We start from the raw sequence: 55,979 nt of genomic DNA, 5'->3' as shown, positions 1-55,979 counted from the left end.
TCTATCAGCGCTTTGACAAGATGGATCTACGTTTCGATAAAATGGATGCTCGATTTAATTCGGTGGAGTCGCAGCTGGCGGTTATTCAGTCGAATTACATGACCAAGGATATTTTCCACATCTATATTACAAAACAGACCCATTGGATCATGGGCATGATGGTAGCACTGGCTGGTGTGGTGTTTACCGCTGCCCGCTATATCCACTGACCTTCAGGGAAATTCCATTCTCCGCCATCAACATCCTCTGCAACAGGGGATGTTGTGCCGCCAGCAAACCGTTTAATAACGGCTATAATATAAACAGGCTGCCACCTTCTTGTTGCCCTTGTGACCTTTATCAAACGGGCATTCCCGAAGGTTTATCATCGTACGCCGCTGGCGGCTTTCGGCGCACAAGGGGGTGTTTCATGGGTAATCATGTCTGGGGACTGTTATCTCATCCAGGTCCCGAATTGCAGCAAATCCAGCGTGAACGGGAAACCGTTTCACATGTTTATTCCCACCATGTTTTTCTGATGGCGCTGATTCCGGTTGTCTGTTCCTTTATCGGGACAACGCAGCTGGGCTGGAATTTCGGTGACGGCCAGAAGCTGATGGTTTCCATGTTCACCGCGTCCTACATCGCTGTAATCTTCTATGTTCTGATGCTCGCCGCTGTTGCTCTGATGGGGCGAATTATCTACTGGATGGCGCGTCGTTATGACAGCCGCCCGACACTCAACAGTTGTATCGTGTTTGCCGGTTACGTTGCCACGCCGATGTTCCTTAGCGGGATCGTTGCGCTTTATCCGATGGTCTGGTTATGCCTGTTTGTCGGGCTGATTGGCCTTTGCTACAGCGGATATCTGCTGTACCTCGGTATTCCAAACTTCCTCAACATTGACCACCGCGAGGGGTTCCTGTTCTCCAGCTCGACGCTGGCGATGGGGGTTCTGGTTCTTGAGTTGTTACTCGCACTGACCGTGCTGATGTGGGGTTATGGAACGAAATTGTTCTAACCAATGAGATGAGGTCGGAGTGACGTAGTATCCCTCCCCTGAAAAGGGGAGGGTTGGTCAGAAGCGCTTCACAGCGTTATTCCTGCCAGTTTTTCAGCTTACTCGTTTTGCCGATCCCCGGGTTAAAACTGTTGGTCGGGTCGGCCTTCCGATAAAATTCCTTCAGATGCGGTTTCGCAAGATAGAGATGTCCCACGTTGTGTTCCGCAGGATATTCGGCACCTTTGGCATCCAGCAATTCAAGCATGCGGTGTTTCAGCGCTTTGCTGTTCACGCCTTTTTTGACAATGTAATCCTGATGGAAAACGTGGCACATAAAGTGGCCGTAATAGAGTTTTGCCACCAGCTGATTATCGATATCCTCCGGCAACGTTTCAAACCAGTCGCGATCGTTGCGGCGCAGTGCGATATCCAGCGCCAGAATGTCTTCCACTTCTTTCTCATGCACGGCGTGATAACGAACAGCGGCACCCGCTGCAGCGAAGCGGTGCAGAAACGCTTTTTTGCCTTCGTCGGCAGAACAGATAAAGAAATCGCCCTGATTTTCGCTGAAGAAACGGGTCAGGAACGTTCTGGCTTCATCAATTCCGGGGCCGGACATCTTCAGCAATAAGTGATGCTCAAACCGGTCGCGATATTGTTTCATGCGGGGCGGTAAATGGTTCGGCAACGCTTTACTCAGGCACTGCATTACGCGGTCGCTGAAATGTTTCGGCAGGAAAGGCACCTTGCTGGCATGTGCGTCAAACTTCCCTTTGGCGGTAAACATATCCGGCATTTTGTCTGTGCCGAGCTTGTCGATCATCAGGAACGTATCTTTACCGTACACTTCGGTGATATCGAAAATATCCCGGTGCATGTATTCGCCTGCCACCGGCAGGTTTGCGAAATCCCGCAGGATCTGACGACGTAATTCGGTGAGCACCGCCGTGTCGTTAGTGCCGATGTAGAAAACCTGCTGCTGGGTTTCGGCCGGGAAAGTATCGAGACGGACGGCGAAAACCGCCAGCTTCCCGGCGCAGCCCGAGGCTTCAAACAAACGGCGCTCATCGGCGTTATAGCGTGATGGCGTATCGGCATCTACTTCGCGGACACGCGCCGCGTAATCATGGTCCGAAGCCAGTCGCTGATCGTGCAGAATATCAGCTTCGAGATAATCGCCTTTTTCCAGCCGTGTCAGAATCTCTTCCGGCGTCTCACCCAGATTGATCCCCAGATGGTTTATCAGCCGGAGTTCTCCCTGCGCATCAATCTGCGCATACAACGCCATTTCCGTATAAGCCGGACCCCGTTTCACCAGTGAACCGCCGGAGTTGTTGCAAATCCCGCCGACGACGGAGGCACCAATGCAGGATGAACCGATGACCGAGTGCGGCTCGCGGTTATACGGCTTGAGAATTTTTTCGAGCTTATACAACGTGCTGCCGGGGAAACCGATCACCTGATGGCCGCCGTCGAGCAGCTGGATCTGATCGAGTTTCAGGGTGCTGAAAATGACAATGTCGCGGTCATAATCGTCACCGCTCGGCGTCGAACCTTCGGTCAGCCCCGTATTGGCGGCCTGCATGATGACAATTTTGTCGGCCGCGATGCAGGCTTTAAGCAGTTGCCATTGTTGAAGCAATGTTTGCGGGAATACCACCGCCAGCGCCTTGCCGCCGCCGGAGCGAAACCCCTTGCGGTAGCGCTCGGTGTTGCTGTCGCCGGTCAGGACATGGCGGCTTCCGGCGATTTCTTTCAGCGTGGTGATGAGTGACTGATTATCCATTTCATCTTCCTTTTTTTGACGTAGGCTCTGCAATCATAGACTTAAATGCCACATAACAGGCTACACATCATTCAGGATAATTACCGAGGGATTTCTCTTAAGTTGCTACATTTTTGTCATATGCTGTCCACTAAATCGTCATTGATGTGTCACAAAACTCGCGCTTAATGAACGCCAGATAACGATAGCAACCGAGAGACAGCATCATGGCGCAAGCTCAACTTAAGCTGGCACAGGCTGAATATCCTCAGGCCGGGCAGCAACATCTGAACAAAGTGCTGGACGTGAAAGGCCTGGTGAAATCCTATAAATCAGGTCAGCGTGTTCTTAATGACATCAATTTCGATCTTCACGCCGGTGAATTTGTTGCGGTCATTGGCCGTTCCGGTGCGGGGAAATCGACTCTGCTGCACGTACTTAACGGCACAATCCCGTTAACCGACGGCAGTGTGGTGTGTCATTACGAAAACGGTGAGCAGCAGCAACTGGCAGGGCTGACCGGCAAGGCGCTGCGTCGCTGGCGCTCGGGCTGCGGCATGATTTTTCAGGACTTCTGCCTGGTTCCGCGTCTGGACGTGTTAACCAACGTGTTACTGGGGCGTCTGAGCCACACCTCCACGTTTAAATCCTTCTTTAATCAGTTCGATGACGAAGACCGCGCCCGCGCGATTTCCCTGCTGGAATGGTTGCACATGTTGCCGCATGCGCTGCAACGTGCTGAAAACCTCTCAGGTGGTCAGATGCAGCGTGTCGCTATTTGTCGTGCCCTGATGCAAAACCCAAAAATTTTGCTGGCCGATGAACCGGTTGCCTCGCTGGATCCTAAAAATACCCTGCGCATCATGAATGCACTGAAAAAGGTCAGCGAAGAGAACATCGCGGTGATGGTTAACCTGCATTCCGTAGAACTGGTGAAAGATTACTGCACCCGCGTGATTGGCATTGCGAAAGGGCAGATTATCTTTGATGGTCATCCGGATCAGTTAACGGACGGGATCTTGCAGCAGTTATATGGTGAAGAACACGACGTTAATTCCTGATGCTCACGCGTTGTAATGAATGTTTTAATAAATAAAGTCCGTATTTTATTTCGGAAATAAATTTTAGCCGTACTTATTTTCACTTTCTCTCAATCTACACAAGGTCATCATTAAATGAAGAAGTTATTACGTCTGGCGGTCTTTGTTGCAGGTTCCCTTACCGCAATGCACAGCATGGCAGAAGATGCGCCTAAAGAATTGAATTTAGGTATTTTGGGTGGTCAGAACGCCACACAGCAAATCGGCGATAATCAGTGTGTAAAAGATTTCTTCGATAAAGAATTAAATGTGGATACCAAACTGCGTAATTCATCCGATTACTCAGGTGTTATTCAGGGATTATTAGGTAAGAAAGTCGACATGGTATTAAGCATGTCGCCTTCTTCGTTCGCGTCTGTGTATATTAATAACCCGAAAGCGGTGGATCTGGTCGGTATCGTGATTGATGACACCGATAAATCCCGCGGTTATCACTCCGTTGTTGTCGTCAAAGCGGACAGCCCGTACCAGAAATTGTCTGACCTGAAAGGCAAATCATTTGGCTTTGCTGACCCGGATTCCACGTCCGGTTACCTGATCCCGAACCAGACTTTCAAGAAAGAGTTTGGCGGTACGACGGATAACAAATACAACAACTTCTTCTCCAGTGTGACTTTCTCCGGCGGCCACGAGCAGGATATCCTCGGCGTGCTGAACGGGCAGTTTGAAGGCGCGGTAACCTGGGCTTCCATGATTGGCGATCGCGAAACCGGCTACACCTCCGGCGCGTTCAACCGCATGATCCGCATGGACCATCCGGATCTGATGAAGAAAATCCGCATTATCTGGGAATCCCCGTTAATTCCTAACGGCCCGATTTTGGTTCGCAGCGATTTGCCACCGGCATTTAAAGCGAAACTGGTTTCAGCCATTAAGAAACTGGATAAAGACGATCATGCCTGCTTCGTGAAAGCCGTTGGCGGTAAACAGCATATCGGTGAAACGTCGCTGGCGGAATATCAGCAGATTATTGATATGAAGCGTGAATTGACTAAGGGTGGTCGTTAATTCTTAGCTCCCTCCCCTGCGAAGGGGAGGGTTGGGGTGGGGTATTAATGGCAATTCAGTAAGCGAATGATTTTATCATTATTGTCGTTTGTAATACCCCCTCCTGACCTCCCCCTTCGCAGGGGGAGGAATAATGATTACCTGAAACCGGAAATATTATTTTGAATAAAGACTTCAATCGTTATTACCAGAATATACGCGGTAAGCAAAAGCGCGAGGCGCTGATCTGGTCAGGGCTGATGCTGCTGTTATATTTATGGTCTGGCAATGTTTCCGAACTTAATCTGAAAACTATTATTGTTTCAGCTCCCAGCTTTTTTGATTATATCGGTCAGACGGTTCCGGTTCTGCACTGGTCATTATTATTCGCAGACGGACACACCGAAGGTTCTCTGGCTTACTGGGGATACCGTCTCAATATTCAGTTACCGCTGATTTGGGAAACTATTCAGCTGGCATTGTCTTCAACGATTTTGTCTACCGCGCTGGCCGTTATTCTGGCGTTTCTCGCCGCCAGCAATACGGATTCCCCAAAATGGGTGAAGTTCGGTATCCGCACGTTTGTGGCCTTCCTGCGAACCATGCCTGAACTGGCCTGGGCCGTGATGTGCGTAATGGCGTTTGGCGTCGGGGCGATCCCGGGCTTTATCGCGCTGACCTTACACACTGTCGGCAGCCTGACAAAATTGTTCTACGAATCTATTGAAACCGCGTCGGACAAACCGGTGCGCGGCCTGAGAGCCTGCGGAGCGGGGCGCTTGCAGCGCATGCGCTTCGCCATGTGGCCTCAGGTTAAACCTATCTTTTTATCCTACAGCTTTATGCGCCTGGAAATTAACTTCCGCCAGTCAACCATCCTCGGCCTGGTGGGCGCGGGCGGGATTGGTCAGGAACTGATGACGTCCATCAAGCTCGACCGCTATGACCAGGTCAGCATGACGTTGCTGCTGATTATTCTGGTGGTTTCCGGGATGGATTATCTGTCGGGTAAATTGCGCAAACGCGTGGTGGAGGGCACTTTCTGATGTTAACTGACGCGCTTGAACCTCATGTTATTGCCGGTCTGAAACAGCAGCACGCGCACCTGTTTTCCGCACAACGCCGTTACCTGCGTTATCTGGCGATTCTGGCTGTCGTGATTGTGTTGTATTACGTCTATTTCTTCAGCTATTTCGGCATTCCGTGGAGCGAAGTGGTGCGCGGCACCCGCGAAGTCGGACGTTATTTCCTGCGCATGTTCGTGTGGCACAACGTTTCCGAATGGCCGTTTATGTATTACTTCTCGCAGATTGCGATCACGCTGGCAATTGTGTTTGCCGGGACGGTCACCGCCTCTTTCCTCGCACTGCCGCTGTCTTTTCTTGCGGCGCGAAATGTGATGTCCACGCCGGTTCTCCGGCCGGTTTCACTGGTGATCCGCCGTATTCTGGACGTGCTTCGCGGTCTGGATATGGCGATCTGGGGGCTGATTTTTGTCCGCGCGGTGGGCATGGGGCCGCTGGCCGGCGTGCTGGCCATTGTGATGCAGGATTTAGGCTTACTCGGCAAGCTTTACGCCGAAGGCCACGAAGCAGTCGAACGCTCGCCAAGCCGCGGCCTGCGGGCGCTGGGTGCATCACCTCTACAGACGCACCGTTTTGGTATTTTCACGCAGTCGTTCCCGACGTTTCTGGCGCTGTCGCTGTATCAGATTGAGTCCAACACCCGTTCTGCTGCCGTTCTCGGTTTTGTGGGCGCGGGAGGTATCGGTCTGGTTTATGCGGAAAATATGCGGTTGTGGAACTGGGATGTGGTGATGTTTATCACACTGATTCTGGTCGCTATCGTCATGACGATGGACAAGATTTCAGCGATGCTGCGCGCCAAATATATTCTGGGTGAAGAGATTGATCTGTTTGTGCCGGAAGAGCGGAAAATGAAGCCGCCGGTCGAATTGTATAAACCCTGATTCGAACCGGTCTTAAACTAAAAAGGCGGCATCCACCGGATGCCGCCTTTTGTCATAAACGGGCAACCGAAATATTACTCGTCAAAATACCAGTAACCCTGATTCACCAGATCGGTGAACACGGCCATGAACGCCGGATCCTGCACGGCATCGCCCAGCTCTTTTTTACCGATCAGCATGAAACGGCAAAGCGCATCCGCCGCCTGATGTTGATCGGTTTCCAGCGCTTCACTGTTGACGAAGAAACGGTCGCCGACGTTCAGCACGCGCAGACCGCTCAGACGGGTCAGGCTGTCGCCCTGCATCAGTGCATCCACGATTTCGTGGGTTTCATAGGGCGGTTCGGCGGGTGCGATGTCCAGCTCATGGCGCGGTGTGGTTGCAAAACGTCCGAACCACTGTCTGAACGCTTCCGGCTGATTGATCAGGTCATGCATCATATTGCGCACGCGATCCAGCTCGTATTCTTCTACTTTGCCCACATGATCGCGCAGCGTTAAATCCGGATCACTATAGTGGTCGCCACCTAAATCATTTTCCAGCGCGTAATCGGCAAAGCTGCTGATAAAGTCGCGGGTATTCGGGCCACGGAAACCGACGGAATAGTTGAGCGCGGTTTCATGGGTAAAACCGTCGTGCGGGAAGCCCGGCGGAATGTACAGAATGTCGCCCGGCTCGAGATCTTCATCGATGATCGGCGTAAACGGATCGACATGCAGCAACGCCGGATGCGGGCAGAACTGGCGCATCGGCAAGGCATCGCCCACGCGCCAGCGACGGCTGCCCATTCCCTGAATGATAAACACATCGTACTGATCGATATGCGGGCCAACGCCGCCGCCGGGCACAGAATAGGAGATCATCAGGTCATCCAGACGCCAGTCCGGCAGCACGCGGAACGGGCGAACCAGTTCAGCCGCGGGCAGATGCCAGTGGTTCACCGCCTGCGCCAGCAGCGACCAGCCGGTATCACCCAGCCCGTCGAAATGCTCAAAAGGCCCGTTGCTCGCCTGCCATTCACCATTTTTATGGCTCACCAGACGGCTGTCCACTTCAGGTTCCATCGCAAGGCCGGCTAATTCATCGGGAGTGATCGGATCGACAAAGTTTGTAAATGCTTTTTTTAATACAACAGGTTGTTTCTGCCAGTATTTTTCTAAAAATTCCGGCCAGTCCAGATTGAGTTCATACGCCATGTGATTTACCAGTGGGAAGACAAACGGGCCTGATTATAGAGAGGCTGGCGGGTATGCCGCTTTGTCATTAATCAAGGGATCACAAAAGACCGGCGGAGGGAGGGAATTTCCCTCTCCGGGCGGAGAGGGAAGTGTTACGGGAAAGTGCAGACGGGTATTAAGACTTCGCGGCAAGCACCACCAGTTTTTGGTTCACAAACTCTTTGATCCCCAGGTCTGAAAGCTCGCGGCCAAAACCGGAGCGTTTTACCCCTCCGAAAGGCAACTCGGCGGCGGTATCTGTCGGTGAATTGACGTACACCATCCCGGTTTCAATCTGGCTTGCCAGCTTACGGGCACGGTTGAGATCGGTCGTGAATACCGAACCGCCCAGACCGTAATGTGAGTCGTTGGCCAGTTTCACCAGTTCCTCGTCGTTTTTGACGATATAAACCTGCGCAACCGGGCCGAAAAACTCCTCGAAGTAAGCCGGATTATCACGCGTGATGTGCGTGAGGATCGTTGGCTCGAAGAAGTTGCCCGGATTTCCCGCCACTTTCTTGCCACCGAAATGCAGTTTTGCACCGTGCTTCACGGCGTCATCCACCTGTTTGCTCAGCGTTTTCACCGCGTCGGCTGAAGACAACGGCCCCAGCGTGGTGGATTTATCCAGCGGGTCGCCGATTTTCAGTGCCTTGAAGTGTTCGGTGAATTTTTTCAGGAATTCATCGGCCACTTTTTCATGAATAATAAAGCGCTTGGCGGCGGTACAAACCTGCCCGGCGTTGGAAACACGCGCCTGAGCACCGGCTTTGGCGGCGTGATCAATATCGGCATCATCCAGCACTGCGAAAACGTCATTTCCGCCCAGTTCGAGCGTGGATTTTTTCAGTTTGCCGGCTGCACGCGCCGCCACAATTGCCCCGGCTTTTTCCGAACCGGTCAGTGCGACGCCCTGAACGCGATCGTCATCAATGATCGATGCGACCTGATCCTGCGAAATAAACAGATTGGTATAGGCACCTTTTGGCGCACCGGCTTCAGAAACCAGTTTCTCAAAAGTTTCTGCGCAATGCGGCACGATGCTGGCGTGTTTTACCAGCACGCTGTTACCGGACGCGAGATTCGGCGCAAGCACGCGCATTAGCTGATAGAACGGGAAGTTCCACGGCTCGACGGCCATGATTACGCCAATCGGGTGATGCTCGACCCAGGCTTCGCCGAGGTCAGATTTATACGGCACAGGTTTGAGAAATTCCTCTGCGTTTTCCGCGTAGAATTTCGCAATATCCGCGCAAATCTGTACTTCGCCACGGCTCTGACCGATGAGTTTTCCCATCTCCACGCTGACCACTTCTGCCAGTTCATCGACCCGCGAAGCCATCAGCTCGGACAATTTATGCAGCACTTTGATCCGCTGTTTGATATCTCCCTGTGCCCAGTCGGATTTATACAGGGCATGCGCGGTAGACAACGCTTCTTCAACCTGCTTGTCATTGTGCGTCTGATATTCTTTGATGAGCTTGTTATTGAAAGGATTTATCGTCTGATATGGCATCTGTTGCTCCTTGTTTTGTGGCGCGCCGGATAAGGTCATCAGCGCGTTGGAATTGAGGTGCGTTCGATTTACTGCCCCGGGTCTGCTTCTTAACGCTTGTTTCGTCACACTGCTAATAAGCATAGTCGATAAAACGTGAACCCTGTCTCACAGACATCTCATGCAACACATGCGGTTCGGGCTTTTTAGCGGCGTGCGCACAGACCTTGCCATCCGCGGGCTGCCGCCTGTCTCTAAGAACAATCGCCTTTACTCAACTTTGCGGTGAAAGGGCTTTCGAATTGTTTTCAGCAAGCGATTGATAAATTTACCGCTCACTTTTATGCTGGCTTTCCTTCCTTTTCCGACATTGAGAAACTCATGAAGCTTGATGCGATCCCTTTTTGCACGACCGACTGGAACGACGTGACGCCCACCCAACACCCGGGCGATGTTGGGATGGCGCTGTGGCGCACACAGAAATTTGGCGATATCCGCGTGCGGGTCGTCGAATATTCCGCAGGATACGAGGCCGATCACTGGTGCAGTAAAGGGCATGTGCTGTTTTGCCTGGAAGGGGAATTGCACACGCGCCTTGAAGATGGCCGTACCTTTACCCTCTCGCCGGGCATGAGTTATCAGGTGGCGGATAATGCGGAAGCGCACCGTTCCTCAACCCCGGTCGGGGCAAAATTGTTTGTCGTTGATTAGTCGTACACAGAAAAATCGCCGCCAGCGTGAGGCTGGCGACAAGGAGCAGCAGGTGAGTAAATTACGGGTAGGCATCATTTTTGGCGGCAAATCGGCTGAGCACGAAGTGTCATTACAATCGGCAAAAAATATTGTGGATGCCATTGATAAAGAACGTTTTGACGTGACGTTGCTGGGCATCGATAAGAAAGGCGAGTGGCATATTAACGATGCCAGTAACTACCTGATTAATGCTGAAAATCCGTCACTGATTGCCCTGAACCGCTCGAATAATCAGGTCGCGCTCATTCCGGGGCAGACTGAAAATCAGCTGATTGAAACGCACAGCGCCAGCGCATTGTCGCAGGTGGACGTGATCTTCCCGATTGTTCACGGAACGCTGGGCGAAGATGGTTCATTACAGGGGCTGCTGCGCATGGCAAACATTGCGTTCGCAGGTTCCGGCGTATTGGGTTCGGCCGTCAGCATGGATAAAGATGTGACCAAGCGACTGTTGCGCGACGCGGGTTTGTCCGTTGCGCCTTTTGTCACCCTGACCCGTGCAAACCGTCAGAAATATACGTTCGCTGAAGTTTCCAAGCAGCTCGGTTTACCGTTATTTATCAAACCGGCTAATCAGGGATCGTCCGTCGGCGTCAGCAAAGTGAATGACGAAGCGGGTTTCCTGACTGCACTGGAAAAAGCGTTCAGTTTCGACCACAAAGTGTTGGTGGAGTCCGCAATTAAGGGCCGCGAAATCGAATGCGCGGTACTCGGCAACGATTATCCGCAGGCCAGCCTATGCGGCGAAGTCATCCTGCACGACGAGTTTTATTCCTACGACACCAAGTATATTAATGAAGCCGGCGCATCGATTGCCGTTCCCGCCGATTTGCCTCAGGAAACCCATGACCGCATCCGTGCCATCGCATTGCAGGCATTTCAGGTGCTGGAATGCCGGGGCATGGCGCGCGTAGATGTGTTCCTGACAGGACAGGGTGACGTCGTTATCAATGAAATCAACACGCTGCCTGGATTTACCAACATCAGCATGTACCCGAAACTGTGGGCAGCCAGCGGTTTAAATTACAGTGATCTGATCACGCGTCTGATCGAACTGGCGCTGGAGCAACACGAGCAGGATAACCAGCTCAAAAGCTCAGCGAACTGATTTGTAAGATGTGCTGTAAAAGAAAAGCAGGGAGAAATCCCTGCTTTTTGCATTGAAAAACTTATTCGACAACCAGTTTCACCTGCTTGCCGGTCAGGCTGAGCATCATCACCAGCGTGTCCAGCGTAAATTTATCCGTTTTCTTGTTTACGACGTCTGAAACCCGCGGGCGTGAGACTTGTAAAACTTTTGCAGCATCGCTCTGACGCAGATTCTGAAGGGCGATCCAGCTTGCGATTTCCGCCATTAGCTGTTCTTTAAGCGCAATCGTCTGTGCAATTTTTTGCTGTGATTCAGCATGCAAAGCCTGTGCTTCATCATCACTAAACCCAAGGTCGGCAAAAACATTCCCTCCGGCCGGGGTGATATGCCGTGAGGCAACATCAATGTAATCTTTCATTTTCTCTCCGTTGACGCTCTGTGATGATTTCCGCATATCGGGCTTTTATAATGGAAATATCTTTCGGGCTGGTTTGTTGCGTCTTTTTTTGAAAACAATGCAGAACGTAGATGGCTTCTTCAAATTTAGCGACGTAGGCCACCCTGAAGGCACCCGCCAATGCATCGAGTTTTATTTCAATCACACCCGATCCCCAGCTGTTAATCGATTTCCAATCTGTTGGAAAAAGATCTTGCTGAATTTTCTCAAGTTCAAAGCCTGCTCTTTTTCTGGCCTCGGCAGGGAATTCCCGCAAATCGCGTAATGCACTTCCGCGCCAGTCGATATTTTTAGCCACAGCCACTTTCCTTGCGTATAAAATTTTATACCTAAACGTTCCTCATACCAACGCTTTTATACGGGAAGCCATATTTAAAAAGTCAGTTCGTTGAAATGCTTGCGAGACGTGCCGAAAGAAAAGTGTTTTGACGGGATTGTGGGGGGAAAAGCAGGGAGAAATCCCTGCTTTTTGCATTTAATTACACCTGATAACGCCAGAATAAAATGGCGACGCCAGCCAGAGTGAAAAGTGAAACGGTATAAAGCGCATGCACTGCCCCCATATTTTGGGCGAGCAAACCAGCGATACTGGTCACGATAGTTGTGACAATAATTTGCCCCCGCCACGCCATTGCACTGGCGCCCGCAACGTCTTCACCGGGAAAATGTCGCAGTATGCCGTAAGTCCCCAAAGCAAAGACGATGTTCGAAGACAGGTGCGCAACGAAAATTAACAACAGCGCCCCCGCTGTCCATGCGGAAAAGTGGGGTAAAAGAAAATAGCCCGCGAGAAAGAGCATCAGGCAGAAGAGCAAGCGGCGGTTGCCTGATGCATAACTTTGCAATTTTTCGGCGCTGAGAAGCAAAGGGCCGCAAAGTTGCCCGAGACTTCGGGCAAATAAAAGCGGTAACGCCAGCCCGGTGGTTTCATCCGGCCTGATTTGCTGGGCGAGTGCAGGCAGTAATGCCATCGCAGGGGAGCCTACTGCAGCAAGAGCAGGCAGCAGTAATACACTGCGTTTTTGTAATCGTGAAAAATTTCGCCATTTCGCCGGTGATTCAGGTGTCATCGGCAGGGGGGCATTGTGATACAGCCGGTTAAATACAGCTGAAGTTCCCAGCAGTAAGCTCGCTGAAGCTGCAAAGCTTATTCCGTCCAGAGCCAGAAGGGAGATTGGCGACAAAATATCGAACAGCAAAATGCCAGCCCCCGTGCCGAGCAAAACCTGAGAAGCGAAAATCAGTGTTTCCATTGCCGTTGCAGCAGGCAGTTCTTCGTTGCCCAGCCCGCGCTTAAATAAAAGTGTCAGCGCCGGATAGCTCATTCCCGTAAACAGTGCTTCGGCTGACTGCACTGCCAGTAACGCCGGAATGTCATGTGAGAGTAAGCCGTAGAGCGGGAAAATCAGCGCCAGCAATCCGAGCATTTCAGAAAGAATCAGCACCCTGACTGGTGGAATTCTTCTGCAAAGGCGTTCGCCCCAGATACTGCCCAAAAAGCCCGGAAGCATTGCAAGAAGATAAGCCAGAGTGAGCGTTGACGGTGAAGCGTGCCAGCGCAGCAATTGACCAAAAACTACCACTTGGGTCAGGCCATTTCCCAGAGAAGATAAAATGAAAGCACAACCTAAAAGCCGCAGCCAGCGATGGCGACGCAGTGCGCGTATCAGCGCAATCAATAACGAATTCATGGACGATATTCTCATCGAAATAACAGGAATCTCCGTATTGCCCGGAGGCAACGCAGAGAAGGAACAAGCTGTCAGTGATGAGCGTTCGTTACATTGGGAATGCATACTTTTTCGGAAAGAGAAGAAAAATGTAGCACAAAGAGGAGGGGTTGCATGGTTAATTCAAAAATTCATAAATCGCAGACACGAAAAAGGCGGCAAACGCCGCCTCTTCTGCTTACTGCTGAGGACTCTTATTTGTACAGTTCAGCTGTACCGTACAGATGGTTGTCACCGGATGCACCGATGATGCGGTATGAACTTGCACCGGCTTCACTGGCTTTTGCATTCAGTTTGTTCTGCAGGCTGGATAAATCGTTACCTGAAGAGGCGCTTACCACACCGATTGCTTGCTGACCGGCTGGTGCAGACTGAACTTCAGTCGCTGCCAGAGTCGAGAATGAAGCAGTGGCCAGTGCGATGGCGGCGAGAGTCATAGTGATATTTTTCATGATAGTTTCCTCGATTTCGTTTATCTGAGCTTTGCCAGGCGTTGTCATCAACGTTCATTTAATGTGCAAAGCTGTCTTCTGTCCGATACAACATCTAGCTTATTAATCGTTAACTAAATGCTGCTTAACCCTTTGTCAAATCGTACTTCGTGCTTATTTATACAGCTCGGCAGTACCGTACAGGTGGTTTTCACCTGAAGCACCGATGATGCGGTATGAACTTGCACCGGCTTCGTTCGCTTTAGCGTTCAGCTTGTTTTGCAGGCTGGACAAATCATTGCTTGAAGAAGCACTTACCACACCGATTGCCTGTTGGCCTTCTGGTGCAGACTGAACTTCAGTCGCTGCCAGAGTTGAGAATGAAGCGGTAGCAAGGGCGATTGCAGCTAATGTCATAGTGATGTTTTTCATGATTTCTTCCTGTTTTAATCTGTTTATCAGCAGGTGATTTAGGTCAGACGTTATTTATTAACGTTCAATAATTAAATATTAGACCGGGATCACATTCTGTGCAACTTAATTATTTATTAATCGTTAACTAATTGTGCGGAACAATGTGCTAACCCATGTCTCTGTGCTTATTTGTACAGCTCAGCGGTACCGTACATGTGGTTTTCACCAGAAGCACCGATGATGCGGTATGAGGTTGCGCCGGCTTCGGTCGCTTTTGCATTCAGTTTTGACTGCAAAGTCGTCAGGTTACCGTTTGAAGAAGCGCTGATAGTCCCGATGGTTTGTGCACCTGCCGGAGCGGACTGAACTTCAGTGGCTGACAGAGCAGAGAAAGAAGCGGTAGCGAGTGTCAGAGCAGCGATTGTCATTGCGATAGTTTTCATGATTTGTATTCCTGTTCGTTAATTTTTGTCTGGGGTGACGTTTGCGGCAGCCCCGTTATTCGGTCAACGTTATTTATTACTTAACGTTCGATAAGTAAATGGTAAAGGGTGTTGAGAGTTTGTGCAAGATGTTTTTTTAATGAGCGTTAACTTATTGTGATGTGATGAACATCACATTAAAACGCATTGTTGTTTTTGTTTTGTTAAATTTATGTTTTTAAAATAATTCGCCTGTCAGATAGAGTTCGGGCTTATCCAATATTGTGCTGAATGAATCTTTAATGATCGCTAAGTTAATGGTTGGTTCCGGCGGGAGAGGGTGTTAAAACTAGGGTCGGTTTAGAAAAAAGATAAGGCAGCAAATGCCGCCTTATCGTTATTCCTGCTCTGACATTCTGTCGTCAGTGGCCGGTTTCCTTAATAGTAAATGGAAGCCGGTTTATGACCTGAAGTCATCGGTGCAGGTGGCTGAGTCGGAGAAGTGGAAATACGGCCCTGCGCGACTTTTTTGTTCGTACAGGTTGCCGGGTTACAGAAGTTACTGTCACCGGTCACATTGACCATCGCCACTTCCTGACTCTGTACTGGCATCATGATAACCTGCTGTGCGGCAACATTGGCAACCGGTACAGCGGTTAATGCCAGAACTGCAAGAAGGATTTTGAAGTTACTCATGATGTTTCGTCCTGGGTATTTTGCTTTTATAAAGCGCTTATAGCTGTGCAGCTTTGCGGGTGTGAGTGATTTTCTTATCGCTCGATAATTAAATGATAAACTCCGCTGGACTTGTGCGCAACTATTTTTAATAATGATCGTTAAGTTATTTCTAAAAACAATTTTTATAACCATTATCACAAGGGTGATGGAAGGAGGGTGTATGAGCACTGAACAGACGGCTTTGGTCCGGAAAAGTCGCGGTCGCCCAAAACAGTTCGACCGTGGAACTGCTCTGAGCAAGGCCCTGAATTTATTCTGGCGCCATGGTTACGAGGCCACTTCATTAGCTGATTTGGTCGAAGCAACCGGTGCAAAAGCGCCAACTTTGTATGCCGAATTCGGTAATAAAGAAGGGCTTTTCCGCGCAGCCGTTGAGCACTACGTTAAAAATTTCTACGAAAAAGGACGCTGTCTGCTGAGCAGACCTGATTTGTCCGTTGAGCAGGCGATTGACCAGTATTTGCGTGCCATTGCAAACCTGTTTACTGACTGCGATACGCCGAGCGGTTGCTTCATGATCAGCGCATCGTCCGGGATGTCTTCATCTTCCGCGGATATTGCCGAAATGCTGCGTGAACACCATCTGTCGCAGGAACGGACATTGTTCGAATATTTCGAGAAACAGAAACAAAGCGACAATCTGGCTGCTGTGACTGACAGTGCCCTGCTGGCGAAATACCTCGCCTGTACCATTCAGGGTTTCTCTGTCCAGGCGCGCGATGGCGCAACGGCGGCTGAGCTTAATCGTCTGATCGACGTGGTCATGAACCTGTGGCCGGAACTGACAAAAAACACCGTGCAAATCACTGCTGCGCATTAACGGATGTCTGATTTTCGTCAGTTATTCAGAAAGAGAATAGAACGCCAGGTGCTGAGTATTTCGGGCCTGGCGTTAGGCGGTATAGACTTCGAGAATCCCGCGGGCGATCCGGGGCTCTTTGGCCCTGAAAGCGTAACCTGGCGAATTCACGGAGACTTTTCTTCGATGCTTTGCGGCGGTGTCAGTGCCTTGCTGCTGCAAATGCTTCACCCGCTGGCGCTCGCCGGTGTCTGGGATCACTCCTCATTTCGCGAAGACATGCTCGGCCGCCTGCGCCGCACCAGTCAGTTTATTTCCGGAACGACATTTGCCCCCACCCGTGATGCCACCGCGCTCATCGAAAAAGTAAAATCCATTCATCTACACGTGACCGGCATTGATGCGTACGGCACGCCTTATGCTGCCAGCGACCCGGATTTACTGGTCTGGGTACACGTCGCGGAAGCGTACAGTTTTCTGCAATCTCATCTGCGTTACCGCAATCCTTCACTCAGTTCAGCCGAACAGGACCGCTATTATCAGGAATTTGCCCGCGTGGCAGAAAGCCTCGGGGCGGTGAACGTGCCTGACAGCGTTGCGGCGGTAGAAGCCTATTTGCAGGCCATGCGGCCTCAGTTGCGCTGCGATGAAAGAACGCGGGAAGTCTTGCGGTTATTGCGTAATGCGCCAGCGCCAAGTCGTCTGGCTAAACCGGTTGGCAGCCTGATGATTCAGGCCGGTATCGAGCTTTTGCCCGCCTGGGCGGCGGAACAACTGGGGATTTCCCTTTCCCCGGTTAAGCGTAAAACGATTCGTTTTGGCACCCGCCGCATCGCCGGTATTCTGCGCTGGGCGGTAAGAAACGGCTCATGGCATCGCGCGATGCGCCGGATGGGCCGCTTACCTTCCTGAACTTATAAATGCGGATAAACGCCCGGTCCGATCGGTAAACCCAGCAGGTACCAGCCGACCAGCATCAGCAGCCATACCACGAAAAACACAATCGGGTACGGCAGCACCAGCGAATAATAGGTGCCAAGTTTCGCCTCTTTGTTGTACCGCTGGAGGAATCCGAGGAACAGCGGCACAAATGGCGACATCGGTGCCAGCGGGATCACTGAGGAATCGGCAACGCGGAACACGATCTGCGCAAATGCCGGATGGAAGCCCAGCAGCATAAACATCGGTACGAAAATCGGTGCCAGAATCGACCAGATCGCCGAGCCGCTGGCGATAAACATACACAGCAACGCCGACAGAAAAATCAGCCCGAGGAACGCCGGAATACCGGTCATGCCGAGATTTTCCAGCACATCCGTCAGTCCGATCGCCATAAATTTCCCCATATTGCTCCAGTTGAAAAACGCCACAAACTGGGAGAGCGGGAACACCATCACGATAAAACCGGCCATTGACTTCATCGGATCAACCAGCAAATCCGGCACATCGCTGGCGCTGCGGATTTGCTTCGTCACCATGCCGTAAGGCACCGAAATCACGAAGAAGAACAAAATGATCAGCGGCACGATGCCCTGAATAAACGGAGACGGGATGATGCCACCGGTTTTCGGATTACGCAGCGGAGCGGCTTCCGGCACCACCAGCAGCGCGACCAGCCCGATGAACACCAGCGCCGCAATCCCGCTCGCCATCAGGCCGCGGTTCTGTTCCGGCGTCAGCTTCTTCATCTCTTCGTTACGTTCGCCGCGATAAACCGGCAGACGCGGTTCGACAAATTTGTCGGTCAGAATGGCCCCGACAATCGTCAGTAAAATCACTGACGCGGCCATGAAATACCAGTTATCGATAACGCTGACCTGAACCGCCGGATTAATTGCTTTTGCTGCCTCGGTACTCAGCCCGGAAAGCAGCACGTCCGTGGTCACAATCAGCAGATTTGCCGTAAAGCCGCAGCCCACGCCGGCAATCGCCGCCAGCAAACCGGCCACCGGATGACGCCCGACCGCCAGGAAAATCAGCGCGCCCAGCGGCGGCATCACCACCAGCGCGGCGTCGGACGAAATATGGCTGAAGAAGGCGATAAAAATCACCATATAGCTGGCGTAACGGGCGTTCACTTTCGACGCCATTTTATACATCAGGCTTTGCAGCAGCCCGACGCGCTCCGCCAGGCCTGCGCCGATCACCAGTGCCAGAATGGAGCCGAGCGGGGTGAACCCGCTGAAATTCTTAATCACGTTCGGCAAAATCCACTGGATGCCTTCCACGCTCAGCAAATTTTTAACGTGAATGACTTCGCCGTTACTCGGATTTACCGCCGTAATATTCAGCCACGAAATCACTGCGCTGGCGACCATCAGAATGGCAATCAAATAAACAAATAACAAAAACGGATTGGGAATTTTATTACCTACACGTTCAACCCACTGGAGAAAACCTCCCGGGCTCTGGCCGGAGTCTTGTGCTTCAATACTCATCTCTTAACCCTCTGTCGTGTTTGATTTTTTATATTTATGCCGCCCGTCTCTGCCGGAACGGGGCATGAGCGGGCGGTTTACTCGTCGTGATTTATTTCAGTGGCGAAGGTTTTACGCCCGCCGGAATAGGGCAGTGATACGGACGACGTTCGCGCAGGGCGTCGCGTTCTTTCTGGCACGCCGCGAGTAAATCAGGTTGCATGAACAGTTCGATGGCCGTGGAGGACATCACTTTTGCCGCCAGACACATACCTTTGTGCGCAATGGACGTGCGCCCCTGCGACACAATTTGCCAGGTGTGCAGCGGCGAACCGACCGCAAAACACGGGCTGAAGCACTGCGCGGTTGGCACCAGCCAGCTGACATCGCCGACGTCGGTTGAGCCGTAGAGAATATTGTTGTTGGGTGCATAAGGCGCAACGGCGCTGGTCAGGGGTGACGTGCGCAGCATTTCGGCGAACGCCATCCCTTCCGCGCCGCTGGTACGGGAGATATTCAGCAGATTGTTATCGATATCCTGCTCCGTCAGCGTGGCGTGAATTGACGCCGCAAACGCCTGCTCATCGGCCGTGTATTGCGGTGCGCCAAATGCCTTAACGTACTGATACATCGCGTTTTCCAGAGTACGGTTTGGCACGTAATTGGAACAGGCTTTGTCAAAACGCATCGACATCGTGGTACCGGTCATCAGCGCCGCGCCTTTGGCAATATCCACCACGCGGTCGAAAATCCCCTGCGCCTGATCCATCTGCGGCGCGCGCACCAGATACAGCACTTCCGCATCGGCCTGCACCACGTTCGGCGAAATTCCGCCCGCGTTGGTGATGGCGTAATGCAGCCGCGCTTCCTGAATAATGTGCTCGCGCAGGAAGTTGGAACCGGTGTTCATCAGCGTCACGGCGTCCAGCGCGCTGCGGCCCAGATGTGGCGCAGCAGCGGCGTGTGAGGACACGCCTTTAAAGCTGAACGACGCCTGAATATTGGCCAGCGTCTGGTTGCTGAACATGCCGCTGTACGTTTCCGGATGCCACGTCAGCGCGGCATCGACGTCATCAAACAGGCCTTCGCGGGCCATAAACGTTTTGCCGGAACCACCTTCTTCGCCCGGACAGCCGTAAAACCGCACCGTGCCCTGAATGTTTTCGCGTTCCATCCAGGCTTTTACCGCCAGAGCGCCACCGAGCGCCGCCGTCCCGAGCAAATTATGCCCGCAGCCGTGGCCGTTGCCGTTTTCGATCAGCGGTTGCGCGGTGTCGCATCCGGCTTTCTGGCTCAGCCCGGCCAGTGCGTCGAATTCGCCGAGGAGGGCGATCACCGGTTTGCCACTGCCGAAGCTGGCGATGAACGCCGTTTCCATGCCACCGACGCCGCGCTCAACCGCAAATCCGCTGGCTTCCAGCTTGTCTGCCAGCAATGCTGAAGAGAACGATTCGGCGAAACGGGTTTCCGGATGGTCCCAGATGGCGTCGCTGATTTCCGCCAGCGCCGGTTGCTGGTTATCGATAAAATCACTGATGAAATTGACAATGTTTTGCTGCGCAGCCATCAGTTTTCCCCTTTGAATTCAGCGATATTCAGCGCCAGTGCGGCCAGCGTTTTGATGCCCTGCATCATCACTTTTTCATCGAAATCAAACAGCTCGTTGTGATGCCCTGCGCTCAGGTCAGTGCCGAAAATCACGTATGAGGCTTCGCCGCCGCGCGCTTTCACACGTTCCATCATGTACGTCGCGTCTTCAGAGCCCGCCGCGCCTTCCTGACGGTCAATAATCTCTTCGAATTCACCCAGTTTTTCTGCCTGCTGATGGATGTAATTGACCCACGCCGCCGTCGGTTTACTGCTTTGCGCCGCGCCCATCAGTTTGATGTCGAATTTCACCTGATGCATTTCGGCCGCGCCGGAAATCACTTTCAGCGCCTGCTGATAAATGAATTCGTTGACCTCATTGGTAGAACCGCGCGTTTCGACTTTCATCATGGCGGAAGAGGCGACGACGTTACGGCCGGTGCCTGCCTGCAATACGCCGACGTTGACCCGTGAACTGCCGCCACTGTGGCGGGGAATGGCGTGTAAACCGAGCGTGGCCTGCGCCGCCGCCAGCAGGGCGTTGCGGCCTTCTTCCGGTTTGCCACCGGCATGCGATGCCACGCCGGTGAAGCGCACGTCGAGCTTGGTGGTGGCCATGAACGTGTCGTTGCCGCAGACAATATGATTAGCCGGAACGCCGGTGCCGATATGGACGGCGGTGAAGTAATCGACGTCATCGACCACGCCCGCCGCGACCATGGATTTCGCGCCGCGCGTGCCTTCTTCTGCAGGCTGGAAAATCAGTTTGATCGTACCGCAGAGCTTATCGCGCGCCTGCATCAGCACTTCCGCCAGGCCTAAACCGATCGTGGTGTGCCCGTCGTGGCCGCAGGCGTGCATCATGCCGTTATTGGCAGAAGCAAATCCTTCGCGGAACGGGCGGTGCGCCTCGTCGAGCACTTCATTTAAATCCAGCGCATCCATGTCGACGCGAAATCCCATCACCGGGCCGGGACGTCCGGTTTCCAGCGTGGCAACAATGCCCGTGAAACCGCCGGAAAAATGCGGCATCCAGCGGGCAATTGCGCCCTGTTCCAGTGCGCGTTGCTCATGTTCGGCCAGCACGGCGGCCGAAGGCAAACCCATGCGCGAATCCGCATCGATAACGTCTTTGCCCAGTTTCAGCGCGTACCCGAGTTTCTCCAGCCGGTCGGCCACCAGCGTGGACGTACGAAATTCCAGCCAGCCGGATTCGGCGTATTTATGCAGGTCACGACGTTGTGTTTGCAGGGCGGGGAACAGCTGTTCAACGTGTTCAGAAATCTCATTCACCATCACGGACTCTCTTTTTTTACAGACATGCAGGCTTTCTGCCAGAAGCAGAAAGGAGGAAATCTTGTTTGGGGGAGTGCGCGCCGGAGCACGAAAACTGGCACAACAAACCCAGACCGGCGGGCGCGAAGCGCAAACCGGTAACCCGTAATTTGTTGCCGTTTGGAGGAATAATCCGCAGGGAAAGGCCCGGCGGAAGGGACTGCATCGCGGCATTTTTGCCGTCGTATCGGTCAGCGTTTTATGACGAACGTCTGCCTTATGTGTTTTTCAATGTACACAAAGCGATCAGGGCATATAAGATGCCAAAATCTTCTTAGTGATAATCAGGGGTTATCAAAGAATCTCATGCCATCACAAATAAAAATGCATCAGCTGCGGGCGTTTGTGTCCGTGGCGCGGCAGGGCAGCATTCGTGCCGCCAGCCGTCTGCTCAATCTTTCCCAGCCTGCGCTGACCAAATCGATTAAAGAGCTGGAAGAAGGGCTTGGCGCGAGATTATTTGTCCGCCGCCGTCAGGGCGTGACGCTAACCGATTGTGGTGACGCGTTTTTTAAACGCGCGAGCCTGATTCTGGAAGAGCTGCGCGTGGCGCAGGAAGATATCGCTCAGCGCCTCGGCGGCACCAGCGGCAGGGTGAATATCGGTGTCGGTGCCAGCATTGCGCGCACCATCATGCCGGAAGTGATCGAGCGTTTTCACCGGGAATTCCCCAATGTGAAGGTGCGTATCGCCGAAGGCCAGCTGGTGTCGATGATCCCCGAACTGCGCCAGGGCGAGCTGGACTTCACCGTCAATACCTATTATCAGGGCCCCTTTGATAACGAACTGTTATACGAAAAGTTGATGGATAAAGAGTACCGCGTGGTCGCCAGACGCGGGCATCCGATGCAAAACGCGCGCTCAATGAAAGAATTGCTGCACTGTGACTGGACCATGCCGACGCCGCGCGGAAGTTATTACAAACTGCTCAGCGAAGTGTTTAGCGAGATGGACGCCGAGCCGAATATCAGCGTGATTTGCGAGACGTTTATGTCCTGCACCAGCCTGATTGCCAAAACCGATTTCCTCAGCGTGTTATCCGTGGATGTGATTAATGACCCGGTGATCGGCCAGAGCCTGGTGGCGCTCGATTTGGATCTGCCGCTGCCGACCGCGACGTTCTATCTCATTCAGCGACGTGATACCACGCTGACGCCGATGGCGGCACATCTGGCGCAACTGTTCCGGCTTTATTGCCGGTAACCCACCACATTCGGGTAAAAGGCGCGTGTTTTGATGATTTATCGGGGATTTTTGGGAATATTGCCCGTTATCGGGCTGGCTTATCCGTTCTACACTGACCATCACAGGGAATAATAAGCTTCCTACTATTGCCGAGGTCATATGCGCCAGTCCGACATTGTTGCTGAAGTCAGTAACGACAAACAAACCCTGACCGCGCTGGTCGAACAGGACAACCGCGTGGTGTATTTCTACATTTTCGCCCGCGAAGATCTGCGTGACCGTTTTCCGAAAATGCGTGCCTGCTGGGTGCGTAATCTGGTGCCTGCGCCTTTACACGATGACACCGCTGCCACCGAACAGGGCATCGCGCCGCTGCTGGCCGCGCCTTATTGCCGCAATCTGGAAGGCGAAGCGCCGCTGGATCCGTCGCAGATTCAGATCCTGTGGAACGAAAGCGATGACGGCGCGGCGTTGTGGTATCAGGGGTTGCTGCTGGCGGTGATCCCCGGCTGGAGTTTGTATATCGATCACTCGGTGTGTTATTCCGCCGGGTGCATCGCGCAGAACCCGCTGACTTTCCCGCTCGGTTCCGCCTCGACGAATACGCAGTGCGAGTTGGCGGAAAAGACCCGTTTATTCTGGCGTGACTGGCAAAATGAATTCAGCAATCCATGGCCGAAAATCCAGCGCAAACTGCTCGAATCCTACGAAGATCGCTTTGGCCCTTCGCTGAAATATTATCTGATTAACCAGGGCAGCTGGCCTCCGATGGCGATTTCTCAGCACGAAGACGATGAGAATTATTACTTCTTCACCGTCGGCATGAGCATCCGTCCGATGCCGCAAATCGACATCATTTTCAACGATGAAGCCGAAAAGCACCGTCGCATTGAACTGGCATTTTCCGTCGGGAAAGAATACGTCACTGAAGAAAACGCCGTGCAGATGGCGAGCGCGCTGTCCGGTTATGCGCAAATCCCGTGGACCACGCTCAGCTGGCTCGGCGAAGGCCACACGCTGATGTCCCCGATGGCACCGTTGGGCTTCGAAGGCCACGTCATTTCCTCCGCCCTGTGCGGCCCGGCCGATAAAATGGACCTGCCAGAGATTTATGGCGATCCGGTGAATCAGTTCTGGGTCAGCCCGATATTTACCAGTGAACTGGAATACGCAAAAGGGAAACCGAATGGCGGATTTGAACTGGTCGGGGCGATGATCGAGAATGGAATCGGGTTTGTGTTTGCGCCGAGAAGCGCGGTGATCTGAAGCCAGACCAGGCTTCGGGGTGGTTTTTAGTTTGCCGCCTGGGCTTAGGTCATAAACCTGGGCTCGCCGCCCAAACTGGCATTAAGTTCAAGGTCGTGGGCGTCGGCCCACACCGACTTGGGGGCGGCATATCGCCGCCGCCCCCAAGACCCCCGGGTTCTTTCACTGCGCGCTACCGCTCGCTGGCTATGTTTCAGCAACTCCGGCTAGTGCCGCAAACGCCGCCGCTGCGCGGTACTTTCGCTTCGGGTTCGAACCTGCTCGTAAAAAGACTCTCGCCGTTTCTCACCGCTCGCTCAACGTCGTTTTGAAAGCGGCCAGTGGCTATTTAATTCGAAAGATTCATGCTGGCTGGTTTTGATTTGCTCCTTCCCCTCTCACGAGGGGAAGGCCGGGATGGGGTGTTGGTTTTAGCGACACAGTGGCCTGCTAAACCCCCTCCCGGCCTCCCCCTTCGCAGGGGGAGGAGCAAACCAAATCATTGTTATTTTTTGAGAAAGGATAGATGGCGCGCTCAGAAATTTTGCTGACCGAGGGTTCGAGACTGCAAGGCTCGAAGCCCGCAGGGAAGGCACCGCGTAGCGGCAAGATTTCGCGCCACACGCCGGAGTGACAGAATATGTCCATCGACCCAGCGGTAGCGCGTGTTGGAAAAAAGCGAGGAGAGTCGAGAGAGGAAAAGCACTTTCCTCTCTCGTCGGTTTAGGCATCAGTCGCTGAGTGGGCACCGCTCATGAAAAACCGAAACTTTCACCTTTCTGAAAGATGTTAAGCCGTCAGTGCCGCGGCACCGGCACATCAAAATCCTCTGCATCCACGTCATACCCCGATGGCTCCCAGCGTATCGCCGTCAGCACGATAAGCCCCGCCAGCGGCGCTAACGCGATCACCCAAAACACGCCTGTGCCTAACGCGGCGGAAAGCACCGGGAACAGGAACAGGGAAACCGTTGAACTCGAACGCATCAGCGTCTGGTTGAAACCGACACCCATGCCGCGCAGCGACGTCGGGTAGCTCAGCGAGGCAAATGTCATAGTGTGCGAACCCGGCCCGAAGCCCTGACCGAACAGGAACAATGCCAGCATCGCGATGGAAATCGCCGCTTCGCCGCCGTCTGCCGGACGGCCAACCAGCGCGAGGCCGATCATCGCAACGAGCTGGCAGGCGTAACCGGCATAAGTCATTTTCCATGCGCCAAATTTAGACACATAGCGCACGGCAATCAGGCCGCCGACAAACGCGAAGCACAGGTTCAGGCCGAGCGAGAACAAAATAGTACTGATCATCGATTGTTGCAGGAAGCTCGACAGAATCACCGGCAGACCGAACGCCACGGCGTTGTAGGCAAATGACGATGCGACGGCGGTCACCGTAGCCAGCACGGTGCGGCGCAGGTAAACGCCCTGTAACAGCGTGCCGTAGTTGCGCCAGGCGGCTTTACGTACCTTCACCTGCGGCGTTTTGTCTGCGTCATCCGCAACCACCGCATTGATATTGTAAGATTTACGCAGGATAGCCGCCGCACTTTGCAGGTCGCCCTGATTTGCCGCCCAGACCGGTGATTCATTCATATAACGGTGACGGATAGCGATAATCAGAATGGCCGGAACCGCGCCAAAACCGAGGATTAAACGCCACAGCCAGTCGGTGTGCGTGGCGGGCAATACCGCGTAAAGCAGCAGAACCAGCAAATAGGAAACGCTGATGGCGGCGTACCACGTTGGGCACCACATCGCCACGCGCGAGGCTTTATTGCCGCGCCCCTGAAGCTTTGAGAACTCCGCCAGAAACGCCATCGCGACCGGTAAATCGATACCGACGCCGAGGCCCATCACAAAGCGCGAGCCGCCGAGCACCCATTCGTTAGGCGCAAAAGCACAGGCCAGTGCGGCAATCACGAAGAAGAACATGTCGGCCATAAAGACACGGTAACGGCCAATTTTGTCGGTCAGATAGCCGCCAAAAAGCGCGCCGACAATCGCCCCGAAGGTGATCGCGGAAGCGACAAAACCCGCGCCGGAAGGCGTCAGGCCGAACTGGCGGGTGATATCTTTCATCCCGAAGGCCAGCGCGCCGAGGTCGTAAGCGTCGAGGAAAACGCCGCCCAGTGCGATAGCAATCACGATGCGCGCGTCGCTGATTTTCGCAGCGCCACGGTTCACTAACTGAGTAATATCGGCAGCGGAACGAATCACCACCGGCTTGTCAGACGCAGAATCTGCGCTGTAATCCCCTGAAGAGGCGGCGGGAGAGGCCGCAATTGAATCAGACATTGTTGTGTTTACGCTTTTTGACAAAAAAACCAGCATAGAGGCGAGGTGATGCCGGTCACAAGTCCTGATTCAGCGATACGTAAAAACAAATGGCTATAAGTTAAAGCTAAGTGATCTAAGACCCATTCCTCATCAATAAACCGGCGTTTTGGCGCGCCCGTTTAGCGCCTTGATTCAATGCTAATTTATTGAAAATACTTTGCAGTTTTTGGCAATACGTCAATCCGGGTTTTTGGATTACCCTTCTTCAGCCTGCGCAAAATTGGACTATCCTTGTTAGCACGCTGTTTTCACTGATGAAAGCCAATTTGAAAGTCTGTCGCCCGGCGACACAATCTAAAAAAAATCAATAAGAGGACATACCATGACTGCAATAAAAGGGCGGGTGCGGGGACTGACCGCAGCAATGCTGGCGCTGTCGGCCATGAGTTTCACCGCGCACGCGGCAGACGATACAGTGCGTGTTGGCTCGAAAATCGATACCGAAGGGTCTTTGCTGGGTAACATCATTATTCAGGTGCTGGAAGCCAACGGCATTCACACCACCAATAAATTGCAGCTGGGTACGACCAAAGTGGTGCGCGGCGCGATCACCGCCGGGGAAATCGATATTTACCCGGAATACACCGGTAACGGTGCGTTCTTCTTCTCTAATGAAAAAGATCCGGCGTGGAAAAATGCGCAGGCCGGTTTCGATAAAGTGAAAAAACTCGATTACGACCAGAACAAGATTGTCTGGCTTGATCCGTCTCCGGCGAATAACACCTGGACAATCGCGGTGCGTCAGGATGTGGCGAGTGCGCATGATCTGAAATCGCTGGCCGATTTGGGCAAATTCATCAGCAGCGGCGGGGATTTCAAACTGGCGGCGTCGGCAGAATTTATCGAGCGTCCGGATGCGTTACCGGCGTTTGAAAATGCCTACGGCTTCAAGCTGAATCAGCAACAACTGTTGTCGCTGGCGGGCGGTGATACGGCGGTGACAATAAAAGCAGCGGCGGAAAAAACGTCCGGTGTGAACGCCGCGATGGCGTATGGCACCGACGGCCCGGTGGCCGCGCTCGGCCTGCAAACGCTGGAAGATCCGAAAGGCGTGCAGCCCATTTATGCGCCAGCGCCGATCATCCGCGAAGCCGCGCTGAAAGCGCATCCGAACATTCCTGATCTGCTGAAACCGGTCTTTGCTTCTCTCGATACCAAAACGCTGCAAACGCTGAATGCGAAAATTGCGGTTGATGGTCAGGATGCGAAGAAGGTCGCGGCGAAGTATTTGCAGGACAAAGGTTTCGTTAAAAAATAATCGGGCAGTGACGCCCTGAACGCGGCCTTCGGGCCGTGTTCACTGAAATCAGGTAACGTTTTGGCTCATCATTCACCCGTTAAAAACCGCGTATTGCTGACGCTGGTTTTCCTGTTATTGCTGGCCGGTTCCGGACTGGCCTTTCTTAGTCATGCCCCTAACCGGCTGGTGTCGGGACAGGGCATTTCACTGGCCTCGCTGCTCCACGGTTACACCTTTTTCGTGCTTCTGCCGGTGATATTGCTGGTGGTGAGTGCTTTTCTTACGTTATTTGGCCGCAGCCATTTACTGGTGATGTTGCTGGCTGAGATTCTGCTGGCGGCGCTGGTCTGGCTGGCCGGACACACCGCTGTGCAACTGACCGGTGGCAACGAAGACAGCATTGCGCGCACCTCGCTCGGCGGCGGTTTCTGGGCGGCAGCGGCGCTGTGTCTGCTGATTGCCTCCGACGCTATTTCCCGTTTTACCCGCAATCACACCCTGCGCATTTTGCTCAATATCCAGATGCTGATCCCGGTGATTTTGCTGCTGTTTTACGGCCAGCTTTCGGAGCTGTCGCTGCTGAAAGAGTATGACAACCGTTCGGACGTGTTTAACGACGCACTCTGGCAGCATCTGGGAATTTTGTTGGGCACGCTGGTGCCTGCGGTGCTGATCGGCCTGCCGGTCGGTTTGCTCTGTCATCGCAATGCGCGCTGGCGCGGGCCGGTGCTGTCGGTGCTCAATATTATTCAGACCGTGCCGTCGATTGCGCTGTTTGGCCTGCTGCTTGCGCCGCTGGCCGGGCTGGCAAAAGCGCTGCCGTGGCTGGCCGAACATGGGATCAGCGGTATCGGGCTGGCCCCGGCGATTATCGCGCTGGTGCTTTATTCCCTGTTGCCGCTGGTGCGCGGCGTAATTGCCGGGCTCGATTCCGTGCCGGAGGCGGTGACGGAATCCGCGCGCGGCATGGGCATGAACCGCGGGCAGGTCTTTTTCCGCGTCCAGATGCCGATCGCGCTGCCGGTCATCCTCACCGGCATCCGTATTGTGGCGGTGCAAACGGTCGGAATGGCGATGGTGGCGGCGCTGATCGGCGCGGGCGGGCTGGGGGCGATTATGTTCCAGGGTCTGTTAAGCAGCGCGCTGGATCTGGTGCTGCTCGGGGTGATCCCGGCGGTTCTGATGGCCGTAGTGGTCGACAGCCTCTTTAAATTCGCAGTCTCAATTTTGGAAACTTCACGCAGATGATTCATTTCAAGCAGGTAAGTAAACACTTCGCTGGCAAGGCGGTCGTGCGTGACCTGACGCTGGAAATGGCCAAAGGCGAGTTCACCGTGCTGATCGGCACGTCCGGTTCGGGGAAATCCACCACGCTGAAGATGATCAACCGGCTGGAAGAGCACGATCGCGGCGAAATTCTCTTTGCCGGTGAACCGATTGAAAAATTTCGCGCGCAGGATTTACGCCGCCGGATGGGGTACGCCATTCAGTCGATTGGTCTGTTTCCGCACTGGACGGTGGAGGAGAACATCGCCACCGTGCCGCAGCTGCTGAAATGGCCGAAGGCCAAAATCCGCGACCGCGTGACCGAATTGCTCGAGCTGCTGAGCCTGGATCCGAAACAGTTCCGCACGCGTTATCCGCACCAGCTTTCCGGCGGGCAGCAGCAGCGTGTCGGCGTGGCGCGTGCGCTGGCATCAGACCCGGAAGTGTTGCTGATGGACGAACCGTTTGGCGCGCTCGATCCGGTGACGCGCGCGACGTTGCAGGAAGAAGTGGCGCGTATTCATAAACTTTCGCACCGCACCATTGTGCTGGTGACGCACGACATCGACGAAGCGCTGGCGCTGGCCGACCGCATCGTGCTGCTCAACGACGGGCAGGTGGTACAGCAAGGCACGCCGCTGGAATTACTGACCAAACCGGCGACGCCTTTCGTGCGTGATTTCTTTGGCGGCAGCGATATGGGCATCCGTTTGCTGTCCTTGCAGGAAGTCGGTTCGCGCACGCGGCAGGGCGAATATTACGCCGGTAACGAAAAACCTCTGGTGGCGTCGATGAGCCTGAGCCAGGCGCTGTCAAAGTTTGTCGCGCAACAGGTTCAGCAACTGCCGGTGGTGGATGAGCACGGGCAGCCGGTCGGTGTGCTGCATTTTGCGGATCTGACGACGACAGGGAACGGTGTATGAAGCGCGTCTTACGGCGAATTATCACGGATCCTTTCATCTGGGTACTGGCGCTTTTGCTGGCGCTGATTTTCGGGATGACGTCACTCGGCGGGCTGTTCCACTGGATGTTTCCCGCGCTCAGCAGACCGGTATATCAGCAGGAAAGTTTCGCCTCGCTGGTGGAAGCGCACCTCTTGCTGGTCGGTGTTTCCAGCCTGATTGCGGTGATGATTGGTGTAGCGGCGGGCGTGGGGGTGACGCGCCCGGCGGGGAAGGAATTCCGCTCGCTGGTCGAAACGCTGGTGGCGATGGGGCAGACGTTTCCGCCGGTCGCCGTGCTGGCAGTCGCGGTGCCGGTGATGGGATTCAGTGAAAAACCGGCGATTATTGCGCTGGTGCTTTACGGCCTTCTGCCCATTTTGCAGGGAACGATTGCCGGGATTGAATCGGTGCCAGCGTCTGCACGCGAAATTGCGCAGGGCGTCGGGATGAGCCGCTGGCAGATGCTGAGAAAAGTCGAAATCCCGCTGGCTGCGCCGGTGATCATTGCCGGTATCCGTACGTCGGTGATCATCAATATCGGGACGGCGGCGATTGCGTCAACGGTCGGGACATCAAGCCTGGGGTCGCCGATTATTATCGGTCTGAGCGGTTTTAATACGGCGTATGTTTTGCAGGGCGCGGTGATTGTCGCGCTGCTGGCGATTTGCGTGGATATGCTGTTTGAACGCTGGAGCCGCTGGCTGCAACGGTGGCAGCAGCGGTCTGGCGGTGAATCAGTGCGCTGACGTCGAAGACGGCGCCGGAATCACGGAAGGGGCGTCGTTATCGCTGACCGGTTTAGCGTCGTCCTGAATCACCACCGCATAACCTGCGACCATCACGCCACCAATTGCGCCAATCGCCATCAGGCCGAACAGTGCGATAAATAATTTTTTGCCAAGCGAATTCATGTGCAGTACCTCGGAAATTTGAACGACGAATTATAAATTGTTTACCTCCTCCGGCAACACACTATTCATGCGCTAATTACGTTAACCGCCAATGCCTCTCATTTTTTGTCATATGCAGAAACTTTTTAGCAACATTTTGACGCGATCGCACAGATTCCCTTGCCGGTAATCGCGCCAATAGCGTTAACTGTTTGCCTTTATTATCACGCTAATAAGTTATTCCTATGACTGCCTCTGTGACCCGTTCCCTGCTGCCGTTAATCGCAGCACTGTTTGCGCTGTATTTTATCTGGGGTTCTACCTATTTCGTGATCCGCGTGGGCGTGGAAAGCTGGCCGCCGCTGATGATGGCCGGGCTGCGTTTCTTTGTTGCCGGATGCATTATGTTCACGTTTTTGCTGCTGCGCGGGCATAAAGTGCCGACGCTGAAACAGTGGATGGCCGCCGGTGCGGTGGGCATTTTGCTGCTCTCTGTCGGTAACGGTCTGGTGACAGTCGCCGAACATATGCAGGTGCCGTCGGGCATTGCCGCAGTGATGGTCGCCACCGTTCCGCTGTTTACGCTGTGTTTCAGCCGTCTGTGGGGAATGCCCAACAGCCGTCTGGAATGGACCGGCGTGGCTATCGGCCTGTTCGGGATTGTGCTGCTCAATACCGGCAGCAATCTGGAAGGAAACCCGTGGGGCGCGGCGCTGATTTTGCTGGCCTCGCTGAGCTGGGCGTTTGGTTCGGTGTGGAGTTCGCGGCTGACGCTTCCGGTTGGCCTGATGGCCGGTGCGGCGGAAATGATTATTGCGGGCGTGGTCTTGCTGGTTGCCAGCCGTATCAGCGGTGAACATCTTGCTGCCGCGCCAAAACTGAGCGGTTTTCTGGCGCTGGGTTATCTGGTGGTTTTCGGCTCGATGATTGCCATCAGCGCGTACATGTTCCTGCTGAAAACCGTGCGTCCGGCCGTCGCCACCAGCTATGCCTATGTGAACCCGATAGTCGCCGTTTTGCTGGGTATCGGCTTCGCCGGTGAATCCCTTTCGCCGGTCGAATGGGTCGCGTTAGGCGTCATTCTTTGCGCCGTTCTGCTGGTGACGCTGGGTAAATTCGTCTTCGGCCGCCGCAAAACGGTGATTAAAGAGGTGAAGATTTAACACCCTCACTTCTTCTCAAAGAACAGCGTCACCCGCGCCACTTCGACGCCGAATTTTCTCAGCGACGTGACGTTAAACAGATGCTGTTCGTCCTGCTGGTAAATCCAGTCGTCGAAGGTCAGGCGGTACGTGCTGCCGCCTGATTTTACGTCCATTACATATTTCCAGTTGAACGCATTCCCCGCCGATTGCCCGGTCGCGGTGCCGATAATGTCACCCGCCGTACCGGTATAACGGCCGTCCGCGAGTTTGCGGATGCGCCAGACGCGGGTCTGTTTCTCGCCGTCGTCATACACAAAATCCTCGTGCAGCGTCAGCGTATCCGCCACCACGTCACCATGAATTTTGGCGGTAAAACGCCGGGTCTGTTTATGGCTGTAATCCTGCACCATGCCGTATGCCACGGTATCACCGGCAAAATAGGTGAAGATATCCAGCGATGGCTGCGTTTGCGCATAATCTTTGATGCTGGCACTGCAACTGGTCAGCAGCAGCGCGCAGGCCGCCAGAAAGGGAAGAAGCATTTTGCGCAGGGCAGTCATAAAACCTCCGGTCGGTGAACATTAATCGGACGCCGTCGCGCCGATAAGCTTGCTGCGTAAATCAGGATATTGCGTGGCCGGTGAAAGCCAGATGGCCAGGAATGCGTCGCGAAACGCCGGGTTGAACGGTTCGCCGATGGGTTGAATCAGCACACTGTTTGGCGCCCGGCTGTAAAATTGGCCGCCGTTCTTATCAGCCAGAAAAACGATTTCGCTGCCGTTACTGACGTCCGGCCAGATTTTTTCAACGCGGTTCAGCCAGTCATTTTTCCGTGCCTGTTCCAGCAGTCCGAGTGCCTGCCATTGCTCTTCCGTGGCTTTGGTCAGCTCCTCGCGATCAATGCTGCGCAGGTAGTCGATCACTAACGCCTGCGGCCATTTTTGCGCCTGATAATGGCCTTCCGGCGTCAGCAGCTTTGAGTTGTAAACCTCAAACGGCCCCCAGCTCAGCGTGGCGCGCCCGACCTGCCGCCAGTGATCCCAGGGTGTGGCGGCGAGGGTGGAGAATGAAAGCAGCAGCGGGATTGCCAGCAGTAAAAAACGTTTCATCAGGTTCTCCGCACGTTACGCAACAATACCGGCAGGCTTACCAGTGGCAGGAAGACGGCCCATCCGGCGGCGAGTGCCAGCCAGACGTAAACCGGTGCGGCGATGAGCTGCATTGCGCCAAGCTGCATACCGAGGAAATACGCCAGCGGCCCGCTGACCGCGCCAAGCGGGATCAGCCAGTGCCACGCGAGACGTATTACGCCAAGCAGCCACAGCCACCACGCGCTGAACCCCAGCCAGAGCGCCATCATCCACGGCGGAACGGCCTGCGAATCCGTAAATTCAAACAGGCCGAAAATGCACCACAGCGAATCAAGCATGATGCCCAGCGTGCAGGCGACCGCCACCCATAAGCGGCGGGGCGAAGGCGTGAACGCCAGCATCAGAAAACTGCTGATCAGCAGAAAAACAATAAACCGGTCGCGCCCCCAGACGGCCAGCGTCCACCAGGCATCAAAGCCCAGCGTCAGCAGCCAGAAGCGCCACGATTTCATCCGCGTCGCTCGGCGATAAGCTGCACGGTGCTGATGGTGCGGGCGCGGAATCCGGCCTCGCAGTAGCACAGATAAAACAGCCACAGGCGGCGGAAATGTTCGTCCTGAACGCCGTCCGGTTGGGCATTCCAGTAACGCTGTACCCGTTCGCGCCATTCGTGCAGCGTGCGGGCGTAATCAAAACCGATGTCGAACAGGTCACGTACCACCAGCCCGGTATACCGGGTCATGGTTTCATTCATGGCGGTGACGGACGGCAGAAAGCCACCGGGGAAAACGTAGCGCTGGATAAAATCGACCTTGCGGCTGTAGCTGGCATAACGTTGATCGGCAATGGTGATCGCCTGGATCGCCAGCCGTCCCTGCGGTTTTAACAGGGCGTTACAGCGTTTGAAGAAAGTGGAAAGATAGCGTTTCCCGACGGCTTCGATCATTTCGATGGAAACCAGTTTGTCAAACTGGCCGCGCAGGGAACGGTAATCTTCAAACAGGACGGTGACGCGGTCGCTCAGTCCGGCTTTCTCAATACGATCGCGGGCGTACTGAAACTGCTCGCGGGAAATGGTGGTTGTGGTGACTTTGCAGCCGTACTCCCGCGCGGCAAACTCTGCCATCGCGCCCCAGCCGGTGCCGATTTCCAGCAGATGGTCGCCCGCATGCAGTTGCAGTTGCTCGCACAAACGGCGCATTTTGGCTTCCTGCGCCTGTTCGAGCGACATCTGCGGGGTCTGATACCAGGCGGATGAATAGAGCATTTGCTCATCCAGAAAACCCTGATAAAAATCGTTGCCGAGATCGTAATGCGCGGAGATATTTTTGCGTGCCTGCGTCGGGCTGTTGCGGCGGAATAAGTGAATCAGCTTGTTCAGCGGCGTACTCAGCCAGCTCAGCCGCGCTTCGATTTTATCCACCAGCTTCATGTTTTCAGCCAGCAGTTGCAGAACCGCCGTCAGATTGGGCGTCGTCCAGTCGCCATCAATAAAACTTTCGCCTGCCGCGATACTTCCGCCGAGCAAAACCCGCCGGTAAGCCCGCAGATTGTGGACTTCGATTTCGCCCTGCAAAGGGGCCGCCGCGTCGCCAAAAAAGACCGCCTCTTCACCCGGTTCACGCAGCGTTAACCCTGCGCCATTCAGATTTTTTAATACGCCGAGAATCAGTGCGCGTGCAGCCTTGCTGCGCCGGTTCATCGCCCCTTCGCGGGCGAGTTGCACTTCGGGTTGGCTCATGATCAGTCCTTATCAACAGGAGGATGAGAATAAATGGGTGCCCGTTTGAGCCACAGTTTTACCGCCTGCCAGTAAATGGTCAGGGCGGTTTTTGCGGTCATGACAGGCAGCCGCCACAATTGCTGGCGCAACGCGTCGCGGGTGAGCGGGCGGGCGGTCAGCGACAGGGCAGCATCGAATTCACGTTCTTTACGGTGATTTTCGATAGTGATGTGTAATTCTTTTCCCGGGGGTGTCAGACGCCAGTGATAGACCATGTCCATCGGATTAAAGGGCGACACATGGAAGGCTTTCGGGACCGGTTGCGAACCGTCGGGCAGCACGGCGTAGGTGTGGCGTTCATTCCAGGGCGTGTTGCGCACCTCGGCCAGCATCCAGCGCAAAATTCCGGTCTTATCATAAAGGTAGTAGAAATTGACCGGATTGAAATAGCAGCCGAAATAACACAGTTGACAAAGCAACATTACCCGTCCGTCGGGGCGATCGCCGGTCAGTTCGGCAATTCTGTCCTGCGCTTTGGTTTTGATGTCGCCGCCGCCCAGATAGTCTTTTCGGCGAAAGCTGGCCGGCGAAAAACGTTCCAGCTTTACGCCGAGTGCAGGCAGTTGTTCCAGCTCATCGAGATCAATCAGCGGCATGAAAATGTCGTAATCGAAACGGTGCTCGACCGGCGTAAACCGCCGGTGGCGCACGGTGCCGACGTACAACGTGCTGTTCATGACGCCTCCCGTTCGGCCTGTCCGGCGGTGTCTTCGCGTTCAAGTTGCAAGGCCAGCTGTTCGGCCACGTCGCGGGCGCTGTTGACGCCGTCTTCATGGAAACCGTTGTACCAGTAAGCGCCGCAGAACCAGGTGCGGTTGACGCCGTTGATGCGGTAACGCTGCTGCTGCGCGTGATGGCTGGCGACGTTCAGCACCGGATGCATATAGGTCGCGCGGAACAGGACTTTGCTGCCGTCAACCGGCGTGAGCGGATTGAGCGAAACGCAGAAGGTTTTCGGTGCGTCCAGCCCCTGCAAGATGTTCATGTTGTACGTCACGCTGGCGCGGCGCGTGTTTGACGGATTGCCATCGCGCATGTCGCCGCGCAGGGCGTCGCCGATTGTATTCGGCAACTGATAATTCCAGCTCGCCCAGGCACGTTTTTCACGCGGCAGCAGGCGGGTATCGGTATGCAGAATCACGTCGTTAGCCTGATAAGGCAGCTCACCGAGAATGTCTCGTTCGTCAGCCGTCGCCTGTTCGCCCAAAATCGCCAGTGCTTCATCAGAATGGCAGGCGAAAATGACCTGGTCGAAATGTGCCTCACCCTGCGCGGAATGCACGACCACACCGCAGGACGAACGGATGACCTGAGTCACCGGCGCACCCGTCAGCAGTTTCACGCTGGCCGGTAACCGCGCCTGCAAGCGGCGGATATATTCCCGCGAACCGCCCGGCACCACCATCCATTGCGGACGGTTTGTCACATCAAGCAGCCCGTGGTTATCAAAGAATCTCAGGAACATCGACAGCGGAAAATTCGCCATATCGCCCAGCGAGGACGACCAGATCGCGGCACCCATCGGCAACACATAATGCAGTGCGAAAAACGGCGAAAAGCCATTTTGATCGAGCAAATCGGCCAGCGTATCTTCGTCATTGTGCGGGTTCAGCAGGCGCGCTTTGCAGAGTTTATTAAAGCGCAGGATCTCGAAAATAAAGCGCCAGAACTGAGGCCTGAAAAGATTGCGGCGCTGGGCAAACAGGCTGTTGAGCGAATGCCCGTTATATTCAAGCTTGCTGGCCGGATTGCGCACGGAAAAACTCATTTCCGTCGGCTGGCCTTCAATGCCCAGCTCGCGCAACAGGGCGATGAAATGCGGATACGTCCGCGAGTTGTAGACAATAAAACCGGTGTCGATGGCGTAGGCTTTGCCGTCTGAAGTCACGTCCTGCGTGGCAGTATGCCCGCCTAACGTTGCCGACGATTCGAAAACCGTGATCTCGCAGCCGGGCTGGCTTTTCGCCAGCATCCACGCACAGCTCAGGCCAGAAATGCCGCTTCCCACGATCGCCACTTTTATTGTCATTTCATTTCACCATTTTCCGACATAACCATTTTTGCAGGCTCACCGGCAGCAAAGACGCCACCCTGAGGAAACCGGCAAAAAGCGGCGGGAATGCAATTTCACTGGCACCGCGCGCCAGTTTTTTTCGAATGTGCTGAGAAGCCTGCGTGACGGTCACCATCATCGGCATCGGAAAATTGTTCCGTGCCGTCAGCGGTGTTTCCACAAATCCCGGCTGGATCAGCGAAATGTGAATCTGGCGCGGAGCCAGATCGACGCTCAGTGAACGTGCGAAAAAGGCCAGTGCGGCTTTCGATGCGCCATACGCTTCACTGCGCGAAAAGGGTAAAAGCCAGGCGGTGGAACCGACGATCGCCACGCGACTTCCGGCTGCTAAACCCGGCAGCAGGGCGTCCAGGCAATTGACCGGGCCGATAAAATTGGCGTTCATCACGCGGGCAACTTTTTCGGCCTCCACTACGCCGTTATCCAGGTATTCACAGGTTCCGGCGCACAGAATCACTAAATCGGCCTGTACGTCGTGTAACGCCTGACGCGTGGCGGTCAAATCGGTGATATCAAAACACAGCGGAATAATCAGCGGACTGGCGGCTGCCGTGCTGAGGATTTTTTCCAGGCTGCGCCCGCACGCCGTCACTTCCCAGCCTTCGGCGGCATAATCCTGTGCCAGCTGTTTTCCGATACCTGAACTGGCACCGGTAATCAGAACGCGGCGCATTATTTCAACCTGGCTTTGACGACGCGGACGGCGCCGCCGAGCACCGGCAGATGCTCATACAACATCGCGCCGAGGTCGTAATAATCGCGCTGATAAATCACGCGGTTATCGCTCAGGCGGATATGGCTTGCGCCGTGCAGAAACATCGGCTGGCCTTTTTTTAGTGCAGGATGGGAAAACTCCATCTGCCAGAACAGGGACGCTTCGTCGCCCTGCAACAGCGGGGGCTGAATTTCAAAGCGGCAATAATTCACTTTCCTGAGCAACTGCGAGAAATAGCGCTCGAGCGCGTCCACGCCGTCGTAATGCGAAACCGGATCGATAAACACCACATGCGGGTGATAGATGCGTGAAAGCTGCGGCAGCTGGCTCATCTCGAGCTGATGATAAAATTCGCAAAGTCGCGACAAAACGTCGGGAGCAATGGCGGGCTCAGGAAAATGTTTAATCATTATTTTTTTCCTTCTTTGCGCACAGGCACCATCTGAAGAATGGTGTGACTTTCGTCATGCGGTAAAAGCGCCGGCTCAGGGTCTTCGTGAGATTCATCTTCTCCGGCGCTGAGAATAACCGCCGAGCTGCCCAGAAGAATGATCGAAAGCCCTTGTTCCACCCAGTTCAGAAGCCGCTGGCGCTGGATCTGCGTGAGCTTGCCTTCCGACCACAACAATATTTGCGAGCCGCTGAGGTTTTCCAGATGCGGCTCATCCAGCGGAACCGGCAGGATTTCAACCTGCATACCTTCTTCGCAACGCACAATGGCTTCGAGCCACAGCTCGGTACTGTCGGTGTGCCCCCAGCCGGTCAGCGTTGCCGGGGTTCCCGGCCGTTTACGCGCGGCATTCATGCACATGACCGCGTGCTCGATGATCAGCCCGTCGAGCTGGCTGCGCATCATCAGCAGCCGTGAATCGCCGGAACTCAGACGCTTACGCAACGGGCGCAAAATATTATTCACAAACGAGGCCGCCGGATATTCCCGGCCCAGTTCGATAATCAGCTGACGCACTTTGTTGCTGCGTCCGTCCTGAAGTGCGGTCAGAAGACGGTGTTCCCCCTGCGACCAGCCGCCGGGTAATGCCTCGACTTTGCCTTCCAGCAGGGATTTCACCTGGCCGACGGGAATGCCGCGATTGATCCAGCCCAGAATGGTGCGGATGGTGTCGAGATCATCATCGTTAAAGAGGCGGTGGCCGCCTTCGGTGCGCTGCGGTTTAAGCAAGCCATAGCGGCGTTGCCATGCGCGAAGCGTGACCGGGTTGATACCACAAATTCGGGCGACTTCGCCGATGCTGTAAAGAGACATAGTTAAATCCAAAAATATTCATCCAACTTATCGTAACTCTAGCGCCTGAACTGAAAGCTGTACAACTTTATTATTTTTGTACAACTTGGCTAATACTTTCCGCTTACATTATTTTAACTTGCGATTTTCTCAAATGAGAGATATTTTCCCTGTATTGAGATTTTTCAAGGGGAACAAAATGGAAGAAGGGCAGGACAGTCACGATCTGCGTCTGGCCGAACGGCTGGCGGAATTACGCGTCAGCCAGGGCTGGTCGCTGGAACAACTGGCGCAGCGCACGGGCATCAGCCGGGCAACGCTTTCCCGTGTGGAGCGTGCAGAAACCAGCCCGACCGCGTCGCTGCTGGGCAAACTGAGCGCGGCGTACGGGCTGACCACCTCGCGCCTGCTGATGGCTCTGGAAGATAACCCGCCGGAGCTTATCCGTGCCGCGCAGCAGCCGGTGTGGCATGACCGCGAAACCGGTTTTGAGCGCCGTTCGGTTTCCCCGCCCGCACCGGGTTTTCGCGCCGAACTGATCTCCGGCACGTTAAAAGCGGGTGCCACGATTTCGTATGATTCCCCGCCGGTGGACGGCCTCGAGCAGCATATCTGGATGCTCGAAGGCATTCTGGAGTTCACGCTCGATTCACGCACTTACCGGCTTGAGGCCGGAGATTGCCTGCGTTTCCATCTTCACGGCACCTCGTCATTCCACGTTCCCGGCCCGGCGGATGCCCGCTACGCCATTGTGATTTCACGTCCTTAAATCTGACAAAGTAAGGTTCATCATTATGCAAAACGGCAGGGCAGCAGCGATAAACGATATAGCGATAAGCGAAGTGCAGGGCGGCATATTGCCGGAGGCGGATCTGGACGCACTGGCAGAAACCCTGATGCAGTCGGTGGCGCTCGGCGCAAGCATCGGGTTCATTCTGCCGTTCGGGTTTGTGCAGGCGCAGGCGTTCTGGCAAAAATTATTGCCTGCTTTTGAGCGTGGCGAAAAGCGCCTTCTGGTCGCCCGCGAAGCCGGAAAAATCATCGGTACTGTCCAGCTGGTGGTCGATCAGCCCGCCAACGGCGCGCATCGCGGCGACGTGGTGAAACTGATGGTGCATCCGCAAGGACGCCGTAAAGGTGTGGCGAAAAAGCTGATGGACGCAGTGGAAGCGCTGGCGCACCGGGAAGGCAAAACGCTGCTGGTGCTCGATACCGTGACCGGCAGCCCGGCGCAGACGTTATATGAGAATCAGGGGTTTACGCTGAGCGGCGTGATCCCGCAATACGCGATGTCGACGGGAGGCGTGCTGGAGTCGACGAGTGTGATGTTTAAGGTGCTGGACTAAAAGATTTATTTGCTCCTCCCCCTGCGAAGGGGGAGGTTGGGAGGGGGTTTAGCAGATGAAAATACTGCCCGCGTAAACTTCAGCTCACGAATTCGCCATTAATACCCCACCCCAACCCTCCCCTTCGCAGGGGAGGGAGTTTAAAAGCTACCGCTTCTGTATATACGTCAACGCAAGCGCCACCGCCAACACCAGCCCTTTAATAATATCCATCGCATAATACGGCACCGACAACATCACCAGCCCGTTCGACAAAACGCCCAGGATGACGGCGCCGAGCAGCGTCCCTAATGCATTGGGTTTGCCGGAACCGGCAAGGGAAAAACCGATATACGCGGCGGCGACGGCGTCCATCAGATAACCGCCACCGGCGTTCACCTGCGAAGAACCGATACGCGACGCCAGCAAAATACCGCCTGCGCCTGCCAGAACTGATGAAATCACGTAAGCAATCACGCGGTAACGCGCGGTGCGGATCCCCGCAAGGCGCGCGGCCAGCGGGTTGCCGCCGATGGCGTACATGCGGCGTCCATGCTTGGTCAGGGACATAAACAGTTGTACCGCGACGGTCACCACCGCCATCACGATCACAATCACCGGTACCTGACCCAGCAGGCTGAACACCGCAGGAACGGTGCCTTCGGCCATGTCACCGCTCGGCAGCAACATGTTTTCGGTGATCGACCCGCCGTAGCTGTAGGTCATCGCCGCGCCCTGAATGACGAACAGGCTGGCGAGGGTGGCGAGCATGTCAGGGATTTTCAGGATAACAATCAGGAAGGCGTTAAACAGACCGACCAGCGTACACAGTGCGAGCGTGATCAGAATCGCTTCTGTTGTGCCAAATCCGTGCCAGACGAACATCGAAATCACCAGCGCATTGGCGAGCGACGCCGTTGAACCGACCGACAAATCAAAGCCACCGACCGAAAGTGAAATCGATACGCCGATGGCAATCACCGTCACGATGGCGATGGAACGCAGAATATTGATGATGTTCGATGGTTCGAGGAAGTTGTCCGAGGCCACACCAAAACCGGCGATCAGCAGCACAACGGTCAGCAACATGCCCCATTTATACAAAAATTCGAACAGCTGATGACGCCAGGGCTGACCCGCTGCCAATGTACTTTCTTTACTCACCACGGCTTTGCTCACGCGGGTGTTCCTCCGGTTGAATAGACTAATAAGGTTTCTTCGTCGACGTCTGCGGCGTCCAGTTCGGCCACGATGCGGCCATCCCATAACACCAGAATGCGGTCGCATAAACCGACCAGTTCGGCGAACTCACCGGAAGCATAAATAATGCCTTTTCCCTGTTGCGCCAGGCCGTCAATCAGCCTGAACACGTCCGTTTTGGCCTTGATGTCTACGCCTTTGGTCGGTTCGTCAAAAATCAACACCTGACTCTCACTGCGCAGCCATTTTCCGATAGCCACTTTTTGCTGGTTACCACCGGAGAGCCTCGCCAGCTTCTGCATCGGCCCGGAAGCGCGAATGCCTAAGCGGCTGATAATGTCTTTCGCCCACGACAGCGACTGACGTTTACTGAAAATACTCCAGCGCGAAAACGAATCATCAGCGGTGACGCTGAGGTTCATCGGGATATTTTCATCAATGAAAATCCCTTCCTTGCGCCGTTCTTCCGGCACTAACGCCAGACCCTGTTCGACGGAAAGATGCGGTTCTTTCGGCTTCCACGGTTTGCCGTTCAGCTCACCGCTTTCGACCTGGCTGGGCGTCGCGCCAAACAACGCTTTGCACAGCTCGGTTTTCCCGGCACCCGCCAGCCCGGCAATCCCGAGGATTTCACCCCGGTGCAGGCGCAGCGAGATATCGCGCAGTTTGTCTTTGTCGTGCATGCCGTGAATGTGCAGCAGCGTTTCGCCACTGTGCGGCGGACGGCGTGGCGGATAAATATCATCGAGCTGATGGCCGATCATTTTCTCGATAATCTGCTCGTTGCTCAGGCCGTCCATGCTGTCATCGCTGACCAGACGGCCGTCGCGCAGCACCGTCATGCGGTCGCAGATTTCGCGCAGTTCATGAATGCGGTGGGAGATAAAGACCACCGCCATACCCGCGTCTTTCAGCTTGCGCACCAGCGCAAACAGACGGGCGCTTTCCGCCTGATCGAGCGGGGCGGTTGGTTCATCGAGGATCAGGAAACGGCATTTATGCGATAACGCGCGCGCCAGCAATATCAGCTGTTTCTCGGCCAGCGTGCAGTTTTCGATACGGGCTTTCAGGCTGATGTTCAGGCCAAGCTGTTCGATCAGCAACTGCGCCTGACGGTATAAACGCGGCCAGTTATGCAGATGGCCGGGCTCGGAAAGCCGGTCCAGCATGATGTTTTCGGCGACATTCAGCGTCGGCACCAGCGCGACATCCACCTCCTGCTGAACCAGATGAATGCCGTGAGCGCGCGCGTGGTGCGGGAGTTTAATGTTCACCGGCTCGCCGTCGATGATGATCTGCCCGGTGTAATGATCGTGCGTGCCGGAAAGCACAGCCATCAGCGTCGATTTTCCGGCGCCGTTCGCACCGACCAGCGCGTGGACGGATCCGCCTTCCAGCGTAAAATCAACCTGGCGAAGCGCGGGAAAACCGGCAAATGAAATCGAGATGTTGCGCATCTCAAGACGGGAAGCGGTCACTGGACGTTGGCCTTCTAAACGGGGGATGTGGAGCTTCAGACGTTTAGCCGTCTAAAATGCGGTGTAGCAGAGTTTTAACATATTGTGTGATTTAATCAACCAATTAAAAGATCTAAGGAATGCTCAAACCGGCATAAGCCGCCGGGAATGTTTCAGGGTGAGGGCTGAACAAAAACATTTCACCGCGCAGGCAACTTCACTATTATCTGGATGCCATACAAAGGCTTATAAAAATCAGGGTCATCAGTTTTCAGTAATAAAGGGATATTATTTATGGACTTAAATCTCAAGGATCGGCGGCCGATCGCCACCCGGGACAAACGTTGGGCCAAAAACAGTGCGGTCTGGTTAAAGAATAAAGGCATTACGCCGAATCAGATTTCCGTGGCCAGCATGGGTTTTGCGCTGGTGTCCGGGCTGTGTTTTCTGCTGGCATTTTATTGTGAAACGGCTTTCGGGCGCGGATTTCTTCTCCTGCTGGCGGCGCTGATGATTCAGGGGCGGCTCATCTGCAACCTGCTCGATGGCATGGTGGCGGTGGAAGGCGGCATGGCCAGCCCGGCAGGGCCGGTTTACAACGAATTACCGGATCGCGTTTCCGATACGCTGATTCTGGCGGGCGTCGGTTATGGTCTGGTGGCGATGCCGGAGGCGGTCACGCTGGGCTGGATTGCGGCGCTGCTGGCGCTGATGACGGCGTATTTGCGTCTGCTGGGCGGAACGTGCGGGCTGAAACAGCAATTTCTCGGGCCGATGGCAAAACAGCATCGCATGGCGATTCTGTGTGCGGGCGCGGTGATTGCGATTTTCCTGCCGTCGCAGTGGGGGCAACTTCTGCTGCTGATTTGTCTGGTGGTCATTACGCTCGGCGCACTGGTGACCTGCTGGCGTCGTGGTTCGCGTATTTTGCGTGAACTGCATGAAAAGGCCGGAACTGAGGGAGATAACGATGGAACCTCGCACTAAATTACCGCTGGATGGCCGGCTGGTGGCCGGTTTTCTGGTGCGGCTTTGCCGCCTGCTGACCGGCGTCCGCGCCCGCTGGCTGGCACCTTTGCCGGATAAACAGGCCCGCATTTACTACGCCAATCACTCCAGCCATCTCGACGGTATGGTGATTTGGGCCAGCCTGCCCGGTCATCTGCGTCCGCAGGTTCGTCCGGTAGCGGCGGCAGATTACTGGCTCTCCTCGAAATTGCGCCGTTACATTGCGCGTCGTGTGTTTAATGCGGTGCTGATTAAACGGCGTCCTGCTGAAAAACAGTCGGAACAGCCGAACAATGCGCTGGAACTGATGAACGACCCGCTGAGAAAAGGCCAGTCGCTGATTATTTTCCCGGAAGGCACCCGTGGCAACGGCGAGGAGATCTCGGCGTTTAAAAGCGGGATCTGGCATCTGGCGAAAATGAACCCGGACGTCGAACTGGTGCCGGTTTATCTTGAAAACCTCAACCGCGTGCTGCCGAAAGGCTCCCGTCTGGTGGTGCCCATTCTGTGTTCGGCAACGTTTGGCGAACCGGTTGAAAGTATCCGGGAAGGGGAAGAGAAAGCGGAATTTCTGCTTCGTGCGCGTGCTGCTCTGGAGACACTGGCACCATGAATTTTCAGGATAAATCGTTAGTTTATTTACTGTGCGGATTGTTCGGTCTGCTGCTGATTGCCAGCATTCTGGGCTATCTGATCGCGCTGGTGAAAGGTAATACGCCGGTCGTCGCCAACCTCAATGCCCGCATCCGCGCCTGGTGGATGATGTGTATTTTATCGGTGATGGCAATGTGGTTCGGCCCGATCGGCTCGACGCTGCTCTTTGCCGTGATGTCATTCCTGGCCTTGCGCGAATGCATCACGCTGACGCCTACCCGGCGCGGTGACCACGAAGCGTTGTTCTGGTGTTTCTTCATTATGCTGCCGCTGCAATATTTGCTGGTCGGCGAACGCTGGTACGGCACGTTTGCGATCTTCATTCCGGTCTACGCGTTTCTGTTTATCCCCACCCGCATGGCGCTGGCCGGAGACACGGTCAACTTCCTCGAACGCAGCGCGAAAATTCAGTGGAGCATGATGCTGGCGGTGTACTGCATCAGCCACGCGCCTGCCTTGCTGATGCTGAACATTCCCGGTTATGAAAACCAGAACATCAAACTGCTGCTGTTCCTGATGATTGTGGTGCAGATTTCCGACGTGTTGCAGTACGTATTCGGCAAGTTGTTCGGCAAACGCCCGATTGCGCCGCGTCTCAGCCCCAACAAAACCCTCGAAGGCTTTGTAGGCGGCATCCTCAGCGCCACGCTGGTCGGGACGTTGCTGTGGTGGATCACCCCGTTCGCCCCGTGGCAGGCCGCACTGATTTCGCTGGTCATCACCTTACTCGGTTTCGCCGGGGGTTTGTGTATGTCGGCGATTAAGCGCGACCGCGGCGTGAAGGATTTCGGCGCGATGATCGAAGGGCACGGTGGGATGATGGATCGCATTGATTCGTTGTGCTTTGCAGCACCGGTGTTTTTCCACCTGATCAGGTTTTACTTCACCTGAAGGGGAGGGTTTTGGGAGGCGGTCCAAAAGGGCAAGACCTAAGACCTTGGGTTGCCACCCAAACCGGCAAAACCTAAAACCTTGGGTTGCCACCCAAACCCGCAAAACCTTGGGCTCGCCGCCCAAACTGGCCCAAAGGGCGCGTTAACGCGCGCGCCCTCTGGACACCCGCGCTTTTCAACTGCGCGCTGCCGCTTGCTGGCTATGTTTCAGCAACTCCGGCTAGTGCCGCAAACGCCGCCGCTGCGCGGTACTTTCGCTTCGGGTTCGAACCTGCTCAGAAAAGACTCTCGCCGTTTCTCACCTCTCACTCAACGTCGTTTTGAAAGCGGCCACAAACTTTCTAATTCGCAACCTCGCCGCTGATTGCTACTTAAAAATGCCGTTGAATTTAGATAAGCCTCCGGCCGCTTTCAAAAGCATGCTGAATTACATAGCCAGTGGCCGCTTTCAGAAAGCTTGCCGAGCGAAGTGTTTCGAGACCTATGGCTCGAGCCGAGCGAAGCGAGACAGCGTCACGAAGTGACGACCCGAAGGGCAAGGCCGCAGGCCGAGTAAAACCGAGTAAGGGAACCGCGTAGCGGCAAGTTTTCGCGGCAATAGCTGTGGCACCTGAAACATAGCCAGCGAGCGGCAGCGCGCAGTTTAAGAGCCCGGGATTCTCAAGGGTGGTGGCGATAGACCACCCTTGAGGCCGGTTTGGGTGGCAACCCAAGGTCTTGCAGTGTTTGGGCGGCGAGCCCAAGGTCTTGATGTTGAATTTATTCTTCGCTAAATCTCACCGCCACTCCCAGCGAATCAGCTGCGCGAACCAAAACCCGATGGGTTAAGTCACTAAACGAAATTTCCCCCACGCGCAGGCTATTGCGCACCGCATCCAGCGACCGGGTCGCAAACTCTAATCCGACCATCCGCGCACTCCCGTTTTCCCCCTCGGGCACGATCCCAAACTCGGCCTGCGCCTGTTGTGGCGTCACAAACCGGACGGTTGCGCGACCGGCGCGCAAAGTCACGCCTTCAGCATTCGTCTGTAAGGCTTCTGCGCCGAACAGTTCGCCGTACACTTTCGCGGCGGCCTGCGGGGAGGCGGCGGAAATCACAAAACCGGTGATATCCGCGACGCCGTTCGGGTGGTTTTGCCACTCGGTGCGCCACACCAGTTCCGGGGTCAGGTGCTGGCAAAAGAAACTGCGGCCATTGGGCACGCGGTCGGCGGCCAGCGGGACCGTGCGGAACCGGGCATTGGGCGAGGTGCCGTCGTTAAGCGCCACGGGGCGGAAGAATTCTGCCGGTGCCGAACCCGCAATGTTTTGCTGTTGCAGATGATCAAACACGGCGTTCGAATTCTGCGTTTTCCACACCAGACCGGTGAGGCCGAGCGGAGCCTGCCAGAGATCTTTACGCGTATGCGCATTGCCCGGTTCGAAGCCGAGCAGTTCCAGATAATTTTCGCCGAAAATCGCCAGATGATTGCTGGATCCAAGCGAGTGATGACCGCGCGGTGTGAGCTGGAAACCGAGACGACGGAACTGCTGCTCGGCACCGTTAAGCTGTTCGGCGACGTTAATCACCACGTGATCGAGCTGCGGAACCGGGCGTTGAGAAGTCTGTGAATCAGTCATTAAACGGTTCTCCCAGCGTTAACATCAGGCGGTTTGCCCAGGCGAAGAACGCCGCAGACTGCGCCAGATCGACGATTTCCAGTTCGTTCAGACCCTGATCGCGCAGTGCCTTAATGTGTTCCGGCGAGGCGACCGGCGGCGTGGCGGAGAGCGCGGCGGCGAAATCAATTTCAGCCTGCCAGCGCGGGGATTGTTCCTTGCTGAGAATGCCGCCCGGCGGGATGTCGATCAGCCGCTGAACGTCTTCGGTTTGTTTGGAAAGCTGGCTGGCTTTACGCGAATGCACCGACGCGCAGTAAATACAGCCGTTGATTTTGCTCGCCACGGTGGCCGCCAGTTCGCGCTCTTTGCGCGGCAGGCCGCCGGAGGTGTAGAAAATGCCTTTGTCGGTTAGCGTGCGTTGCTCAAGCACCGGCAGGTTACGGCCTAACAGGCGGAAATAGTCGGAATCCGTATGGCCGAATTTCGCCAGAATCGCCTGCTGGGCTTCATCAAATTCTTCCAGCCTTTTGGACGGGATCCACGGTTCCCAGCCAAGCTCTTCTTGCGTGAATGCCTGCGGCGCGTCGCGGCCGCTGTGGGTGTTCGGTTCAGTGCGCCAGAACGCGGCGCCGACCGGTTTATTGCTGGCGTTTTCCACCGGTTTACCGCCAATCAGACGGTAGCTGCGCAGCGCGCGGCTCTGGAAACTGACGAAAGCAATCAGCTGCGAAATCGTGACGATGGCATCCACCGACCAGCCGGCTTTTTTCAGTGCCTGCAAATGCGCAGGGGTGGCGCTGGCGGGCTTGTAACTCAGGCGTTCGCCGTGAGTCAGCGCGGCGTCGAGACGGGCGGTTTCGTCGATGTCCGGCAAATCCTGCAAACGCTCGGAATAGTGATTGGTGAGCTGTGAATCGCCGTGCCAGCGCGCGACGTTTTGCGCTAAACGCAGACGCTCGGCCAGCGTGAAATCCACGCCGTCCTGTTCGGTAAACAGCGCATCATAGCTGCCTTGCGCGTGGCGGGTCGCGGCGTCGCGGGTGTCGCGTGCCTGTTTCAGTTCAGAGGACGGCGCGATTTCAGCCAGTTTTTCCAGCAGGTCAGTCGAATAAGTGGTCATAAGTTGTCCTGTGCAGATGCAGCCTTTGAGAACGTAGGGTCGGCGGAAGAAGTGGAAACACGGCGCTGCGGCGTGCGGCGAACCCAGCCGAGGGCGGGCGCAACGTGACGCGCGATGAGTTCAATAGAACGTAAAATGTAAGGATGCGGCGGATCGATAGAATGCACCTGAAACGCCAGATCGGTGACGCGGGCCAGCGCGGTGTCGGCCTGTAGCGTGGCGGTGACCTGCTCCGCGCTGCCGAGATGCACGTCAAAGGCGCGGATGTAATCGTCCAGCGTATCGCCCTGAACTAGTTGTCCGCTGGCCCGGTGATTTTCGGCCTGACGGCGTAAACCTTTTTGCGCCAGTTCGCGGGCTTCGTCACCGTTTTCTGTCACAAACGCCGTGCGTGAGCCCATGATTCGCGGTGCAACGCCTTCCGGCAGTGCGTCGAGATAGGCATCGATAATCGGGTTTTGCAGTTCGTCGAGGCGCAGGTCTGGCGCATTCGCCGGGCGTGGCTGGGTGCGCGAAAGCATCAGCCCGTCGCCGGATTTACCGGCACGTGCGCCGCCGTCAACCGAGAATGTGGCCTGCCAGACGCGCTTTTCCAGATGCGGTGCCGCCGGATACAACCGGTTATCGGTGCCTGCCAGCGGTTCGCCGCGCCAGGCGGTCAGCAGGGTTTGCAGATTATGGCTAAACACCGCGCCGCGCTCGCTGCTTTCAAAGCCGAACGGCAGAAATGACGACGGCGTGCCGCCGGAACCCAGCCCGATTTCAAGCCGCCCGCCGGAAAGTAAATCCAGCACGGCGGTGTCTTCTGCCACGCGCAGCGCATTTTCCATCGGCAGCGTAATCACGCCAGTGCCGAGACGGATAAAGCGGGTATGCGCCGCGACCTGTGCAAGGAAAACCAGCGGTGCGGGCAGACCGCCTTCCGCTTCGTGAAAATGGTGCTGCGCGACCCATGCGGAGTCAAAACCCAGCTGCTCGGCGTGAATAATTTGCTCGGTCGCCAGCCGGTAACGTTCCTGCGCGCTGGTGTTATCCAGAAGTCGGGTGAAAAACCCAAGACGTTTGCTGCTCATAATGTCCCTCTTTTCTTTTTCATGTGCTGACTCAGGCGGCGCGGTGGCGGCCGGGGATCGCATCAATCAGCTGCCGTGTGTAATCGCTGGAAGGCAGCGCAAACACGTCTTCCACGTTGCCGGAATCCACCTGTTGCCCGCGGTTGAGTACCGAGACGCTGTGGGAGATTTGCCGGACGGTCGCCAGATCGTGCGAGATAAACAAATAGGTGAGGCCGAGTGAATCCTGAAGCTGTTGAAGCAGGGTCAGAATTTGCGCCTGTACGGTGACGTCGAGCGCCGAAGTCGCTTCGTCGAGCACCAGCACTTTCGGTTCAAGGATCAGCGCGCGGGCAATCGCCACGCGCTGACGCTGGCCGCCGGAAAGCTCACGCGGTTTGCGGCCCAGCAGTTCTTCCGGCAGCGCCACGCGGCGGGCGATATCCAGAACGCGATCACGGCGCACTGCTGACGGGATTTTTTCGAAGTTCAGCAGCGGTTCTTCAATTACGCTGAACAAGGTCTGCGACGGATCGAGCGAGGCGAACGGATTCTGATACACCAGCTGGATTTTACGGCGCACCTGACGCAGCGCTTCGCCTTTGAGGCGCGTGATGTCTTCGCCGTCGATCAGTACGCGGCCGCTGTCCGGTTTCTGGAAACCGAGCAGAATGCGCGCCAGCGTGGTTTTACCCGAGCCGGATTCGCCGACCAGAGAATGTGTGGTGCCGCGAGGAATGCTGAACGAGACGTTATCAACAGCGCGGAATGCCGCCTGATGTTTCCCGCCCAGTGAGAAATCATGGGTGACATTTTCGACTACCAGCACCGGTTCTGCGACGGCGGCAATATGCGCGCGATGGCGGCCTGAAAGGGCAGGGACGTCGGCAAACAGCTGGCGGGTGTATTCGCTTTTCGGTGCGTTCAGCACTTCCGCCGTTACACCCTGTTCCTGCACTTTGCCGTTGCGAAACACCAGCAAACGGTCGGCGCGTTCGGCGGCAATCGCCAGATCGTGCGTGACCAGCAAAACGGCAGTGCCGGATTCGCGGCGCAAATCGTCAATCAAATCCAGAATGCGTTTTTGCACCGTGACGTCGAGCGCGCTGGTCGGCTCGTCGGCAATGATCAGCGCCGGTTGCAGCGCAATGGCAATGGCAATCAGCACGCGCTGTTTCATGCCACCGGAAAGCTCGTGCGGATACTGTTTCGCGCGCTGTTCCGGGTGCGTGAGGCCGACGCGGGTCAGCAGTTCCACCACGCGGGCATCGCGCTGAACACGTGGCAGACGCTGGTGGATATCCAGAATTTCGGCAACCTGTGAACCGATGGTTTTCACCGGATCCAGAGAACTGGTCGGGTCCTGCGGGATCAGGCTGATGCGTGCGCCGCGCAGGGCATCCAGGCGGCGCTGCGACCACTGGCTGATGTCGGTGCCGTTCAGGCGGATTTCGCCCTGTTCGATATGACCGTTCTCCGCCAGCAGGCCGATAATCGACTGCGCGGTCGTGGTTTTACCTGAACCGGATTCACCCACCAGCGCCAGCACTTCTCCGGCGTTAATGGAAAATGAGACGTTGTGGACGACAGCTTTGCCGTCATAGGCAATCGTCAGATTATCCAGCTCAAGAACGGGTGCGGCGTGGTTATTCAAAATCGCCTGTGTGCTCATCGTGTTCTCCTGCGCAATGACTGGCTGATGCGGTTAGCGGAAAGCACCACCAGCACCACAACGACGCCGGGGAAGGTGGTCAGCCACCAGGCGGTTGAAATGTAGTTACGGCCTTCGGCAATCAGCAACCCCCATTCCGGCGTCGGCGGCGGTGTGCCGTAACCGAGGAAACTCAGGGTGGAAATCGCCAGGATCGCACTGCCAAATTGCAATGCCGAGAAGGCGATGACCGAGGTCAGCGAGTTCGGCAGAATGTGCCGCCAGAGGATCGAGAAGAAGGTGCCGCCGCTGCCATAGGCCGCTTCGACGTAATCGCTGTGGCGTACCAAAACCACTTCGGCGCGGGCGAGGCGGGCGAAGTTGGCGACGGAGGTGACCCCGACGGCAATCGCCGCGTGAACCGTGCCGAAGCCGAGCAAAATGATGACGCTCAGCGACAACAACAGGCCGGGAATCGACAGCAACACGTCGTTGATGCGCATGACAATGGCGTCAACAATGCCGCCGCTTGCACCGGCTGCCAGCCCTAATGCGGTGCCGAACACCAGCCCGAGCGCCACGGCGACCAGTGCGCCGGAGAGTGAATGCGACGCGCCGTAAACGATGCGGGCGTACACGTCACGGCCGAGCTGATCGGTGCCCAGCCAGTGACCGGCCTGCGGTGCCAGACGCTGCGCGCCCGCGATGCCTTCGGTGCCGCTGTAACCGGTAAACCAGCCGGGCGCGATCGCCCATAAAATCACGGTCGCGATCACCAGCCAGGCGATGATCAGCCCCGGCTGTAAACGGGCCGGTTTCCAGCGGCGGCGCTGTGTGGCGGGCAGGGAAAGCGTGCTTTTACCCAGCGGTAAGCTGCTCATGCGGTGGCTCCCTTTGTGTTTTTCGAGGCGTTAGCTTTAAGGCGCGGATCAAGCAGCGGATAAAGCAAATCGACCAGTAAATTGATGCCGACAAACGCGGCGGCGGAAATCACCACAATCGCCTGTAAAACCGCGACGTCCTGATTGTTCACCGCCTGCTGCGTCAGTTGCCCGAGTCCGTTCAGGCCAAATACCGTTTCGGTGATCAGCGCCCCGGCGATCAGTTCGCCAAACAGCAAGCCGGCGATCGTCAGCACCGGAAGCAGGGCATTGCGCGCCACATGCCGCCACAGCACGCCGCTGCGGCTGGCGCCTTTGGCGCGGGCGACGGCGACGAACGGCTGGGTCTGCACCTGATCAATGCTGCGGATCAGGATCAGCGCCAGCGGTGCGGAAATCGGCACGGCCAGCGTTACCACTGGTAAAATCAGCCCGACCCATTCCCCCGGATTGATCACCGGGATCCAGCGCAGATGGAAAGAGAAAAACTGAATCAGTGCGATGCCGAGCCAGAAGGTCGGAATGGAAATAAACAGCGACGGCACCGACTGCAACAGGTTTTTCAGCCAGCCGAAATGCAGCAGGCTGGAGATAAACGCCAGCGCAAAAGCCACCACGGCGGCGAGTGCGAAGCCCATCAGCGCCAGCCGCAGCGTCGGCGGAAAGTTGCTGCTGAGTAATTCAGTGACCGGTACGCCAGCCTGAATCGAATAGCCCAGATCCCCGCGCAGGAAATTCCCCAGTGTATGCAGATATTGCTGCACCAGCGGCACATCCGCGCCGTAGGCCGCGCGCATATCGGCGATTTGCGCCGGGCTCAGCCCCATGTCCGGGTTCTGGAATTTAATCAGAATGGCATCGCCCGGCAGCACTTGCAGGAGAATGAAGGAGACGGTAAACGCCGCCCACAACACCAGCAAAGCCTGCCCAAAACGACCGCTAACGTATCGGTTCATGATTCACTCCTGCCTGTTAGTGCTTTTCAAGCCATGCGCCGTAGAAGCTCGGACGGCCAACGGCTTCGAAGCTCACGCCTTTGAAATAAGGCGCACCGGCAAAGACCTGCGGCTCTTCGAAAATTGGGATCACGTAAGCCTGATCGAGCAGGTAGTTCTGCACGTCACCGGCCAGCGCCAGACGTTTTTTCGGATCCACTTCGGCTGAAATCGCCACCAGCAGATCATTCAGCTTGTCGTCACGGAAGCTTTTCACCTTGCTGCTCAGGCCACCTTTTTGCAGTAACGCATCGCGGTTGGTCGGGTAGAAGGAGCTTTTGATGACGTCCGGATCGGCGCGGCCGACTTCCACCACGTTCGCCGGCGTTTTTTCCGGATCCAGGTTGTCCGCCACGCGGCTGCCCGCATCACCGGCCAGAATGTTCAGCTTCGCGCCGACCTGATTCCACTGCTGCGAAACCAGCTGCAAGACTTCTTTGTTCTGCGGCTGCGGCAGGGATTCATAAATGGTCAGCGACAGCGTTTTGCCATCTTTCTGGCGCAGGCCGTTCGGGCCCGGTTTCCAGCCTGCTTCATCCAGCAGCTTTTTCGACAGCGTCGGGTCATACGTCAGTTTGTTGCTCAGATCCACGTAACCGGCGGCGGTTTTGGCGATGACGGAGGTGGCCTGCGGATAGTTTGGCGAGAACAGCGTATCGACCACCTGTTTGCTGTTGGTGGCGTGCAGCAGCGCCTGACGGACTTTGAGATCAGACACCAGAGCGTTGTCCGGGCGGAACGAAATGCTGTCGTTCACGCCTTTAGTTGGCGCGGCATAAATCGGGAAGTTCTGGTCTTTGGCCTGTTTCTCGTCATACGCCTGAACCTGACGGATGAAATCAGCCTGACCGGCCAGCAGCGCGCCGATACGCACGCTGTCTTCGCCGGTAACGATCACTTTGATGCCGTCGAGATTGGCGCGGCCCTGCTGTTTGAGGTTTTTCGGCCCCCAGTTGTAATCTTTGCGCGCCGTCAGATCGACTTCACGACCGAGCGTTTCTTTGCTGACCACGAACGGGCCGGAACCGATGATGTGCGTCGCATCGCCCAGCGCATCAAAATTTCTGTCCAGCGTGCTCAGTGACACCAGGCCGGAGCCGATGGTCGCCGTGCCTTGCAGGAAGCCCGGCGAGGATTTTTTGAAGTAGAACTTCACGGTCAGCGGGTCAATCACTTCGCTGTGGTCGTAGTTGTTAATCACTTCGGAAACCGGCAGATGGCGTTCTTTATTGCCCAGCCCGTAGGTGTCGAAGTTTTTCGCCACGGCGTTGGCATCAAGCGGCGTGCCGTCGGAGAAGGTCACGCCCGGACGCAGTTTGAAAGTGTATTCGGTTTTATCGGCGTTGAAGCTCCAGGACTCGGCAATCCACGGTTCGACTTCCAGCGTCTTAGGGTTCTGATAGGTCAGTTTGTCGGTGATCTGATTGAGGATGCCGCCGTTCGGATAAAAGCCACCGGCCGGAGGATATAAATTGGTGTGCGCCTGTTGTTCGAGATAAACCAGCGTTCCGCCCTGAACCGGTGTTGGATCGGCGGCAAAAACGGCGGAAGAACTGGTGATCAATACCCCTAAAGCCAGTGCGCGTGTGACCGCGTTTTTCCGGCGAAGAATGTGCATAGTGAGACCCTTTTTATTTTTGGCGATGTCTGGCAGATGAATCACTTTTTATTCATATAGAACGAAAGTGCTGGTTCCATAACAAACCAATTTAAAGGGGAGGTGAACGAAGGAATTTCGCATTACTTAGCTGCAATGTGGGAATGTGTGAGGTGCAGAAAGAAAAAAACCAGCGGCTAATCCGGACGGGTGGACCGGATAACCGCTGGCGATCATCAAAAATGATGAGCTAAGGAGAAACTGAGGTCGTTAGTGATCTTTTAATGCAGCTTCTGTGCCAGTTTTTATTTCCGGCTGCGTTTTTACCTGTTTGCTGCGGCTGAGGAAGGCGTTCAGCAAAATTGCGCCAAACGTTGCCGTGCCGATACCGCCCATGCTGAAGCCGCCCAGACTCAGGGTAAAGTTGCCTGCGCCCAGTACCAGCGTGACCGCAACCATGATGAGATTGCCGTTAAGACCCAGATCCACCTGGTTTTGTACCCAGATGCGCGCACCGGCAACGGCAATCAATCCGAACACCACAATCGACGCGCCGCCCAATACCGGACCGGGAATGGTGTGGATCAGTGCACCAAATTTGGGCGAAAAGCCCAACACAATGGCAACAATGGCAGCAGCGACGAAAATCAGCGTGGAATAAATTTTTGTCACCGCCATGACGCCGATGTTTTCCGCGTAGGTCGTCACGCCGGTTCCGCCCGCAGAGGCCGACAGTAATGTTGCCAGCCCGTCGCCGACAAACGCGCGGCCCATGTACGGATCGAGATTTTTACCGGTCATACCCGCGACCGCTTTAATATGCCCGAGGTTTTCCGCCACCAGAATCACGGCCACCGGCGCAATCATCAGCATCGCGTGGGTGCTGAACACCGGCGTGGTGATAGTCGGCAGGCCAAACCACGGCGCCTGCGCGACGGCGGTGAAATCCACCGGTGCGCCCAGCCCCATGACGTTTGTGACCAGCATATAAATCAGATACGCCGCCACCAGCCCGAGCAGCAGAAGTAAACGCTGCACCAGTCCGCGGGTGAAAACGGCCACCGAGCCAATACACAGCACGGTGACCACCGCCATCCAGCTGTCAAACGACGACGCCGAGACGCTGTTAATGGCAATCGGCGCGAGGTTCAGACCAATTGCCATCACCACCGCACCGGTCACGACCGGCGGCATCAGGCGTTCAATCCAGCGCGTACCGACGGCCATCACCACAAAACCAATCAGCGTATAAATGACGCCACAGGCAATAATCCCGCCGAGTGCGACGCCGATATTCGGGTTCGCGCCGTGGCCGCTGTAGCCGGTCACCGCAATCACCAGCCCGACAAACGCCGCGCTCGACCCGAGGTAACTCGGCACGCGTCCGCCGACCACCAGGAAAAACAGCAGGGTGCCGATGCCGGACATCAGGATCGCCATGTTGGCGTCAAACCCCATCAGCAGCGGCATTAATACCGTCGCGCCGAACATGGCGACGGTATGTTGCAGACCCATAATCACCGTCGGCCCTAACGGCAGCCGTTCGTCCGGCGCAATAACGGCGCCATCCAGATTGCCTTCTCTTTTACGCCACTTTGGAAACCAGGAAGTATTAGCCATTCTTAATTTGACCTTCAGATGAGTTAACAGGCTGACTGCCGCATCAGCGGGTGATAGCGGCGGTCGAAATACACCAGTC

56 protein-coding genes, 1 other RNA gene and 1 pseudogene (2 of these 58 cut by a window edge) are annotated in these 55,979 nt (G+C 55.4%); 23 read left to right on the top strand and 35 right to left on the bottom strand.

The window, feature by feature from the left end:
- A protein-coding gene (locus tag IV433_RS10230) for a hypothetical protein (protein ID WP_195814117.1) crosses the window boundary here: on the top strand, window positions 1–209 show its final stretch. 448 nt of this gene lie to the left of the window's left edge; only the last 209 of its 657 coding nucleotides appear in the window; its start codon lies beyond the left edge, outside the window; it ends in the stop codon at window positions 207–209.
- A gap of 200 nt (window positions 210–409) precedes the next feature.
- Window positions 410–1,000 (top strand): Yip1 family protein, encoded by a 591-nt coding sequence (locus IV433_RS10225; protein WP_152325503.1) that lies wholly within the window; start codon window positions 410–412, stop codon window positions 998–1,000.
- A 76-nt stretch (window positions 1,001–1,076) separates the two neighbouring features.
- Here IV433_RS10225 and dld read toward each other — a convergent pair whose 3' ends face one another.
- Window positions 1,077–2,768 carry a D-lactate dehydrogenase gene (gene dld / locus IV433_RS10220; RefSeq protein ID WP_195814116.1) on the bottom strand — a complete coding sequence of 564 codons (1,692 nt, stop codon included), beginning with the start codon at window positions 2,766–2,768 and terminating at the stop codon, window positions 1,077–1,079.
- A 206-nt stretch (window positions 2,769–2,974) separates the two neighbouring features.
- Here dld and phnC point away from each other — a divergent pair, with 206 nt between their 5' ends.
- The 4 genes from phnC (at window position 2,975) to phnE (IV433_RS10200) (ending at window position 6,803) form a co-directional block, all read left to right on the top strand.
- Entirely contained in the window at window positions 2,975–3,808 is an 834-nt protein-coding gene (gene phnC, locus IV433_RS10215) for a phosphonate ABC transporter ATP-binding protein (RefSeq protein ID WP_195814115.1), read from the top strand.
- A 114-nt stretch (window positions 3,809–3,922) separates the two neighbouring features.
- Window positions 3,923–4,855 (top strand): phosphonate ABC transporter substrate-binding protein, encoded by a 933-nt coding sequence (gene phnD, locus IV433_RS10210; RefSeq protein ID WP_015698041.1) that lies wholly within the window; start codon window positions 3,923–3,925, stop codon window positions 4,853–4,855.
- Window positions 4,856–5,016: 161 nt separating this feature from the next.
- Window positions 5,017–5,880 carry a phosphonate ABC transporter, permease protein PhnE gene (gene phnE / locus IV433_RS10205; protein ID WP_195814114.1) on the top strand — a complete coding sequence of 288 codons (864 nt, stop codon included), beginning with the start codon at window positions 5,017–5,019 and terminating at the stop codon, window positions 5,878–5,880.
- Complete coding sequence (gene phnE, locus IV433_RS10200; protein WP_152325507.1) at window positions 5,880–6,803, top strand: phosphonate ABC transporter, permease protein PhnE; 924 nt, start codon at window positions 5,880–5,882, stop codon at window positions 6,801–6,803. The genes phnE (IV433_RS10205) and phnE (IV433_RS10200) overlap by 1 nt, the downstream gene beginning before the upstream one ends.
- Before the next feature lie 74 nt (window positions 6,804–6,877).
- Here phnE (IV433_RS10200) and IV433_RS10195 read toward each other — a convergent pair whose 3' ends face one another.
- Window positions 6,878–7,999, bottom strand: a complete 1,122-nt coding sequence (locus tag IV433_RS10195; protein WP_195814113.1) for a ribosomal protein uL16 3-hydroxylase — start codon at window positions 7,997–7,999, stop codon at window positions 6,878–6,880.
- Window positions 8,000–8,156: 157 nt separating this feature from the next.
- A complete protein-coding gene (locus tag IV433_RS10190; RefSeq protein WP_195814112.1) occupies window positions 8,157–9,536 on the bottom strand; it encodes an NAD-dependent succinate-semialdehyde dehydrogenase in 1,380 nt (459 codons plus the stop codon).
- Between the two features lie 360 nt (window positions 9,537–9,896).
- Here IV433_RS10190 and IV433_RS10185 point away from each other — a divergent pair, with 360 nt between their 5' ends.
- Both IV433_RS10185 and ddlA read left to right on the top strand, forming a co-directional pair.
- A complete protein-coding gene (locus IV433_RS10185) occupies window positions 9,897–10,226 on the top strand; it encodes a DHCW motif cupin fold protein (protein ID WP_101077302.1) in 330 nt (109 codons plus the stop codon).
- 52 nt (window positions 10,227–10,278) lie between these two features.
- Window positions 10,279–11,376: a D-alanine--D-alanine ligase gene (gene ddlA, locus IV433_RS10180; protein WP_195814111.1), complete on the top strand. Its 1,098-nt coding sequence runs from the start codon at window positions 10,279–10,281 to the stop codon at window positions 11,374–11,376.
- 61 nt (window positions 11,377–11,437) lie between these two features.
- Here the strand turns inward: ddlA and IV433_RS10175 are convergent, their stop codons facing one another.
- The 7 genes from IV433_RS10175 to IV433_RS10145 form a co-directional block, all read right to left on the bottom strand.
- Window positions 11,438–11,776 (bottom strand): helix-turn-helix domain-containing protein, encoded by a 339-nt coding sequence (locus IV433_RS10175; RefSeq protein ID WP_195814110.1) that lies wholly within the window; start codon window positions 11,774–11,776, stop codon window positions 11,438–11,440.
- Window positions 11,760–12,113, bottom strand: a complete 354-nt coding sequence (locus IV433_RS10170) for a type II toxin-antitoxin system RelE/ParE family toxin (protein WP_195814109.1) — start codon at window positions 12,111–12,113, stop codon at window positions 11,760–11,762. Before IV433_RS10170 ends, IV433_RS10175 begins: the two co-directional genes overlap by 17 nt.
- A gap of 181 nt (window positions 12,114–12,294) precedes the next feature.
- Window positions 12,295–13,506 (bottom strand): MFS transporter, encoded by a 1,212-nt coding sequence (locus IV433_RS10165; protein WP_195814108.1) that lies wholly within the window; start codon window positions 13,504–13,506, stop codon window positions 12,295–12,297.
- A 233-nt stretch (window positions 13,507–13,739) separates the two neighbouring features.
- Window positions 13,740–13,997 carry a multiple stress resistance protein BhsA gene (gene bhsA, locus IV433_RS10160; RefSeq protein ID WP_195814107.1) on the bottom strand — a complete coding sequence of 86 codons (258 nt, stop codon included), beginning with the start codon at window positions 13,995–13,997 and terminating at the stop codon, window positions 13,740–13,742.
- A gap of 153 nt (window positions 13,998–14,150) precedes the next feature.
- Window positions 14,151–14,408: a multiple stress resistance protein BhsA gene (bhsA, locus tag IV433_RS10155; RefSeq protein WP_013576350.1), complete on the bottom strand. Its 258-nt coding sequence runs from the start codon at window positions 14,406–14,408 to the stop codon at window positions 14,151–14,153.
- 167 nt (window positions 14,409–14,575) lie between these two features.
- Window positions 14,576–14,833: a multiple stress resistance protein BhsA gene (gene bhsA, locus IV433_RS10150; RefSeq protein WP_195814106.1), complete on the bottom strand. Its 258-nt coding sequence runs from the start codon at window positions 14,831–14,833 to the stop codon at window positions 14,576–14,578.
- Window positions 14,834–15,250: 417 nt separating this feature from the next.
- The gene (locus IV433_RS10145) at window positions 15,251–15,508 is read right to left on the bottom strand and encodes a hypothetical protein (RefSeq protein ID WP_195814105.1); all 258 of its coding nucleotides are present in this window, start codon (window positions 15,506–15,508) and stop codon (window positions 15,251–15,253) included.
- Window positions 15,509–15,710: 202 nt separating this feature from the next.
- On the opposite strand from IV433_RS10145, the gene IV433_RS10140 reads away from it, so the two are divergent.
- A complete protein-coding gene (locus tag IV433_RS10140; RefSeq protein ID WP_165059540.1) occupies window positions 15,711–16,370 on the top strand; it encodes a TetR/AcrR family transcriptional regulator in 660 nt (219 codons plus the stop codon).
- Window positions 16,371–16,373: 3 nt separating this feature from the next.
- Window positions 16,374–17,261, top strand: coding sequence for an oxygenase MpaB family protein (locus IV433_RS10135; protein ID WP_195814104.1), 888 nt, complete (start codon window positions 16,374–16,376; stop codon window positions 17,259–17,261).
- Between the two features lie 2 nt (window positions 17,262–17,263).
- On the opposite strand, the gene abgT is transcribed toward IV433_RS10135, so the two are convergent.
- The 3 genes from abgT to IV433_RS10120 form a co-directional block, all read right to left on the bottom strand.
- On the bottom strand, window positions 17,264–18,787 hold the full coding sequence (gene abgT, locus IV433_RS10130) for a p-aminobenzoyl-glutamate transporter (protein WP_101077294.1): 1,524 nt from the start codon (window positions 18,785–18,787) through the stop codon (window positions 17,264–17,266).
- A gap of 91 nt (window positions 18,788–18,878) precedes the next feature.
- Window positions 18,879–20,333 (bottom strand): M20 family metallopeptidase, encoded by a 1,455-nt coding sequence (locus IV433_RS10125; protein ID WP_229893318.1) that lies wholly within the window; start codon window positions 20,331–20,333, stop codon window positions 18,879–18,881.
- Window positions 20,333–21,649, bottom strand: a complete 1,317-nt coding sequence (locus IV433_RS10120) for a M20 family metallo-hydrolase (RefSeq protein ID WP_101077292.1) — start codon at window positions 21,647–21,649, stop codon at window positions 20,333–20,335. The genes IV433_RS10125 and IV433_RS10120 overlap by 1 nt, the downstream gene beginning before the upstream one ends.
- Window positions 21,650–21,994: 345 nt before the next feature.
- Between IV433_RS10120 and IV433_RS10115 the strand changes: the two genes are divergently transcribed.
- Complete coding sequence (locus tag IV433_RS10115; protein WP_195814103.1) at window positions 21,995–22,891, top strand: LysR family transcriptional regulator; 897 nt, start codon at window positions 21,995–21,997, stop codon at window positions 22,889–22,891.
- Between the two features lie 141 nt (window positions 22,892–23,032).
- On the top strand, window positions 23,033–24,139 hold the full coding sequence (locus IV433_RS10110) for a suppressor of fused domain protein (RefSeq protein ID WP_195814102.1): 1,107 nt from the start codon (window positions 23,033–23,035) through the stop codon (window positions 24,137–24,139).
- A gap of 776 nt (window positions 24,140–24,915) precedes the next feature.
- On the opposite strand, the gene IV433_RS10105 is transcribed toward IV433_RS10110, so the two are convergent.
- Window positions 24,916–26,412 carry an MFS transporter gene (locus tag IV433_RS10105; protein ID WP_195814101.1) on the bottom strand — a complete coding sequence of 499 codons (1,497 nt, stop codon included), beginning with the start codon at window positions 26,410–26,412 and terminating at the stop codon, window positions 24,916–24,918.
- Window positions 26,413–26,776: 364 nt separating this feature from the next.
- On the opposite strand from IV433_RS10105, the gene osmF reads away from it, so the two are divergent.
- The 4 genes from osmF to IV433_RS10085 are packed head-to-tail and all read left to right on the top strand — an operon-like array spanning window position 26,777 to window position 30,650.
- Window positions 26,777–27,712 (top strand): glycine betaine ABC transporter substrate-binding protein OsmF, encoded by a 936-nt coding sequence (gene osmF, locus IV433_RS10100; protein WP_195814100.1) that lies wholly within the window; start codon window positions 26,777–26,779, stop codon window positions 27,710–27,712.
- Between the two features lie 60 nt (window positions 27,713–27,772).
- Window positions 27,773–28,942 carry an ABC transporter permease gene (locus tag IV433_RS10095; RefSeq protein ID WP_195814099.1) on the top strand — a complete coding sequence of 390 codons (1,170 nt, stop codon included), beginning with the start codon at window positions 27,773–27,775 and terminating at the stop codon, window positions 28,940–28,942.
- Window positions 28,939–29,883 carry an ABC transporter ATP-binding protein gene (locus IV433_RS10090; RefSeq protein WP_195814098.1) on the top strand — a complete coding sequence of 315 codons (945 nt, stop codon included), beginning with the start codon at window positions 28,939–28,941 and terminating at the stop codon, window positions 29,881–29,883. The genes IV433_RS10095 and IV433_RS10090 overlap by 4 nt, the downstream gene beginning before the upstream one ends.
- Entirely contained in the window at window positions 29,880–30,650 is a 771-nt protein-coding gene (locus tag IV433_RS10085) for an ABC transporter permease (RefSeq protein ID WP_195814097.1), read from the top strand. The genes IV433_RS10090 and IV433_RS10085 overlap by 4 nt, the downstream gene beginning before the upstream one ends.
- 63 nt (window positions 30,651–30,713) lie before the next feature.
- Here the strand turns inward: IV433_RS10085 and IV433_RS26350 are convergent.
- Window positions 30,714–30,815: pseudogene (locus IV433_RS26350) on the bottom strand (hypothetical protein); the annotation flags it as partial.
- A gap of 224 nt (window positions 30,816–31,039) precedes the next feature.
- On the opposite strand from IV433_RS26350, the gene yedA reads away from it, so the two are divergent.
- Window positions 31,040–31,957: a drug/metabolite exporter YedA gene (gene yedA, locus IV433_RS10075; RefSeq protein WP_195814095.1), complete on the top strand. Its 918-nt coding sequence runs from the start codon at window positions 31,040–31,042 to the stop codon at window positions 31,955–31,957.
- Between the two features lie 5 nt (window positions 31,958–31,962).
- On the opposite strand, the gene IV433_RS10070 is transcribed toward yedA, so the two are convergent.
- From IV433_RS10070 to IV433_RS10030, 9 genes are read right to left on the bottom strand one after another with little or no spacing between them, the layout of a single operon-like run.
- Window positions 31,963–32,499, bottom strand: coding sequence for a DUF3833 domain-containing protein (locus IV433_RS10070; protein ID WP_195814094.1), 537 nt, complete (start codon window positions 32,497–32,499; stop codon window positions 31,963–31,965).
- 21 nt (window positions 32,500–32,520) lie between these two features.
- Window positions 32,521–33,048 (bottom strand): chalcone isomerase family protein, encoded by a 528-nt coding sequence (locus IV433_RS10065; RefSeq protein WP_195814093.1) that lies wholly within the window; start codon window positions 33,046–33,048, stop codon window positions 32,521–32,523.
- Window positions 33,048–33,542: a DUF2878 domain-containing protein gene (locus IV433_RS10060; protein ID WP_195814092.1), complete on the bottom strand. Its 495-nt coding sequence runs from the start codon at window positions 33,540–33,542 to the stop codon at window positions 33,048–33,050. The genes IV433_RS10065 and IV433_RS10060 overlap by 1 nt, the downstream gene beginning before the upstream one ends.
- Window positions 33,539–34,771, bottom strand: coding sequence for an SAM-dependent methyltransferase (locus IV433_RS10055; protein WP_195814091.1), 1,233 nt, complete (start codon window positions 34,769–34,771; stop codon window positions 33,539–33,541). Before IV433_RS10055 ends, IV433_RS10060 begins: the two co-directional genes overlap by 4 nt.
- A gap of 2 nt (window positions 34,772–34,773) precedes the next feature.
- On the bottom strand, window positions 34,774–35,490 hold the full coding sequence (locus IV433_RS10050) for a DUF1365 domain-containing protein (protein WP_195814090.1): 717 nt from the start codon (window positions 35,488–35,490) through the stop codon (window positions 34,774–34,776).
- Window positions 35,487–36,842: an NAD(P)/FAD-dependent oxidoreductase gene (locus IV433_RS10045; RefSeq protein WP_195814089.1), complete on the bottom strand. Its 1,356-nt coding sequence runs from the start codon at window positions 36,840–36,842 to the stop codon at window positions 35,487–35,489. Before IV433_RS10045 ends, IV433_RS10050 begins: the two co-directional genes overlap by 4 nt.
- A gap of 1 nt (window position 36,843) precedes the next feature.
- Window positions 36,844–37,560 (bottom strand): SDR family NAD(P)-dependent oxidoreductase, encoded by a 717-nt coding sequence (locus IV433_RS10040; protein ID WP_195814088.1) that lies wholly within the window; start codon window positions 37,558–37,560, stop codon window positions 36,844–36,846.
- Window positions 37,560–38,012 carry a nuclear transport factor 2 family protein gene (locus IV433_RS10035; RefSeq protein WP_195814087.1) on the bottom strand — a complete coding sequence of 151 codons (453 nt, stop codon included), beginning with the start codon at window positions 38,010–38,012 and terminating at the stop codon, window positions 37,560–37,562. Before IV433_RS10035 ends, IV433_RS10040 begins: the two co-directional genes overlap by 1 nt.
- Window positions 38,012–38,866 carry a MerR family transcriptional regulator gene (locus IV433_RS10030; RefSeq protein WP_195814086.1) on the bottom strand — a complete coding sequence of 285 codons (855 nt, stop codon included), beginning with the start codon at window positions 38,864–38,866 and terminating at the stop codon, window positions 38,012–38,014. Before IV433_RS10030 ends, IV433_RS10035 begins: the two co-directional genes overlap by 1 nt.
- A 178-nt stretch (window positions 38,867–39,044) precedes the next feature.
- Between IV433_RS10030 and IV433_RS10025 the strand changes: the two genes are divergently transcribed.
- Both IV433_RS10025 and IV433_RS10020 read left to right on the top strand, forming a co-directional pair.
- On the top strand, window positions 39,045–39,614 hold the full coding sequence (locus IV433_RS10025; RefSeq protein WP_195814085.1) for a helix-turn-helix domain-containing protein: 570 nt from the start codon (window positions 39,045–39,047) through the stop codon (window positions 39,612–39,614).
- A 25-nt stretch (window positions 39,615–39,639) separates the two neighbouring features.
- A complete protein-coding gene (locus tag IV433_RS10020; protein ID WP_195814084.1) occupies window positions 39,640–40,191 on the top strand; it encodes a GNAT family N-acetyltransferase in 552 nt (183 codons plus the stop codon).
- A 147-nt stretch (window positions 40,192–40,338) separates the two neighbouring features.
- On the opposite strand, the gene IV433_RS10015 is transcribed toward IV433_RS10020, so the two are convergent.
- Together IV433_RS10015 and IV433_RS10010 are read right to left on the bottom strand one after the other, a co-directional pair.
- Window positions 40,339–41,334 (bottom strand): ABC transporter permease, encoded by a 996-nt coding sequence (locus tag IV433_RS10015; protein WP_195814330.1) that lies wholly within the window; start codon window positions 41,332–41,334, stop codon window positions 40,339–40,341.
- Window positions 41,335–41,345: 11 nt separating this feature from the next.
- A complete protein-coding gene (locus IV433_RS10010; protein WP_195814331.1) occupies window positions 41,346–42,827 on the bottom strand; it encodes a sugar ABC transporter ATP-binding protein in 1,482 nt (493 codons plus the stop codon).
- Window positions 42,828–43,121: 294 nt separating this feature from the next.
- Between IV433_RS10010 and IV433_RS10005 the strand changes: the two genes are divergently transcribed.
- The 4 genes from IV433_RS10005 to IV433_RS09990 all read left to right on the top strand — a co-directional run bounded on the left by IV433_RS10005 (window position 43,122) and on the right by IV433_RS09990 (window position 45,937).
- Window positions 43,122–43,814 carry a CDP-alcohol phosphatidyltransferase family protein gene (locus IV433_RS10005; protein WP_195814083.1) on the top strand — a complete coding sequence of 231 codons (693 nt, stop codon included), beginning with the start codon at window positions 43,122–43,124 and terminating at the stop codon, window positions 43,812–43,814.
- Window positions 43,798–44,448, top strand: coding sequence for a lysophospholipid acyltransferase family protein (locus tag IV433_RS10000; RefSeq protein ID WP_195814082.1), 651 nt, complete (start codon window positions 43,798–43,800; stop codon window positions 44,446–44,448). Before IV433_RS10005 ends, IV433_RS10000 begins: the two co-directional genes overlap by 17 nt.
- The gene (locus IV433_RS09995) at window positions 44,445–45,380 is read left to right on the top strand and encodes a phosphatidate cytidylyltransferase (protein WP_195814081.1); all 936 of its coding nucleotides are present in this window, start codon (window positions 44,445–44,447) and stop codon (window positions 45,378–45,380) included. The genes IV433_RS10000 and IV433_RS09995 overlap by 4 nt, the downstream gene beginning before the upstream one ends.
- Window positions 45,381–45,859: 479 nt before the next feature.
- A non-coding RNA gene (locus IV433_RS09990) (RtT sRNA) lies at window positions 45,860–45,937 on the top strand.
- Between the two features lie 204 nt (window positions 45,938–46,141).
- Here IV433_RS09990 and IV433_RS09985 read toward each other — a convergent pair.
- The 9 genes from IV433_RS09985 to rutF form a co-directional block, all read right to left on the bottom strand.
- A complete protein-coding gene (locus IV433_RS09985) occupies window positions 46,142–47,002 on the bottom strand; it encodes a VOC family protein (protein WP_195814080.1) in 861 nt (286 codons plus the stop codon).
- Window positions 46,995–48,104 carry an alkylhydroperoxidase domain protein gene (locus tag IV433_RS09980; RefSeq protein ID WP_195814079.1) on the bottom strand — a complete coding sequence of 370 codons (1,110 nt, stop codon included), beginning with the start codon at window positions 48,102–48,104 and terminating at the stop codon, window positions 46,995–46,997. Before IV433_RS09980 ends, IV433_RS09985 begins: the two co-directional genes overlap by 8 nt.
- The gene (locus tag IV433_RS09975) at window positions 48,101–49,177 is read right to left on the bottom strand and encodes a putative FMN-dependent luciferase-like monooxygenase (protein ID WP_195814078.1); all 1,077 of its coding nucleotides are present in this window, start codon (window positions 49,175–49,177) and stop codon (window positions 48,101–48,103) included. The genes IV433_RS09980 and IV433_RS09975 overlap by 4 nt, the downstream gene beginning before the upstream one ends.
- Before the next feature lie 31 nt (window positions 49,178–49,208).
- Window positions 49,209–50,828: a dipeptide ABC transporter ATP-binding protein gene (locus tag IV433_RS09970; RefSeq protein WP_195814077.1), complete on the bottom strand. Its 1,620-nt coding sequence runs from the start codon at window positions 50,826–50,828 to the stop codon at window positions 49,209–49,211.
- Window positions 50,825–51,688 carry an ABC transporter permease gene (locus IV433_RS09965; RefSeq protein ID WP_195814076.1) on the bottom strand — a complete coding sequence of 288 codons (864 nt, stop codon included), beginning with the start codon at window positions 51,686–51,688 and terminating at the stop codon, window positions 50,825–50,827. Before IV433_RS09965 ends, IV433_RS09970 begins: the two co-directional genes overlap by 4 nt.
- Entirely contained in the window at window positions 51,685–52,644 is a 960-nt protein-coding gene (locus IV433_RS09960; RefSeq protein ID WP_195814075.1) for an ABC transporter permease, read from the bottom strand. The genes IV433_RS09965 and IV433_RS09960 overlap by 4 nt, the downstream gene beginning before the upstream one ends.
- 16 nt (window positions 52,645–52,660) lie before the next feature.
- Window positions 52,661–54,301 carry a TIGR04028 family ABC transporter substrate-binding protein gene (locus tag IV433_RS09955; RefSeq protein ID WP_195814074.1) on the bottom strand — a complete coding sequence of 547 codons (1,641 nt, stop codon included), beginning with the start codon at window positions 54,299–54,301 and terminating at the stop codon, window positions 52,661–52,663.
- 249 nt (window positions 54,302–54,550) lie between these two features.
- The gene (gene rutG / locus IV433_RS09950) at window positions 54,551–55,900 is read right to left on the bottom strand and encodes a pyrimidine utilization transport protein G (RefSeq protein WP_195814073.1); all 1,350 of its coding nucleotides are present in this window, start codon (window positions 55,898–55,900) and stop codon (window positions 54,551–54,553) included.
- A 23-nt stretch (window positions 55,901–55,923) separates the two neighbouring features.
- Window positions 55,924–55,979, bottom strand: partial view of an NADH-dependent FMN reductase RutF gene (gene rutF, locus IV433_RS09945; RefSeq protein ID WP_195814072.1) — the end only. 463 nt of this gene lie beyond the right edge of the window; 56 of the gene's 519 nt are visible here — the last part of the coding sequence; its start codon lies off the right edge, out of view; its stop codon occupies window positions 55,924–55,926.

It is taken from the genome of Rahnella laticis (genome assembly GCF_015644585.1).
In the GTDB taxonomy this organism is placed as follows: domain Bacteria; phylum Pseudomonadota; class Gammaproteobacteria; order Enterobacterales; family Enterobacteriaceae; genus Rahnella; species Rahnella laticis.
Note: the sequence above shows the minus strand (reverse complement) of the source record. Positions and strands in the feature narration are given on the sequence as shown.

Excerpts from the sequence above, each read along its gene's own strand:
- dld (WP_195814116.1), bottom strand. The coding sequence starts at position 2,768 with ATGGATAATCAGTCACTCATCACCACGCTGAAAGAAATCGCCGGAAGC.
- abgT (WP_101077294.1), bottom strand. The coding sequence starts at position 18,787 with ATGAGTATTGAAGCACAAGACTCCGGCCAGAGCCCGGGAGGTTTTCTC.
- IV433_RS09995 (WP_195814081.1), top strand. The coding sequence starts at position 44,445 with ATGAATTTTCAGGATAAATCGTTAGTTTATTTACTGTGCGGATTGTTC.
- IV433_RS09955 (WP_195814074.1), bottom strand. The coding sequence starts at position 54,301 with ATGCACATTCTTCGCCGGAAAAACGCGGTCACACGCGCACTGGCTTTA.
- rutG (WP_195814073.1), bottom strand. The coding sequence starts at position 55,900 with ATGGCTAATACTTCCTGGTTTCCAAAGTGGCGTAAAAGAGAAGGCAAT.
- IV433_RS10050 (WP_195814090.1), bottom strand. The coding sequence starts at position 35,490 with ATGAACAGCACGTTGTACGTCGGCACCGTGCGCCACCGGCGGTTTACG.
- IV433_RS10175 (WP_195814110.1), bottom strand. The coding sequence starts at position 11,776 with ATGAAAGATTACATTGATGTTGCCTCACGGCATATCACCCCGGCCGGA.
- IV433_RS10190 (WP_195814112.1), bottom strand. The coding sequence starts at position 9,536 with ATGCCATATCAGACGATAAATCCTTTCAATAACAAGCTCATCAAAGAA.
- IV433_RS10135 (WP_195814104.1), top strand. The coding sequence starts at position 16,374 with ATGTCTGATTTTCGTCAGTTATTCAGAAAGAGAATAGAACGCCAGGTG.
- IV433_RS10115 (WP_195814103.1), top strand. The coding sequence starts at position 21,995 with ATGCCATCACAAATAAAAATGCATCAGCTGCGGGCGTTTGTGTCCGTG.
- IV433_RS10025 (WP_195814085.1), top strand. The coding sequence starts at position 39,045 with ATGGAAGAAGGGCAGGACAGTCACGATCTGCGTCTGGCCGAACGGCTG.
- IV433_RS09985 (WP_195814080.1), bottom strand. The coding sequence starts at position 47,002 with ATGACTGATTCACAGACTTCTCAACGCCCGGTTCCGCAGCTCGATCAC.
- IV433_RS10105 (WP_195814101.1), bottom strand. The coding sequence starts at position 26,412 with ATGTCTGATTCAATTGCGGCCTCTCCCGCCGCCTCTTCAGGGGATTAC.
- IV433_RS09980 (WP_195814079.1), bottom strand. The coding sequence starts at position 48,104 with ATGACCACTTATTCGACTGACCTGCTGGAAAAACTGGCTGAAATCGCG.
- IV433_RS10035 (WP_195814087.1), bottom strand. The coding sequence starts at position 38,012 with ATGATTAAACATTTTCCTGAGCCCGCCATTGCTCCCGACGTTTTGTCG.
- IV433_RS10225 (WP_152325503.1), top strand. The coding sequence starts at position 410 with ATGGGTAATCATGTCTGGGGACTGTTATCTCATCCAGGTCCCGAATTG.
- IV433_RS10055 (WP_195814091.1), bottom strand. The coding sequence starts at position 34,771 with ATGAGCCAACCCGAAGTGCAACTCGCCCGCGAAGGGGCGATGAACCGG.
- IV433_RS10120 (WP_101077292.1), bottom strand. The coding sequence starts at position 21,649 with ATGGTGAATGAGATTTCTGAACACGTTGAACAGCTGTTCCCCGCCCTG.
- IV433_RS10005 (WP_195814083.1), top strand. The coding sequence starts at position 43,122 with ATGGACTTAAATCTCAAGGATCGGCGGCCGATCGCCACCCGGGACAAA.
- bhsA (WP_013576350.1), bottom strand. The coding sequence starts at position 14,408 with ATGAAAAACATCACTATGACATTAGCTGCAATCGCCCTTGCTACCGCT.
- IV433_RS10195 (WP_195814113.1), bottom strand. The coding sequence starts at position 7,999 with ATGGCGTATGAACTCAATCTGGACTGGCCGGAATTTTTAGAAAAATAC.
- IV433_RS09965 (WP_195814076.1), bottom strand. The coding sequence starts at position 51,688 with ATGAGCAGCTTACCGCTGGGTAAAAGCACGCTTTCCCTGCCCGCCACA.
- IV433_RS10060 (WP_195814092.1), bottom strand. The coding sequence starts at position 33,542 with ATGAAATCGTGGCGCTTCTGGCTGCTGACGCTGGGCTTTGATGCCTGG.
- IV433_RS09960 (WP_195814075.1), bottom strand. The coding sequence starts at position 52,644 with ATGAACCGATACGTTAGCGGTCGTTTTGGGCAGGCTTTGCTGGTGTTG.
- IV433_RS10030 (WP_195814086.1), bottom strand. The coding sequence starts at position 38,866 with ATGTCTCTTTACAGCATCGGCGAAGTCGCCCGAATTTGTGGTATCAAC.
- IV433_RS10045 (WP_195814089.1), bottom strand. The coding sequence starts at position 36,842 with ATGACAATAAAAGTGGCGATCGTGGGAAGCGGCATTTCTGGCCTGAGC.
- phnC (WP_195814115.1), top strand. The coding sequence starts at position 2,975 with ATGGCGCAAGCTCAACTTAAGCTGGCACAGGCTGAATATCCTCAGGCC.
- IV433_RS10110 (WP_195814102.1), top strand. The coding sequence starts at position 23,033 with ATGCGCCAGTCCGACATTGTTGCTGAAGTCAGTAACGACAAACAAACC.
- IV433_RS10085 (WP_195814097.1), top strand. The coding sequence starts at position 29,880 with ATGAAGCGCGTCTTACGGCGAATTATCACGGATCCTTTCATCTGGGTA.
- osmF (WP_195814100.1), top strand. The coding sequence starts at position 26,777 with ATGACTGCAATAAAAGGGCGGGTGCGGGGACTGACCGCAGCAATGCTG.
- IV433_RS10040 (WP_195814088.1), bottom strand. The coding sequence starts at position 37,560 with ATGCGCCGCGTTCTGATTACCGGTGCCAGTTCAGGTATCGGAAAACAG.
- IV433_RS10145 (WP_195814105.1), bottom strand. The coding sequence starts at position 15,508 with ATGAGTAACTTCAAAATCCTTCTTGCAGTTCTGGCATTAACCGCTGTA.
- IV433_RS09975 (WP_195814078.1), bottom strand. The coding sequence starts at position 49,177 with ATGAGCAGCAAACGTCTTGGGTTTTTCACCCGACTTCTGGATAACACC.
- IV433_RS10185 (WP_101077302.1), top strand. The coding sequence starts at position 9,897 with ATGAAGCTTGATGCGATCCCTTTTTGCACGACCGACTGGAACGACGTG.
- IV433_RS09970 (WP_195814077.1), bottom strand. The coding sequence starts at position 50,828 with ATGAGCACACAGGCGATTTTGAATAACCACGCCGCACCCGTTCTTGAG.
- IV433_RS10140 (WP_165059540.1), top strand. The coding sequence starts at position 15,711 with ATGAGCACTGAACAGACGGCTTTGGTCCGGAAAAGTCGCGGTCGCCCA.
- IV433_RS10010 (WP_195814331.1), bottom strand. The coding sequence starts at position 42,827 with ATGCGCAACATCTCGATTTCATTTGCCGGTTTTCCCGCGCTTCGCCAG.
- bhsA (WP_195814107.1), bottom strand. The coding sequence starts at position 13,997 with ATGAAAAATATCACTATGACTCTCGCCGCCATCGCACTGGCCACTGCT.
- IV433_RS10125 (WP_229893318.1), bottom strand. The coding sequence starts at position 20,333 with ATGGCTGCGCAGCAAAACATTGTCAATTTCATCAGTGATTTTATCGAT.
- IV433_RS10090 (WP_195814098.1), top strand. The coding sequence starts at position 28,939 with ATGATTCATTTCAAGCAGGTAAGTAAACACTTCGCTGGCAAGGCGGTC.
- IV433_RS10065 (WP_195814093.1), bottom strand. The coding sequence starts at position 33,048 with ATGAAACGTTTTTTACTGCTGGCAATCCCGCTGCTGCTTTCATTCTCC.
- yedA (WP_195814095.1), top strand. The coding sequence starts at position 31,040 with ATGACTGCCTCTGTGACCCGTTCCCTGCTGCCGTTAATCGCAGCACTG.
- IV433_RS10000 (WP_195814082.1), top strand. The coding sequence starts at position 43,798 with ATGGAACCTCGCACTAAATTACCGCTGGATGGCCGGCTGGTGGCCGGT.
- phnE (WP_152325507.1), top strand. The coding sequence starts at position 5,880 with ATGTTAACTGACGCGCTTGAACCTCATGTTATTGCCGGTCTGAAACAG.
- IV433_RS10020 (WP_195814084.1), top strand. The coding sequence starts at position 39,640 with ATGCAAAACGGCAGGGCAGCAGCGATAAACGATATAGCGATAAGCGAA.
- IV433_RS10070 (WP_195814094.1), bottom strand. The coding sequence starts at position 32,499 with ATGACTGCCCTGCGCAAAATGCTTCTTCCCTTTCTGGCGGCCTGCGCG.
- phnD (WP_015698041.1), top strand. The coding sequence starts at position 3,923 with ATGAAGAAGTTATTACGTCTGGCGGTCTTTGTTGCAGGTTCCCTTACC.
- IV433_RS10165 (WP_195814108.1), bottom strand. The coding sequence starts at position 13,506 with ATGAATTCGTTATTGATTGCGCTGATACGCGCACTGCGTCGCCATCGC.
- bhsA (WP_195814106.1), bottom strand. The coding sequence starts at position 14,833 with ATGAAAACTATCGCAATGACAATCGCTGCTCTGACACTCGCTACCGCT.